This is a genomic window from Amycolatopsis rubida (assembly GCF_900115345.1).
In the GTDB taxonomy this organism is placed as follows: domain Bacteria; phylum Actinomycetota; class Actinomycetes; order Mycobacteriales; family Pseudonocardiaceae; genus Amycolatopsis; species Amycolatopsis rubida.
Genome location: NZ_FOWC01000005.1, coordinates 283546 through 340725 on the forward strand (window position 1 = coordinate 283546; position 57180 = coordinate 340725).

A 57180-nucleotide genomic window follows, 5' to 3' on the forward strand; every position below is an offset into this window, starting at 1 on the left:
ACGCCGATTTCGTGGCGTGGGCCCGATCCATCAGCACATCCCGCACGTGCGGGTACGGGGCATGCGGATCCAGGTGCAGATCGTCGCCGTCGTCCCAGACGACGAACAGACCGGGATCGGCGACGGGCGCGAACATCGCCGCGCGAGTGCCGACCACCACGCGGACCGCACCGCGCAGCACGGAAAGCCAGCGACGGTACCGTTCGGCCGGTCCCAGCCCGGCGATCAGCGCGGCGACGCCCTGCTCCCCCACCAGTTCGATGCACGCCTCGTGCACCCGGGTGAGGTCGCGGTGGTCCGGGACTACCAGGACCGCACCTCGGCCTCGGGCGGCCGCGGTGGCGGCTGCTTCGGCCAGGCGGCGCGGCCAGTCCTCGCCGGGGAGTGCTTGCCAGACCGCGTTCGCTTGGCGGGATTCGGCGATCGCTTCCAGGAAGGCTTCGCCGTGGTGGTAGCGGGACCAGGCGGAGACGTCCGGCGCGTCCGGCGCGGGGGCCGGTGCCGCGGGTGGTTCGCCTTCTGCCTTCGCGTGCCTTGGGGGCAAGGCCAGGCGCAGGACGTCGGAGAGGGTTCCGGCGTACCGGTCGGCTACCGAGCGGCAGACGGCGTGCAGCGAGGGCGGGAGGACGGGCTCGCTTGAGGTGACGCGTTCCAGGTAGGCGAGTTTTCGCTCGTATTCCGTCGTGTCGGTGCGTTCGATGAGGTAGCCGTCGACGAGCTGACCGGCGAAGCGCACCCGGACTCGGCAGCCGGGGACCGCGGATTCGTGCAGTTTTTCCGGGACCTGGTAGTCGAAGGTGCGGTCCAGGTGGGCCAGGGGAATGTCTACGGCGATCTTCGCGACCGGGAGTTCCGGGGCGGGGGTTTGCTGGCCTTTGCGGGAGCGGGCGGGTTTGCGGGGGGTCTTCTTCGCCGGGGTGGCCTTCGGCTCCGGGGTGGAGCGCGGAGGCTCCGGGAGGTCCCATAGGGGGGTGGGCTCGGAGCTGGTCACTGGAAGATCTCTACCAGACTGGTCCGACAGTCCTGTTGCCGAGGGAAGGGTGCGGCGAGGCCCGAGTGTGCTGACGGTTCCGGGATGCGGGACGGGCTGGCTGCCTCGACGCGTTGGGTCCGCTGGCTGCGGTTCTCGGCACCGTGCGGCCGGACGAGCCGGGAGAACGGGCCGTGAGGGTTCCCCTCACGAAACGACGGCGGGTCGTGAGGGGAACCCTGGGGGAATCAGAGTCAATGAGGGTGGCTCACGGACAGCGGGTCAGGCGCCTGCCAGCGAGCGCAGGGCGTCGGCGCGGGCGGTGCTTTCCCACGGGAGGTTCAGGTCGGGGCGGCCGAAGTGGCCGTACGCGGCGGTCGGGGCGTAGATCGGGCGCAGCAGGTCCAGGTCGCGGATGATCGCGGCGGGGCGCAGGTCGAAGACCTCGCTGATGGCCGACTGGATCTTGCTCGGATCGACCGTCTCGGTGCCGAACGTCTCGACGAACAGGCCCACCGGGGCGGCCTTGCCGATCGCGTACGCCACCTGCACCTCGACCCGTCCGGCCAGGCCCGCGGCGACCACGTTCTTGGCCACCCAGCGCATCGCGTACGCGGCCGAACGGTCCACCTTGGACGGGTCCTTGCCGGAGAACGCGCCGCCGCCGTGGCGGGCCATGCCGCCGTAGGTGTCGACGATGATTTTGCGGCCGGTGAGCCCGGCGTCGCCCATCGGGCCGCCGATCACGAAGCGGCCGGTCGGGTTCACCAGGAGACGGGTGCCGCCGGTGTCGAGGCCCAGTTCGGCCAGCTCCGGCTGCACGACGTGCTTGCGCACGTCGACCCCGAGCATCTGCTCCAGGTCGATCCCGTCCGCGTGCTGGGTGGAGACCACGACGGTGTCGAGCCGCACCGGCTGTTCGCCCGCGTACTCGATGGTGACCTGGGTCTTGCCGTCCGGGCGCAGGTACGGCAGCACGCCGTCCTTGCGGACCGCGGTCAGCCGGCGCGACAGGCGGTGTGCGAGCGCGATCGGGAGCGGCATCAGCTCGGGCGTGTCCGAGCAGGCGTAGCCGAACATCAGGCCCTGGTCGCCCGCGCCCTGGCGGTTGATCTCGTCCTCGTCCGATTCCACGCGCGATTCGTACGCGGTGTCGACGCCCTGCGCGATGTCCGGGGACTGCGAGCCGATCGCCACGTTCACGCCGCAGGAGTTGCCGTCGAAGCCCTTGGCCGACGAGTCGTAGCCGATGCGCAGGATGACGTCCCGCACGATGGTGGGGATGTCCGCGTAGGCCTCGGTCGTCACCTCGCCCGCGACGTGCACCTGGCCCGTCGTGATCAGGGTCTCGACCGCGACCCGGCTGCGCGGGTCCTTGGTCAGCAGGCCGTCGAGGATCGAGTCGCTGATGGCGTCACAGATCTTGTCGGGGTGGCCTTCCGTCACGGATTCCGACGTGAACAGCCTTTTCGTGGACGCAGACACGACCTCGTCACTTCCCTCGGTCAAGCGATGGCGCCCCACCGGTATTTCAGGCGCTCCTGGCACAGCCCACCCTACCCAGCGGGCCTGTAGCTAGAGTCGACGTTCGATCAACGCTGTTACGGCATCCCACAATGTGGCCGCCAGCCGGGCTTTAGCGCCCTGCGAGATGACCTGCTCAGTGCCGTCCGAGGCGAGCAGCCAGCCCGCGTTGTCCTCGGTGCCAAAGGCTTTTCCGTCGCCGACCGCGTTGACCACGAGCAGATCCGCGCCCTTGCGGCGGAGCTTGGCGCGGGCGTGGTCGAGCACGCTGCCGTTCTCGTCGCCGGTTTCCGCGGCGAAACCCACCACGATCTGCCCGGAACGCCGTTCTCGCACCAGTTCGGCGAGGATGTCGGCGTTGCGGTCGAGCGTGAGGACCGGGTCCGGGCTGTCCTCGGACTTCTTGATCTTGTGGTCGGCCAGCGTCGCGGGCCGGAAATCCGCGACCGCGGCGGCCATCACGACGACATCCGCGTCCGCCGCGGCGGCGTGCACCGCTTTGCGCATCTCCTCCGCGGTGGACACGCGCTGCAGCGTCGCGCCGGCGGGGGACGGCAGTTCGTCGGTATGCCCGGCGACCAGCGTCACCTCGGCGCCGCGCTGCGCGGCGACCCGGGCGAGCGCGAAGCCCTGTTTGCCGGACGAGCGGTTGCCCAGGAAGCGGACCGGGTCCAGCGGTTCGCGGGTGCCGCCCGCGGAAATCACCACGCGGAGGCCTTCGAGGTCCCGCGGCAACGCGCCAGGCTCGGCGAGCAGCAGCCGGGCCAGGTCGACGATCTCGGCCGGGTCGGCGAGCCGTCCCTTGCCGGTGTCGACGCCCGTGAGCCTGCCCGCGGCGGGTTCGGTGACGACCAGGCCGCGCGAGCGCAGCAGTGCCACGTTGTCGCGGGTGGCCGGGTGCTCCCACATCTCGGTGTGCATCGCCGGGAAGAACGCGACCGGGCACCGGGCGGTGAGCAGGGTGTTCGTCAGGAGGTCGTCGGCGAGCCCGTGCGCGGCCTTGGCCAGCAGGTTCGCGGTCGCCGGGACGACCAGCACGAGGTCGGCTTCTTTGCCGGCCCGCACGTGCTGCACCTCGGGCACCTCGGTGAAGACCCCGGTGTGCACCGGGTTCCCGGACAGTGCCTCGAAGGTCGCCGCGCCGACGAAGTTCAGCGCGGCCTCGGTGGGCACGACGCGGACGTCGTGCCCGGATTCGGTGAGGCCCCGCAGGACCTCGCACGCCTTGTAGGCGGCGATGCCGCCGCCCACGCCCAGGACGACCCTGGGCTTGGCGTCATTCACCCTCGGTGTGCTCAAGCAGCCCGCCGTGGATCTCGCGCAGCGCGATCGACAGCGGCTTCTCACGGGGGCCGGGCTCGACCAGCGGGCCCACGTACTCCAGCAGGCCCTCGCCCAGCTGCGCGTAGTAGTCGTTGATCTGCCGGGCCCGCTTGGCCGAGTAGATCACCAGCGCGTACTTCGAGGAGACCTTCTCAAGCAGGTCGTCGATCGGCGGGTTGGTGATGCCTTCGAGCTCTTCCAGCGTCGCCTGTTGCACAGTCACTCGTGGTGCTCCGTATCGTCACATCGTTCGGCGGCGGAATCGCCACCGCCGGCAATCAAGTCTAGCAACCGCCGCGCGGCGACCTCGACGTCGGCGTTCACGACCCGTTCGTCGAACTCCCCGGCCGCGGCCAGTTCGCGTTCCGCCTCGGCCAGCCGGGCGGCCACCGCGGCCTCGGTCTCGGTGCCCCGGCCGGTGAGCCTGCCGACCAGTTCTTCCCAGGACGGCGGCATCAGCATGACCAGCCGCGCCTCCGGCATCGCGGCCCGGACCTGGCGCGCGCCCTGCAGTTCGATCTCCAGCACCGCCGGACGGCCCTCCGCCAATGCCTGCTCGACCGGCTCGCGCGGCGTGCCGTACCGGTTGCCCGCGAACTCGGCCCACTCCAGCAGCCGGTTCCCGGCCACCATCCGGTCGAATTCGGCGGAATCCACGAAGTGGTAATGGTTTCCGTCGACCTCGCCCGGCCGCGGCGCCCGCGTCGTCACCGAAACGCTGAAGTACAGGTTCGGCTCGAGCAGGCGCAGCTGTCCCACCACACTCGACTTCCCGACGCCGGAAGGGCCGGAGACGACGGTGAGCCGGGGGCGGGAGAGATCTCCTGCCACCGGCTCACCGCCGCGGTCGGCGCCCCGGGTCACCGGGTAGTCCTGACCGACGCCGCTCACTCGCCGCTGAACTCGGCCAGCAGCGCCTTGCGCTGCCGGTCGCCGAGCCCGCGGAGCCTGCGGCTGGGGGCGATCTCCAGTCGTTCCATCGTCTGCTGGGCCCGGACCTTGCCGACGCCGGGGAGCGCCTCGAGCAAGGCCGAAACCTTCATCTTGCCGAGGACTTCGTTCTCCTCGGCCTGCTTCAGCACGTCGACCAGAGTGGTACCGCCCCGCTTCAGCCGCTCCTTCAGCTCAGCACGGATGCGGCGGGCGGCGGCGGCCTTCTCCAGCGCCGCAGCACGCTGTTCCTCTGTCAGCTGGGGAAGTGCCACGTTTTCCTCCGGTAGTTCTCACGTCTGGGTGGGTGACGCGACGGTACCCACCCCTGAGCAGGGGCCACAATGCGGGGGTGGCTGGTGGAGCGCGATTCCGGGGCCTGCTATTGGCCTTTTCCGCGCAGTCCCGCCAACCGGCCGTTCACCTCTTGGGCCGCACGGCGTAACGCCGCCGGGTCCGGGCCGTGGCGCAGCAGGTCGCGCGACGAGGCCGGGAGCAGGCCCGGGAGGCCTTCCCCGAAGACTGCCCGCAAATCCGCCTCAGTTGCCCCCTGCGCCCCGAAACCGGGCGCGAGCACCGGTCCGTTGAGCCGGCTCAGGTCGACCTCCCCAGGAGCCACAGTGGCCCCTACGACCACGCCGACGTCGCCGTACGGCTCAGCACCTGCGTTGTGGTCCGCCGCAGCGTCTACGACGCTCTGAGCGACCGTACGGCCGTCTTCGAGCCGCGCGCGCTGCAACGCGTCCGCTTCCGGGTTGGACGTGCGCGCGAGCACGAAGAGCCCGTTGCCCGCTTCGCGCGCCGCCGCGACAGCTGCGTCGAGCGCGCCGAAGCCGAGGTACGGCGACACCGTGGCCGCGTCTGCGGTGAAAGCCGCCTTCTCGGCCACGTACGCCGCCGTATAGGCCGCCATCGTCGAGCCGATGTCACCGCGCTTCACGTCCAGCAGGACGAGCGCCCCGGCGTCGTGGGCCACGTCTACGACGCGTTCGAGCACCGCCACCCCGGCGGACCCGAACGCCTCGAAGAACGCCGACTGCGGCTTCACGATCGCCGCCACCTCGCCCAGCGTCTCCGCGGCGCTGAGCGCGAAGCGTTCGAGCCCGCTCGCGTCGAGCGGCAGGCCCCACGCCTCGATCAGGCCCGGATGCGGGTCGATCCCGGCGCACAGCGACCCGCGCGCGGCCACGGCTCCGGCGAGCCGGGCCCCGAATCGGGCGGTCACGACGTCGCCTTCAGCGCCGCCTGGAGGTCCTGGAGGCTGCGCACGCCGATGTCGCCGCGGATCAGCGCTTCGATGCCGTGCACGGCCGCCGCGGCGCCCTGCACCGTGGTGACGCACGGAATGTCGCGCGACACCGCGGCAGTCCGGATTTCGTAACCGTCCACGCGCGGTCCGCTGTTTCCGTACGGCGTGTTGATCACCATGTCGACGTCGCCTGCGAGGATCACGTCGACGATGTTCGGCTCGCCCGCGCCCGGGTCCGGCTCGGAGTGCTTGCGCACCACCGAACAGGCGACTCCGTTGCGCCGCAACACTTCCGCGGTGCCGGAGGTGGCGAGGATCTCGAAGCCGAGATCGGCCAGCCGCTTCACCGGGAAGACCAGCGAACGCTTGTCGCGGTTGGCGACGGAGACGAATACCCGGCCCGAGGTGGGGAGGGATCCGTAGGCACCGCTTTGCGATTTCGCGAATGCTTTCCCGAAGGAGGTGTCGACGCCCATGACTTCGCCGGTGGATTTCATTTCCGGGCCGAGCAGGGAGTCGACGCCGTGTCCTTCCGGCGTGCGGAACCGGTGGAACGGCAGGACGGCTTCCTTGACCGCGACCGGGGAATCGGCGGGCATCCGGCCGCCGTCGCCCTCGGCGGGCAGCACGCCCGAAGCGCGCAGGTCCTTGATCGTCGAGCCGGTCATCACCAGCGCGGCGGCCTTCGCGAGCGGGACCGCGGTGGCCTTGGAGACGAACGGGACGGTGCGGGAGGCGCGCGGGTTGGCTTCCAGGACGTAGAGCACGTCGTCCTTGAGCGCGTACTGCACGTTCAGCAGGCCGCGGACGCCGACGCCGCGGGCGATGGCCTCGGTGGAGCGGCGGACCGCGTCGAGGTCCTGCGCGCCGAGGGTGATCGGCGGCAGCGCGCAGGAGGAGTCGCCGGAGTGGATCCCGGCCTCCTCGATGTGCTCCATCACGCCGCCGAGGTAGAGGTCCTCGCCGTCGAACAGGGCGTCCACGTCGATCTCGATCGCGTCGTCGAGGAACCGGTCGACCAGCACCGGGTGCTCCGGGGTGACCTCGGTGGCGCGGCGGATGTAGCCGGCGAGGGACTCCTCGTCGTAGACGATCTCCATGCCGCGCCCGCCCAGCACGTAGGACGGGCGGACCAGGACCGGGTAGCCGATCTCGTCGGCGATCCGCTTAGCGCCCTCGAACGAGGTCGCCGTCCCGTACTTCGGCGCGGGCAGCCCGGCGGCGGTGAGGACCTCGCCGAACGCGCCGCGGTCCTCGGCCAGGTCGATCGCCTCCGGCGGCGTCCCGACCACCGGCACCCCGGCGTCGGCCAGCCGCTGCGCGAGCCCGAGCGGGGTCTGCCCGCCCAGTTGCACGATCACCCCGGCCACCGTGCCGGACTGCTGCTCGGCGTGCACGACCTCCAGCACGTCCTCGAACGACAGCGGCTCGAAGTACAGCCGGTCGCTGGTGTCGTAGTCCGTGGACACGGTTTCCGGGTTGCAGTTGACCATCACGGCCTCGAACCCGGCCTCGCGCAACGCGATCGCCGCGTGCACGCACGAGTAGTCGAACTCGATGCCCTGCCCGATCCGGTTCGGCCCCGACCCGAGGATCAGCACCTTCGGCTTGTCGCTCTGCGCGGCGACCTCGGAGGTCGCGGCGGGGTCGGTCTCGTAGGCCGAGTAGTGGTACGGGGTCTTCGCCGCGAACTCCGCCGCGCAGGTGTCGACCGTCTTGAACACCGGCCGCACCCCCAGCCGGTGCCGCAGCGCCCGCACGCCGTCCTCGCCCGCCAGTTCCGGCCGCAAAGCCGCGATCTGCCGGTCGGACAGGCCGGTGCGCTTCGCCCGCCGCAGCAGGTCGCCGTCGAGCACCGGGGCGTCGCGGACCTCCGCGCCGACCTCGCCGATCAGCGCGACCTGGTCGATGAACCACGGGTCGATCCCGGACGCCTCGTGCACCTGCTGGACGGTCGCGCCCAGCCGCAGCGCCAGTTCCACCTCGTAGAGGCGGCCTTCGTGCGGGGTGCGCAGCGAGTCCAAAGCGGACTCGGCGGTGGCGCCCTCGGGGTCGGGCAGCGTCCAGAACCCGGTCGCCTTCGTCTCGATCGACCGCATCGCCTTCCCCAGTGCTTCCGGGAAACTGCGGCCGAACGACATCGCCTCGCCCACCGACTTCATCGTCGTGGTCAGCGTCGGGTCCGCGCCGGGGAACTTCTCGAACGCGAACCGCGGCACCTTCACCACCACGTAGTCCAGCGCGGGCTCGAACGAGGCCGGGGTCTCGCCGGTGATGTCGTTGCGGATCTCGTCGAGGGTGTAGCCGATCGCCAGCTTCGCGGCGATCTTCGCGATCGGGAAACCCGTCGCCTTCGACGCCAGCGCGGACGAGCGGGACACGCGCGGGTTCATCTCGATCACGACCATCCGGCCGTCCTCGGGGTTGAACGCGAACTGGATGTTGCAGCCGCCGGTGTCCACGCCGACCTCGCGCAGCACCGCGATCCCGACGTCGCGCATCACCTGGTATTCGCGGTCGGTCAGCGTCATCGTCGGCGCCACGGTGACCGAGTCGCCGGTGTGCACGCCCATCGCGTCCACGTTCTCGATCGAGCACACGACCACCACGTTGTCGTGCTTGTCGCGCATCAGTTCGAGCTCGTACTCCTTCCAGCCGAGCACGCTCTCCTCGATCAGCACCTCCGTCACCGGGGACTCGGTGAGCCCCGTCGACGCCAGCCGCTCCAGGTCCTCGGGCGTGTGCGCCATGCCCGAGCCGAGGCCGCCCATGGTGAACGAGGGCCGGATGACCACCGGCAGACCGAGTTCCCCGACCGTCGCGCGGACCTCGTCCATGTCGTGGCACACCCGCGACCGCGGGACGTCCGCGCCGATCGTGCGCACGATGTCCTTGAACTTCTGCCGGTCCTCGCCGCGCTGGATGGCGTCGATGTCCGCGCCGATCAGCTCCACGCCGTACTTCTCCAGCACGCCGCGCTCGTGCAGCGCCACCGCGCAGTTCAGCGCGGTCTGCCCGCCCAGCGTCGCCAGGATCGCGTCCGGGCGCTCGGCGGCGATGACCTTTTCCACGAAGTCCGGCGTCACCGGCTCGATGTAGGTCGCGTCCGCGAACTCCGGATCCGTCATGATCGTCGCCGGATTCGAGTTCACCAGGGACACGCGCAGGCCCTCGCTGCGCAGCACCCGGCAGGCCTGCGTGCCCGAGTAGTCGAACTCGGCCGCCTGCCCGATCACGATCGGCCCGGAGCCGATCACCAGCACGTGCTGGATGTCCGTCCTCTTCGGCATCAGGCCTTCTTCTCCATCAACTCAACGAATTCGTCGAACAGCGGCGCGGCGTCGTGCGGACCCGCGGCCGCTTCGGGGTGGTACTGCACGGAAAACGCGGGCACGTCGAACGCGCGGACGCCCTCGACGGTGTCGTCGTTCGGGCAGTAGTGGCTGATCCGCGCGGCCCCGTAAGGGGAATCGAACCGCTGGCCCGGCTCGCCTTCGAGGGCGAAACCGTGGTTCTGCGCGGTGATCGCGACCCGCCCGGTCGCCACGTCGATCACCGGGATGTTGATCCCCCGGTGCCCGTACCGCATCTTGTAGGTGCCCAAACCCAGTGCCCGGCCCAGGATCTGGTTGCCGAAGCAGATCCCGAACAGCGGAATCCGTTGCTCCAGCACGGTTTTCGTCAGCGCCGTCGCGTGCGCGGTCGTCGCCGGGTCGCCCGGGCCGTTGGACAGGAACACCCCGTCCGGCTCCAGCGCCAGCAGTTCCTCCGCGCTCGTGCTCGACGGCAGGACGTGCACCTCGATGCCCCGCCGCGCCATCAGCCGCGGCGTGTTCGATTTGATCCCGAGGTCCAGCGCCGCGACGCGGAACCGCTTTTCCCCTTGCGCCGCAACGACATAAGGCTTGTCCGTGGAGACCTCGCCGGCGAGATCCGCGCCCTTCATCGGCGGGCTCGCCAGCACCTCCGCGACCATCTGCTCGTCGCTGCCCAGCGCGTCGCCGGAGAACACCCCGGCGCGCATCGCGCCCTGCTCGCGCAGGTGCCGCGTCAGCGTCCGGGTGTCCACCTCGGAAATCCCGACCACGCCCTGGCGCACCAGTTCCTCGTCCAGCGACCGCTTCGAGCGCCAGTTCGACGGAGTGCGCGCGGGATCGCGCACCACGTAACCGGAAACCCAGATCCGGGCCGATTCGTCGTCCTCGTCGTTCCAGCCGGTGTTGCCGATCTGCGGCGCCGTCTGCACCACGATCTGCCGGTGGTACGACGGATCGGTCAGCGTTTCCTGGTAACCCGTCATGCCGGTGCAGAACACCGCCTCGCCCAGGGTCCGCCCGCGCGCGCCGTACGCCGCGCCGCGGAACACCCGGCCGTCTTCGAGAACCAGGGCGGCGGGGCCGCGAGTGCCGGTGCTCACTGGGCACCTCCCTTGATGTCGTGATCGGAAAGTTCTTCGATCCAGTGCGGATAGTCGTCGAGGTCGTCGCCGCGGAATCCGGTGTCCAGCGCGACGTCGCCGAGCTGCCAGGTGATCACCAGCAGCACGTCGGTGCCGGTAACCTTCCCGGCGAGCCGCGAGTCGCGGCGGATCCCGGTGATCGAGGCGCGCGGGATCCAGAAGTCCGGCAGCCCGCCGCGTTCCACGGCCACCCCGTCCGGGTGCAGCCGCCAGACCGCGCCGGAGCGCGGGCCCGCGCCTCGCGTGACGACTCGGTCCTGCCAGTCGCCCGCGGTCGTGGTGCCCACGCACACGCCGGTCGATTCGAGCTGGAACTCGCCGGGCTCGGCCGGGATCTCCGGGAACGGGGCGATCCGCGCGCTCTGCGAACGCGCCTTGCGCCGCCAGCCGGCCCACATGCCCCACAGGCACAGCAGGAAGAACGCGACGATCCCCAGCGTCAGCAGCAACCGCTCCATCAGCAGATCTTCCCTTCGCGCGCAGTGATCCGCCCGCGCAGCAGAGTCGCCGTCACCACGCCGGGCAACCGCATTCCCTCGTACGGGGTGTTGGCCGCGATGCTGGCCAGGTCCGCCCCGCGCACGGTCCATTCGGCGTCCGGGTCGACCAGCGTCAGGTTCGCCGGTTCGCCCGCCTCGATCGGACGGCCGTGCCCGGCCAGGTTCCCGACCTCCGCGGGCCGCTCGCTCATCACGCGGGCGACGCCGCGCCAGTCGAGCAGGCCGGTCTTGACCATCGTCTCGACGACCACCGACAGCGCGGTCTGCAGGCCGAGCATGCCGGGCCGGGCCGCGGCCCATTCGGTGTCCTTCTCCTGCGTGGCGTGCGGCGCGTGGTCGGTGGCGACGCAGTCCACGACGCCCTCGGCCAGCGCGGCGCGCAGCTTCTCCGCGTCGCCGCCGGTGCGCAGCGGCGGGTTGACCTTGTTGACCGGGTCGTAGCTCTCCAGCCGGTCGTCGGTCAGCAGCAGGTGGTGCGGCGTGACCTCGGCCGACACCTTCGTGCCGCGTTCCTTCGCCCAGCGCAGGATGTCGACAGTGCCCGCGGTGGAGACGTGGCAGACGTGCAGCCGCGCGTTCGCGTGCAGCGCCAGCAGGCAGTCGCGCGCGACGATCGACTCCTCCGCCGACGCCGGCCAGCCCGGGTAGCCGAGCCGCGACGCCTGCTCACCCTCGTGCGCCTGCGCGCCGACGGTGAGCCGCGGCTCCTCGGCGTGCTGGGCGATCACTGCGTCGAGCGCGGTCGAGTACTCCAGCGCGCGGCGCATCAGCAGCGGGTCCGCGACGCACACGCCGTCGTCGGAGAAGACCCGCACCGCCGCGGTGCCCTTGGCCATCGTGCCCAGTTCGGCGAGCTTCTCGCCCTTGAGCCCGACGGTGACCGCGCCGACCGGGTGGACGTCGACCAGGCCGACCTCCTGCCCGCGCCGCCACACGTGGTCGGTGACGAGCGCGTTGTCGGCGACCGGATCGGTGTTGGCCATGGCGAACACGGCGGTGTAGCCGCCCAGCGCCGCGGCGGCGGACCCGGTGTCGACGGTCTCGGTGTCTTCGCGGCCCGGCTCGCGCAGGTGCGTGTGCAGGTCGACGAACCCGGGCAGCAGGACCTGGCCCTTGGCGTCGAGCACTTCGGCGCCCTCGGGAACGTTCACCGCGCCGATCGCGGCGATCACGCCGTCGGAGATCAGGACGTCCGCCGGCTCGCCCTCGCCGTACGGGCGGGCGCCCTTGATCACGATGCTCACGCGGCAGCTCCTTCACTGGCCAGCAGGTGGTAGAGGACCGCCATGCGCACGTGCACGCCGTTGCGGACCTGTTCGGTAATGGCCGAGGAGGGGGAATCCGCGACCGCGGAGGCGATCTCCATGCCGCGCAGCATCGGGCCGGGGTGCAGCACGACGGCGTGGTCCGGCAGCAGCGCCTGGCGGCGTTCGGAGAGCCCGTAGGAGATCGAATATTCTCGCGCGGAGGGGAAAAAGCTCTGCCCAGGGCCCCCGCCCGTCATGCGCTCCGCCTGGACGCGCAGCATCATCACCGCGTCGACCGCGGGCAGCTCGGCGTCGAGGTCGTGCGACACGCTGACCGGCAGCTTCTCCACCCCGACCGGCAGCAGCGTCGGCGGCGCGACGAGCACCACCTCCGCGCCGAGAGTGCTGAGCAGGTGGATGTTCGACCGCGCGACCCGGCTGTGCAGGACGTCGCCGACAATCGCGATCCGCCGGTCCTGCAGGGAACCGAGGCGTTCGCGCAGTGTCGCCGCGTCCAGCAGCGCCTGGGTGGGGTGCTCGTGCATGCCGTCGCCCGCGTTGACCACCGCGGTGCCCGGACCGGCGAGCCAGCCCGACAGCCGGTGCGCGGCCCCCGAGGCGGGGTGCCGGATGATCACGCAGTCGGCGCCCGCGGCAGCCAGCGTGAGCGCGGTGTCCCGCAGCGATTCGCCCTTGTTCACCGAGGAACTGGACGCCGAGACGTTGATCACGTCCGCGCTCATCCACTTCCCGGCGATCTCGAACGACACCCGGGTGCGCGTCGAGTTTTCGTAGAACAGCGTGATCACGGTGCGGCCGCGCAGCGTCGGCAGCTTCTTGACCTCGCGGCCGAGCAGCGTGTGCTTGAGCTCGTCGGCGGTGTCGAGCACGGCGGTCGCGGTGTCCGCGTCGAGCCCGTCGGTGGCGAGCAGGTGCTTCACCGGGTTTCTCCTTCCGGCGCGCGCAGCAGCACCGCGTCCCGGCCGTCGGTTTCCGACAGCAGCACGGAGACGCCTTCGGCGCGCGCGGTGGGCACGTTCTTGCCGACGTAGTCGGCGCGGATCGGCAGCTCGCGGTGGCCGCGGTCGACGAGCACCGCGAGCTGGACGGCACGCGGGCGGCCGTGGTCGCGCAGGGCGTCGAGGGCGGCGCGGATGGTGCGGCCGGAGAACAGGACGTCGTCGACGAGGATGACGACCCGGTTGTCGATCCCGCCCGGCGGCAGCTGCGTCTGTTCGAGCGCACGCGGCGGACGGCGGCGGAGATCGTCGCGGTAAAGGGTGACGTCGAGGGCGCCGTGCGGCGGCGCGGCCCCGGCGAACTCGCCGATCTTCCCGGCGAGGCGCGCGGCCAGCGGAGTGCCGCGGGTGGGGATGCCGAGCAGCACCGGGTACTGCTCCGGCGGACCGGCTCCGAGAGCGGTCTTCTCGATGACCTGGTGGGCCATCCTCGCGATCGTGCGCGCGACATCACCGGCGGACAGCAGCTCGCGCTCTCCCGCCGGCTCCGCCGCGCCACGCGGACGTGACGACAAGGCGGACCTCCTTCCCCGCCTCTCTGGACGGGTCCTTAAAGGACGTCGGCAACCGGCTGCTGCCGGAAACCGCACCGACAGTAGCAGGACCGGTCAATCAGTCTTCCGGGTGGTACGCGCACGGCCGCCACCTGCGCGGACCGACCTTCTGCTTGACCTGGTGACAACTATGCGTAACCATTACTCTGAGTATTCGACTCGAGGAGTCCCCGGCTCCGGTCCTCCCGGCCGGGCAGGGGCGATGAAACGGAGAACCACCAGATGGGCGATTACGCCAAGGCGCTCGGGGCCAAGCTCCGCGGGATCCGCCAGCAGCAAGGCCTGTCCCTGCACGGGGTCGAGCAGAAGTCCGGCGGCCGCTGGAAGGCCGTCGTGGTCGGCTCGTACGAGCGCGGCGACCGGGCGGTCACCGTCCAGAAGCTGGCCGAGCTGGCGGACTTCTACGGCGTGCCGGTGGTCGAACTGCTGCCGGAGGGCCGGGTCCCCTCGGGAGCCGAGCCCGCCACGAAGATCGTGATCAACCTGGAGCGGCTCCAGCAGCTCCCCGCGGAGAAGGTCGGCCCGCTCGCCCGGTACGCGGCCACGATCCAGAGCCAGCGCGGCGACTACAACGGCAAGGTGCTCTCCATCCGCACCGAGGACCTGCGCTCGCTCGCCATCATCTACGACATGACCCCCGGCGAGCTGACCGAGCAGCTCATCGACTGGGGCGTCCTCCCGCCGGAAGCCCGCCCGTCCAAAGAGGACTGAGCACTGATGGCGGCGACGGCCGTGCACGACGCGGCGGGCTTCCCGCACCCGGGGAACCGGGAACGCCCGCCGCGCTTCGGGCTCCAGCCGACGTTCTCCGCCGCCGCGTCCGGCCTCGGCCTCGGCCTCGGTTGATTCAGCTTGCCCGCGAGCGCCGACCTGCTTGGGTCCGCGGCACTCGGCCGGGCCGACCCCGATTGATCCAGGGTGCCCGCGAGCGCCGACCTGCTTAGGTCCGCGGCGCTCGGCCGAACCAACCTCGATTGATCCAGCTAGCCCCCCCCCAACGCCGACCGGCTTGGCTCCACCACACTCGGCTGAACCAACCTCGATCGATCCAGGGTGCCCCCGGCCGATGACTGCTGTTTTCCGCCGCGCGGCAAACCGGCGAGAACCGGCGGAATTCCTCGTGTCAGCCGCGCTGAGAGCCGGATTCCGGCGTGTTTCCCGTTCCAGGCCGCGGGGCCGGGCCTGCATCCTCGCCGCTTCCGGCCGCGACGCCGGGGCTGTTTCCTCGCCCCGCTCCACGCCGCGACGCTGGGGACCGCGTCCTCGTCCACGCCGGTTCCCGCTCCGGATTTCTGGTTTCCCGGCGAATTCCCTTGCCGTGCACCGGATTTCCCCGCTGGCCGGGTCCAGCTGGGGCGCTCCCCCGCGGGATGCTCACTCACCGCAGCGATACGGGAAGACCGCCGCTCCGAACTCACCTGATCGCCGCGCGACCGCCCGGGTCCGCCCGCCGCGAATGGCGCCCGCCGACCGGTTCTGATTCCGCTCGGTGATCAATTTTCTCCCGGACGCCCCTCGCGTCCGGCCGCCGCGGCCCGGCGGTGACCCGATCAGGCAGCGGCCATTCAGGTGGTGCTTTCCCCCAGCCGGGTGACCTCTGACTACCGAGCCGCCAGAGCTACAGGACCGCGCGCAGCCGGTCGGCGATCGTGCCGATACGGCCGAGCACGCCGTTGATGAACCGCGGCGAGTCGTCCGTCGAAAGTTCCTTCGCGAGGCCGACCGCTTCGTCGATCGCGACCGCGTCGGGGACGTCCGCCGACCACAGCATCTCGTACACGCCGACGCGCAGGACCGCCAAGTCGACCGGCGGCATCCGCTCAAGGGTCCAGCCCTGCGAGTGTTCCGCGAGAAGTTCGTCGATCCGCTCGCGGCGGGCCGTGACGCCCTCCACGACGGCGATCGTGTAGTCCGCGACCGGGTCGACCTCGACCGCGCCGACCCGATCGGCCAGCAGCGTGACCGGGTCGGCGGACCGCTGGGCGGCCTCGTACATCATCTCGACCGCGCGCCGGCGCGCTTGGCGCCTGCTGATCGCGCCGCCGCGGTTCGGGTGCGGGGGAAGCTTGTCCGCCATCAGCTGGAGACGCGGCCGAGGTAACGGCCGTCGCGGGTGTCGACCTTGATCTTCTCGCCGGTCGAGAGGAACAGCGGGACCTGGATCTCCGCGCCGGTCTCCAGCGTCGCCGGCTTGGTGCCGCCGGTGGAACGGTCGCCCTGGAGGCCCGGGTCGGTGTGCTGGACGACCAGTTCGACCGAGGTCGGCAGCTCGACGTACAGCGGCTCGCTCTCGTGCACCGCGACCTGGACCTCGGTGTTCTCGAGCATGTAGTTCGCGTTGTCGCCGACGGTCTCGGCGGGCACGGTGATCTGGTCGTAGGTGTCGCCGTCCATGAAGACGAAGTCCGCGCCGTCCTTGTACAGGTACGTCATGTTCCGGCGGTCCACCGTGGCCGTCTCGACCTTCGTGCCCGCGTTGAAGGTCTTGTCGACGACCTTCCCGGTCAGCACGTGCTTGAGCGTGGTGCGCACGAACGCACCGCCCTTGCCCGGCTTGACGTGCTGGAACGCGGTGACGCTCCACAGCTGGCCGTCCAGGTTGAGGACGAGTCCGTTCTTCAGGTCGTTGGTGGTGGCCACGAGTCTTCAGGTCTCCTGTGTTCGATCTCTTCGGCCGCGGCCGTCAGACGGCCACGAGGTCCTTGGTGCTCAGGGTGAGGAGTTCGGGTCCGGAGTCCCGCACGACGAGCGTGTCCTCGATGCGCACGCCACCGCGCCCCGCGAGGTACACGCCGGGCTCGACGGTGACCGCCATACCGGCGGACAGTGTACCGACGCCCGCCGCGGCGAGACTCGGTGCCTCATGCACTTCCAGCCCGACGCCGTGGCCGAGACCGTGCGCGAACTGCTCTCCGTACCCGGCGTCGGCGATCACCGAGCGGGCCGCGGCGTCCACTTCGGACACCACCGCGCCGGGCCGGACGGCCTCGGCGCCCGCCGCCTGCGCGCGGTGCACCAGGTCGTAGATCTCGCGCTGCCAGTCCGCGGGTTCGCCGAGGACGACCATGCGGGTCATGTCCGAGTGGTAGCCGTCGACCGTGGCGCCGAAGTCGAACTTCACGAAGTCGCCGCGGCTCAGCTCGGCTCCGGTCGGGCGGTGGTGCGGAATCGCCGAGTTCGGCCCGGCGGCGACGATGGATGCGAAGGAGATCCCGGCCGAACCGTGCTCCAGCATCCGGGTCTCCAGGTCGCGGGCCACTTCCAGCTCGGTCCGGCCCGGCCGTACTCCCCCGGCCTCGATCAGCGCGGCGAGCGCGCGGTCGGCGGCGGCGCACGCGGCGCGCAGCGCGGCGATCTCGACCTCGTCCTTGACCACCCGCAACTGCTCGACCAGCCCCGGCGTGCGGACCAGCTCGACCCGGTCGAAGCGCACCTTGAGGTTCTCGTGCTCCTCGACGCTCACGTGCTGGCTCTCGAACCCGGCCCGGCCGTAGCCCTGCTCCGCCGCGTGCGCGGCGAGAGCCCGGGCGCTGGCACGGTCGAGCAAGCGCTCCAGGTCGGGCACCTCCGCTTCCGACTGGGTCGTGTAGCGCCCGTCGGTGCAGAACAGGGTCTTCGCGTCGCCGCCCGCGTGCAGCAGCAGCGCGGCGTTCGACCCGGTGAACCCGGTCAGGTAGCGGATGTTGAGCAGATCGGTGACCAGCAGCGCGTCGACCCCGTTCTCGTGGAGCAGGGCGGCGAGCGCGGCGCGGCGGCGAGCGTGGATTTCCGGCACCCGGCCAGCTTAACCAGCGGCTTCCGGCCTCCTGTTCCAGCAGGGCTCCGGCGCGGCGAGGAGGACGGCCTACTGGCGGTTAACTTCGGCGCGCCTACACTCCGTCCATGCTGGGTGCCTGGTTGACGCGCGGGATGGTCATGGCGGTCGTGCACGCCGCCGCGATGACGCTGCTCGCCAAGTGGTCCGTGTTCCACCCGACCGGCCAGACGCTGTTCACTTCGCTCACCATCGCCGTACTGGTCGGCCTGGCGGCGCTGTGGAGCGCGATCGACGGCTGGCGCGGCCTGCGCGACCGAGGGCGGGCCTGGTTCATCGCCTCCCTGGTCGCGGGCGTGTGCTCGGGCATCCTGTACGTGATCGGGCGGGCGGTCTTCGTCGACCAGACCGGGGTTTCCGAACTGGGCGCCGCGCTCACCGGCGGGGCGGCGTTCTCCGCGCTGCTGGTGCTGGTGCCCGCCGGGCTGGGGTTGTTCGTCGGCGGCCGGATCCGGCGTCCGGCGGAGGATTCCGACGCCGAGCCCGAGCCGGAGCCGGACGACGAGGACGAAGACGGCACCGGCAGCCGTTCCGGCGAACTCGAACTCCCGCCGAGCCCGGCCCCGCGAGCGGAGAAGCCGAAACCGTCTCCGGTCAGCCGCCCAGCGGCAGACCGCGCGCGGCGCCGTCCCACTGTCGCGGGTCGATCTCCTGCACCCCGGAACCGTTGAGCGGCACGATCGTCGTGTCCGGCAGGCCGTAAAGCTGCCCGTCGAGGACCATGCCGTAGCCGCGGCCGTACGCGTGCACGACGGTCGCGCCCGAACGCAGGCGGGTTTTCACCGGCACCTCCGGCACCTGCGGCAACGGCCGGTTCACCAGTTCCCCGGCGAGCACCTCGGCGACTGAACGCCGGTCGATCCGGATCCGCTCGCCGCGGCGGTAGAGGTCGATCATGCGGTCCGGGGACGGCATCGCGACGCCGTCGAAGGTCGCCGTGCTGCGCGAGGGCGTGGAGCAGCCGCCCGCGCCTTTCACGTCCAGCCCGAAGTGCTTCAGCCCGGTCGGCGCGCCCGTCGGGCCGGTCTCGGTGGCGCGCACGACGTCCAGCGAAACCAGGTCGCACGGATCGCTGACCGAGGTCGGCGCGTGCCCGTCCGGACGGCGGACGAGACCGGGGCCCTCCTTCCACGGGCCCGGGATCACGACCGGTTTGTAGGGCTGCATGGTGAAATCGCGGTCCCGGAAGGTGATCGTGGTGCCGTCGGCGGTTTCGTGGGCGATGGCGAAGGCGTCGAGCGCGCCGACCCACTCCAGATCCACGCTGAACGCGTCGACCACCGAACGCGTCCGCGGCGCGGCGGTGGTCGCGGTGGGCTCGAATCCCTTCTCCCCCAACGCTTCCACGCCCTCGCGGAACGCCGGGTCGTGCGCCCGGATCACGAACTGCCCCGCCCCGTTCCAGCCCGCCGCGCGGCCGGTGGTGTCGGTGAACATCAGGTAGTACCAGCCGTCGAGGAAGACCACCGAGGGCTGACCGGCACCGTAGACGTTGGCGCGGTGGGCGTCGTGGGACGCGCCGAGAATCGGTTTGCCGCCGTTCGAACGGGTCCAGTGGATGCCGTCCGGGCTGGTGGCCATGCCGATCGCGTTGCCGAGCGCGTGGTCGCCCGCCGCGCCGGTGTAGTACATGAAGTAGGTGCCGCCCACGCGCAGCACGGACGGGTCGCAGGTGTGCATGCCGTCGAAGTTCCCGGGCGCGCCGGACAGGACCGCCGGGGGCGCGCCGCCACCCGGCCCGGTGAAGGGTCCGTCGGCCGAGGGACCTTCGGCGTAGAGGATGTCGTCGCCCGGCGGCGGGGCGCTGCTGTACTGGCTGCACCACCAGATCCGGGTGCGGCCGTTCTCGGCCATCACGGTCGGGCCGTAGTTGTAGGACGCGTCCGCGGCCCCGGCCGCCACCACGCCGCGGCCTTGCCTGCCTGCCCCCGCGGCGAGCGCGACGTCCGCCGCCCGGGGCGGATCCTTCGGCGTTTGCGTCGCACCGCCCGCGATGCCGCCGTGCCCGCTGCCCTCGGCTTGCGGCTGGGCCGATGTCTGGCTGCACCCGGAAACGAGGGAACCGGCGATCAGCAGCGAGAGCAGCTGACGCACGGGTCGCCGACCCCCACGACGAAACGGGTGCATGATCGCCGAGTGTAGCGACAGCAGCACCGGATGGGTGAACCACGTCGCGCATCTGCCGGTCGGACGGCGGGTTTGCCGGGGGCTTGCTTTTCGGCTGGTGCGCGGTGATCTTCCGCCGCGAGGCCCGGACCAGCGCCCGGCTGCCCGGCGCAGCGGCAGGCCGTGCCCGACCGCATCAAGCCCCGCGATCGCGCCGGTCGCGGTGTCGGAAAGCCTGCCGGAACCACGCCGCGTCCGCCGCTGGACGAGAACGAGCGCGCGGCGATCCGGCACAACGCAAGCCCGTAACCGTCCACGCCGAGACCGGCTTCCCGGCCGCGATACCCGAAAGCCCGCCGCGCCGCCGGAACCACGCCGCGTCCGCCGCGAGATCAGGACGAGCGCGCGGCAATCCAGCACAATGCGAGCCCGTAACCATCCACGCCGAGACCGGCTTCCCCGGTCGCGATACCCGAAAGCCCGCCGTACCGCCGAAACCACCCCGCCACAGCGTCCGCGAGATCAGGACGAGCGCGCGGCAATCCAGCGCAACGCAAGCCCGTAACCATCCACGCCGAGACCGGCTTCCCCGGTCGCGATACCCGAAAGCCCGCCGTACCGCCGAAACCACCCCGCCACAGCGTCCGCGAGATCAGGACGAGCGCGCGGCGATCCAGCGCAACGCAAGCCCGTAACCGTCCACGCCGAGACCGGCGATCACCCCGGTCGCGATGTCGGAAAGCACGCTGTGGTGCCGGAATTCCTCCCGCTTGTGCACATTGCTGATGTGCAGCTCGATCAGCGGCGCGGTGAGCTGGGCGGCGGCGTCGCGGACGGCGATCGAGTAGTGCGTCCACGCGCCGGCGTTCAGCACGACCGGGGTGCCCGCGTCGGCGGCCTCGTGCAGCCAGCCGACCAGTTCCCCCTCGTGGTCGGTTTGGCGCACCTCGACGTCGAGGCCCAGTTCCTGGCCGGTCGCGACGCACAGGTGCGCGAGGTCGTCGTGCGTGGTGGAGCCGTAGACGTCCGGCTCGCGTTTGCCAAGGCGGCCGAGGTTGGGGCCGTTGAACACGAAGGCCTTCACAGCAGCACGCTCCCGCCGTTTTCCGGGGCCTCGGCCGCGATCGCCGAGTAGGCGGCGGCGAGCAGCGACGGGTCGGGGCCTTCCAGCCTGCCGGGTTTGGCCAGCCCGTCGAGAACGACGAAGCGCAGCACGCCGGAGCGGGTTTTCTTGTCGCCCTTCATGGTTTCCAGCAGCTGCGACAGCGCGTCCGGGTCGTAGGCGGTGGGCAGGCCGATCAGCTTGAGCACGGAGGCGTGCCGGTCGGCGGTGGCGTCGTCGAGACGTCCGGCGAGCCGGGCCAGTTCCGCCGCGAACACCAGGCCGACGCTGACCGCCGCGCCGTGGCGCCAGCGGTAGCGCTCGCGGCGTTCGATGGCGTGGCCGAGGGTGTGGCCGTAGTTGAGGATTTCGCGCAGGTCGGACTCGCGCAGGTCGGCCGCGACGACGTCGGCCTTCACCTGGATCGAGCGGCGGACGAGCTCGGCGAGGACGTCGCCCGCCGGGTCGAGCGCTTGCTCCGGGCCGGCCTCGATCAGTTCGAGGATGCGCGGGTCGGCGATGAAACCGGTCTTGACGATCTCGGCCATCCCGGCGACGAGTTCGTTGCGCGGCAACGATTCCAGCGTCGCGAGGTCGACCAGGACGGCCGAGGGCTCGTGGAAGACGCCGACGAGGTTCTTGCCTGCCTCGGTGTTGATGCCGGTCTTCCCGCCGACCGCCGCGTCGACCATGCCCAGCAGCGTCGTCGGCACGTTCACCAGCCGGACGCCGCGCATCCAGGTGCCCGCGACGAACCCGGCGAGGTCGGTGACCGCCCCGCCGCCGAGCGCGACGACCACGCCGCGCCGGTCCAGCCCGATCCGGCCGAGCACCTCCCAGCAGAAGCTGGCGACCGAGAAGGCTTTGCCGTCCTCCGCGTCGGGAATCTCGACGCGGTGCGCGTCGAGCCCGGCCGCGGCCAGTTCGTCGCGAACGGCTTCGGCGGTGGCGGTGAGCGTCGGCGGGTGGATCAGCGCGACCTTCGACGCGTCGGCGAGTTGCTCGGTGAGTTCGCCGAGCAGGCCGCGCCCCACGAGCACGTCGTACGGCTGCGCGGTGGCGACCCGGATCCGGACGGGCGGGGTGGCGGACACGGTTCTCCTCACTGCTCCCGGACCCGGTGGTCCTGGGCTGGGTGGTGGCTCAGCGGCATCGGCTGCTCGCGGACGGGGTGACTGGTCTCCGGCAGAACCAGCGAAGCCGGGCAGCCGGTCCGGTCTGCCGCGGCGGACCGCGCTCGGCTCGGCGCGGCCAGCGGGGCAGGGCCGAGCTGGCCGGGTCCGGGCCGGTGGCGGATCACTGTTCGCGGACCCGATCGGGTTCGAGGGCGGCGACGGCGGCCGCGACGACCTCTTCGGGCGTGCGCTTGTCGGTCTCGATCTCGACGGTCGCCACCTCGCGGTACACCGGCAGCCGCTGGTCGAGCAGGGCTTTGAAGGTGGCGCGGGGATTGATGCCGGCGAGCAGCGGGCGGGCGCTGGACATCCCGGTGCGCTGCACGCCGGCGGCGAGTCCGACGTTCAGGAAAACCACCGCGTGGTCCTGGAGCCGGGCGCGGGTCCCGGGGGTGAGCGGGGCACCGCCGCCGAGGGAGAGGACGCCGTCGTGTTCGGCGAGGGCGATGGCGACCGCTTCCTCTTCGATCGCGCGGAACGCGGGTTCGCCGTCGTCGGCGAAGATGTCCGAGATGGCGCGTCCGGCGCGGGCGACGATGTCGTCGTCCGTGTCGCGGAAGGACACGCCGAGCGCGGCGGCCAGCAGCGGGCCGACCGTGCTCTTGCCCGAGCCCGGCGGTCCGATGACGACCGCGCGCGGGCTCACCAGCGCTCCTCGAGCGCCTTCAGGTACGACTGCGCGTTGCGCCGGGTCTCGGCCAGCGAGTCGCCGCCGAACTTCTCCAGCGCCGCGTCCGCGACGACCAGCGCCACGACCGACTCCAGCACCACGCCCGCGCGCGGCACCGCGCACACGTCGGAACGCTGGTGGATCGCCACGGCGGGCTCGCCGGTCCGGACGTCCACTGTGGACAGTGCCTTGGGCACGGTCGAGATCGGCTTCATCGCGACGCGCACCCGCAGCGGCTCGCCGTTGGTGATGCCGCCCTCAAGCCCGCCCGCGCGGTTCGACCGGCGCGTGACGCCGACCGGTCCGGCACCGCGGTCGATCTCGTCGTGCGCCTGGCTGCCCCAGCGGCGGGCGGTGGTGAAGCCGTCGCCGACCTCGACGCCCTTCATCGCCTGCACGCCCATGAGCGCGCCGGCGAGCCGCGCGTCGAGACGACGGTCCCAGTGCACGTGCGAGCCGAGGCCCGGCGGCAGCCCGTAGACGATCACCTCGATCACGCCGCCGACGGTGTCGCCTGCCTTCCGCACCGCGTCGACCTCGGCGACCATCGCCTCGGTCCCCTCGGCCGAGAACGCGCGCACCGGGCTCTCGTCGATCGCCGCGAGGTCGCCCGGCCGCGGGAGCGGGCCGTCGGGAGCGTCGGCTCCGCCGATGGAGACGACGTGGCTCAGCACCTCGGCCCCGAGCAGCTGCCGCAGGAAATTCCGCGCGACCGTGCCGAGCGCGGTCCGCGAGGCCGTCTCGCGGGCGCTGGCGCGCTCCAGGACGGGGCGGGCCTCGTCGAAGCCGTACTTCTGCATGCCGGGCAGGTCGGCGTGCCCCGGACGGGGCCGGGTCAGCGGCTCGTTGCGGGCGAGCCCGGCGAGCTCGGCCTCGTCGACCGGATCGGCCGCCATGACCTTCTCCCACTTGGGCCACTCGGCGTTCTCGATCTGGACGGCGATCGGGCCGCCCTGGGTGATCCCGTGCCGGACCCCGCCGAGGAACTGGACCTGGTCGGTCTCGAAGCCCATCCGGGGGCTGCGGCCGAACCCGAGCCGGCGCCGCGCGAGCTGCGCGGAGAGGTCCGAGGTCGTCACCTCCACCCCGGCGGGCAGCCCTTCGAGCACAGCGGCGAGGGCGGGTCCGTGCGATTCTCCAGCGGTGATCCAGCGCAGCACCGGCCAATCCTGTCACGGCGTGCCCGGAGGCCTGGCAGAGCCCCTGGCCTCAGACGATGCCCGTTCCAGCGGCTGGGAAGACGGCGCACGCCCAGGTGGCCAGAACCAAGCCTGGGCCGTAGGGGACGCGGAGGGGTCCGGCGCGGATCCGGGCGCGGCCCGAGCCGGTCGGCGATGCGGACGAGGCGGGCGTCGGTGGGAGAGCAGTGCCGGTCGGTGCGAGAGCGGGGTCGGTCGGTGCGAGAGCGGGGTCGGTCGGTGCGAGAGCGGGGTCGGTCGGTGCGAGAGCGGGGTCGGGCGGCGCGGCGCCGGGAGCGGGCGGCGCGGCACCGGGCGGAGCGAGAGCAGGGCCGGGCGGCGCGGCACCGGCAGCAGACGGAGCGAGAGCAACAGCGGGCGGAGCGAGAGCAACAGCGGGCGGCGCGGCACCGGCAGCAGACGGAGCGAGAACGGCAGCGGGCGGCGCGAGAGCGGGAGTGGGCGGCGCGAGAGCGGGAGTGGGCGGAGCGGAGGGGGCGGCAGCAGCGGAGTCAGTCAGCGTGGACGAAGCGGCTGTCGGCGTAGACGGTTGGGCGAGATCGGCCGCCAGGGGCGGGGAGTCGGGTTGGCTCGGTGTGGGCTCGTGGAGTCCTCCTTCGGCTTCGGGGCGGAGCGACGATGCGACGGTCGGATCGGTGGCGGGCGGAGGTGCCGGGGTGACGGATAAGGGCGGCGCGAGCGGCCGGGCAGAGGAGCCAGCCCGGCGGATCCGGCGCATCAGCCACATCGGCACGACAGCCGCGAGGCTCACCAGCGCCGCCAAAACCGCCGCCGCCGCTGGAGCCAGCCCGCCGACCGCGCCCAGGACAGCGCCGAAAGATCCGGCCAGTTTCACGTCACCGGGGCCGAGGCCGCCCGCCGACAACCGGTGGACGATCAGGTGCGTCCCGCCGAACAGCAGGCATCCCAGGAGAGCACCAACCCCCAACCGCCAGCCTCCGCCGCTGAGGGCGGCGAGGGTGAGCGTCAGGGCGACGGCGGGGTAAGCGGGCAGGGTGAGGACGTCCGGGAGGCGGCGGTGTCGGGCGTCGGCCAAGGCGAGGGGTGCGCCGAGCACCGAAACCAGCCACGCCACGGGCAGCCACCAAGCCGGGAGCGCGCCCGCGTCGGCACGGGACGCGGCCACTGCGGCTGCCGCCAAGGCGGTGGTCATGCCGATCACCGCGGAGACCGGGGCGCCGGCTTTCTTCGTCATCACCAGCAGCACGGGGACCACCGCCCCAGCTGCGAGCACTGCTGTCAGAACCATGCGACCAGCCTGTCGCCACCGCCTGGACCAGGGCAAACAAATCACTGCGCGAGGGGACCCCTCGTGCGCGACACGCCGGAAGGTTCACCCGACGGAGGCAGAATCAGCCGCGCGAAGAAGCCGAAGACCCGGCAAGGAAAGCCCGCCGGTATCCCGTCGGGTTGACGCCGCGCAAGCGTTTGAACGCCGAGCTGAACCCGAACGCGTCCGCGTACCCCACCGCGCAGGCCACCTCGGTGATCGGCATCGACGGCTGTTCGGTCAGGAGGTCCGCGGCAAGGGTCATCCGCCATCGGGCCAGGTACGTCATCGGCGGCTCCCCCACCAGACCCGCGAAGCGTTTGGCCAAAGTGGACCGCGAAACGCCGGTCCGGGCGGCCAGCGCGACGACCGTCCACGGGGCTGCCGGATCCGCGTGCAGCTGGCGGAGAGCAGCGCCGACCACCGGGTCCCGCTGAGCCGCCCACCACGGCGGCGGGGTGCCGCCCGGGCGGTCGAACCAGTCGCGCAGCAGGCAGACCAGCATCCAGTCCAAAAGACGGTCCAGGAAGATCTGCTGGCCCGGCGCGTCGACGGCCAGTTCGGCCGCCAGGTGATCCAGCACCGGGTCTTCCGCGTCCGAGGACGGCGGCCGGACCACCACCGGCAGCGCGTCCAGCAGCGCGGACATCCGGCCGCGGCTTCGCACCGGGTACGCGCCGACGATCAGGTTGGTTTCGCCGTGGAACGGGTCGTTCCAGCCCAGGTGGTGCTGGGCGCCGCCCTGGTCGGGAGTGGCGCAGAACTCGCCGCATTCGACGGGGACGGCGGTGGTGTCCAGGCGGTCCACGAAGGAGAACGGGCCGCGGACGAGGATGGTCTCGCGGGCGCGCAGCAGCTCGGGCGGATGGTCTTCCGGCACGATCCAGCCCTCGCCGCTCAGCAGGGTGCACAAGGTCAGCGGGGCGCTGTCCACGAAGCGCAGCGACCACGGCGCCGACAGGGCCGTGCAGCCGAACAGCGAGCCGTGCGCCCGGACCCCGCGGATCACATCGCTGAACGCGTCCACCCGCCCGAGGTTAGACGAATGGACAGGCAATCCGGCGTATCGCCTATGGGATCGTCCGGGAAAACCCGGTTGAATCGCAGTCATGAGCACCCTCACCGACCACGATCTCGAGTTCCTCCGCCGTCCTCTGCACGGCTTCCTGACCGTCGCCGCCGGACCGCGGCCGCCGCAGCCGCGGCCGGTGTGGTTCGAGGCCACCGACGAGGGCACGATCCAGCTGTTCACGTCCCCGGACTCGGCCAGGATCCGCCAGCTGCGCGAGGATCCGCGCGCCTCGATCGTCGTCGCGGCGCCGGTCGGGGAACCGGAGCGCTGGGTGTCCGTCGCCGGACGCGTCACGATCGAAACGGACGGCGGGCACGACCTCGCCCGCAGGCTCGCCGGACGGTACTGGGACCTCAGCACCGCGGAAGGCGAAGCCGGCGCGAAAATCCTCCAAGACCTCCCCCAGGTCCGGGTCGTCATCCACCCGGAGAAGGTGCACCGCTACGCGTTCTGAGCCTGCCGGGCCCGCACCAGCAGCACCAGGCCGCAGATCACGCAGACCGCTTCGGTGATCACGCCCCAGTATTCGTACTGGCTGTTGAACTGGTCGTGCACGCCGTAGAAGCCCACCGTCACCGACAGCAGGTAGGCCAGCAGCGTCACACCGCCGAAACCCAGCGTGAGAAACGCCGGGAGCCAATGCCGCCAGGCGAGCAGGGCGATCGCGATCACCGCTCCGGCTGCGCCGTTCACCAGGAAGAGCGGCCCGACCACGGGGATGTCCGCGTAGCCGCTGCCCCAGTACAGAGAGAAGTGGATCGCCGCCGAGCCCGCCAGGCCCGCCGCGCCCAGCACTCGCATCCAGGTCGTCACCATGGGCGTCTCCTTCTGTGCGCAAAGCCGGATACGGACTACACGCACGGGCGACGGCGGCGGTTCACCGGCACCCTGGACGGTCGCGGTTCGTTGCATTGGACATGACTGCCGAACTTCACTCCCGCCGCTTCGTTCTCGCCTCCGGAGCGGCCGTCGCGGGGACCGCCGTCGCTCTCGCCGCCTGCGGAGGCGGATCCGAAAAAGCCGCGCCGAAACCGGGCGGGAAGGTGCTCGCATTGGCGGAAGTGCCGGTGGGCCAAGCGAAATCCGCGAAAACCCCGGACGGGCAGGAAGTGCTCGTGGCACAGCCGGCGAAGGGGACGGTCGCCTGTTTCAGCGCTGTCTGCACGCACCAGGGCTGCACGGTGAATCCGCCGGAGAACGGCCAGGCGAGCTGCCCGTGCCACGGTTCGGTGTTCGACGCGCTGACCGGCGAGGTGAAGAAGGGGCCGGCGAGCCAGCCGCTGTCCAAAGTGGCCGTGAAGATCGAGAACGGCGAGGTAGTCACAGCGTGACCGGAATCGCCCTTTGCGGACATTCGCTGTCCACAAAGGGCGTTCGGCTCAATCGTTCCAGGTGAACAACTCGTCGCCGGCCGCGACCGTGCGGCCGCCTTCGAGGCCGCCGAGGACGTCGGCGGACGCGTCGAGCCCGACGACCGGGACGATCGGCGAGTAGCCCTTGGCGGCGACCGCCTCCGGGTCCCAGCCCACGATCGGCTGGCCCGCCCGCACCTTCTCGCCCTTGACGACGTGCAGGGTGAACCCCTCGCCCTTTTCCTTGACCGTGTCGATGCCGAGGTGCACGAGCACCCCGCGGCCGTCCTCGGTGGCCACGACGTACGCGTGCGGGTGCAGCGTCACCACGGTCCCGTCGACCGGCGCGACCGCGTCGGCGCGGCCGCCGGACGGCCGCACCGCGATGCCCGGGCCCACCATCGCCTCGGCGAACACCGGGTCGGGCACCTCGGCGATCGCGACGACCTCGCCCGCGACCGGGCTCAGGATCGGCAGGCTCACATCAAGTCCTCGATGTCGCTGGCGATGGTGTCCGCCTCCGGGCCGACGATGACCTGGACCGCCGAGCCCATCTTCACGACGCCCATCGCGCCCGCCGACTTCAGCGCGGCTTCGTCCACCAAGGACATGTCCTCGATCTCGCACCGCAGCCGCGTGATGCAGCCCTCGATCTCGACCAGATTGTCCGCGCCGCCGAGCGCCGCGAGAATCTTTTCCGGCCTGTCATCCGCCATCGCGGCCTCCTCGTATCCCGTTGGTTTTCCACTCGGAACAGGTGCGCTCCGCCACCATTACTACGCCGTTTGCCACGTTGCCGAGCGAGCCCGGCCACGAACGGATAACGGTGGTTGACACCTGCTCGCGCTGCGGAGCATCCTGCCCCATCAGATCATTGGTCTAGACCGGAACGTACCAATCTTCCGGCCCGGACGCGAGCACCGGCCCCGGTGCGCGAGAGGCGAGGGAGGGGACACCGAGATGAGTGCGGCCGCGCACATTCCGCCGTCCGACCCCGCCGACCGCGTGGTCAACGGGCCGACCCCGAAGCACGCCCAGCTGCGGGAGATCCTGCGCCGGCTGGTGGAGCGCGAGCTCCCGCCTGGCTCGCCGATCCCGTCCGAGCGAGAGCTCGCGCAGCACTACGGCGTTTCGAGGCTCACCGTCCGCTCGGCGATCGGGAAGCTCGTCGAGGAAGGACTGCTGGCCCGGGTCAGGGGCAAGGGCACCTTCACCGCCGCCCGGCGGATGGAACTGCAGGTGTACCTGATGTCGTTCACCGACGACATGCGCCGGCGCGGGCTCACCCCGACCACCGAAGTGATCTCGACCTCGACCGAGGTCCCGCCGGTGACCTCGGCGCACGCGCTCGGCCTGTCCGAGGGCGTGCCCGCGCACCGGCTCGTGCGGCTGCGGCGCGCCGACGGCGTTCCGCTGGCCGTGGAACGCGGCTGGTACCACGCGGGCCGGACCCCCGGCCTGCTCGACCTCGACCTGACCCGTTCGCTGTACGCCCAGCTGGCCGACGCTTTCTCGCTCCGGCCGGACCAGGCGTACCAGACGGTGTGGGCCGAATCCGCGGACCGCGAAACGGCGCGCTTGCTCGGCATGCGCACCGGCAGTCCGCTCCTGGTGTTCCGCCGGGTTTCCAGCTCCGGCGGCGAACCGGTCGAGGACATGACGTCCTGGTACCGGGGCGACCACTACCAGGTGACCATGCAGCTGGACCGGAACACCCCGGGTTCCGGCGACCAACCCCACAATGGAGGTATCCGATGAGCGCCACCACCGCGGCTGGGGCCAGCGGGAAGAAGAAGGGCGGCGGCCTCGCGGGGCTGCAGCGCTTCGGCCGCAGCCTCATGCTGCCGATCGCGACCCTGCCCGCGGCCGGTCTGCTGAACCGGCTCGGCCAGGCCGACGTCCTCGGCAAGGACGGCCTCAACTGGGGCAAAGCCGCCGACGTGATCGGCGCGGCGGGCGGCAGCATCTTCAACTGGCTGCCGCTGATCTTCGCGATCGGCATCGCGGTCGGGTTCGCCCGCAAGGGCGACGGCTCGACCGCCGTCGCCGCGGTCATCGGCTGGGTCGTGTTCAACAACGTGATCCAGGTGATCGCCCCGATCAGCAGCCAGCAAGGCTACAAGCCGGCCTGGGAGAGCGCGCCCATCCACTGGCCCTACAGCGTGCTGACCGGCATCGTGTCCGGCATCGTGGCGGCGCTGCTGTGGCAGCGCTACCACCGGATCAAGCTGCCGTCCTGGCTGGCCTTCTTCGGCGGCCGCCGGTTCGTGCCGATCATCACCGCGCTCGCGATGCTCGTGCTCGGCGTCCTCTTCGGACTCGTCTTCAAGTACGTGGACGAGGCGATCACCTCGGCGGGCAAGGCCGTCATGGGTTCGCCGGTCCTCGGCGGCGGCGTCTACGGCCTGCTCAACCGCCTGCTGATCCCGGTCGGCCTGCACCAGCTGCTGAACGTGCCGGTGTGGTTCATCTTCGGCGGCGGCGACCTGAACAACTTCTTCGGCCACGTCCAGGGCTCCGGCGCGTTCATGACCGGGTTCTTCCCGATCATGATGTTCGCCCTCCCGGCCGCGGCGTTCGCGATCGTGCACACCGCCCGTCCCGGCCAGCGCAAGCTCGTCGGCAGCATCATGATCTCGGCCGCGCTCACCGCCTTCGTCACCGGCGTCACCGAGCCGATCGAGTTCGCGTTCATGTTCGTCGCGTGGCCGCTGTACATCTTCCACGCGATCATGACCGGCATCTCGCTCGCGGTCTGCAACGCGCTGGGCATCCACCTCGGCTTCTCGTTCTCCGGCGGCGCGATCGACTTCGCGCTGAACTCGTCGCTGGACACCGCGCACAAGGCGTGGCTGCTGATCCCGATCGGGCTCGTCCTGGCCGTGATCTACTACGTGGTGTTCCGCTTCGTGATCACCAAGTTCAACCTGCGCACGCCGGGCCGCGAGGACGACTCGATCGAGGGCGACCTCGAGCGCACGGCCGCGAAGTAACACCCGAGAAAACGCGAGAGAGGGAGACCATGCCGGAGAAACGCGTCACCGTGGCCAGCAAGGTGGGGCTGCACGCCCGCCCGGCCGCTCTGGTCGCCAAGGCGGCCGCGGCCCAGCCCGTGGCTGTGCAGATCGCCAAGGACGGCGGCGAACCGGTGGCCGCCGGCAGTGTCCTCAACCTGATGACCCTCGCCGCCGCGTACGGCGACGAGGTCGTCATCAGCGCCGAAGGCGACGGTGCCGAGGCGGCGGTCGAGGCCGTCGCCGAGCTGGTCGCCACCGATCTCGACGCTCAGTAGCGATACCGCTCCACGGGGAAACACGAACCGTGCGGGGTTCCGGGACTTCCGGGGCCCCGCACGGTTCGTCGCGTCAGGGCACTGCGGAACAGCCCGCGGGCGGGCCCTATTACGCTGGCGGGCATGGAGAGTCTGCGCCTGATCGACGAATGGCCAGTGGACAACGCCGCGGCCGGGGCGGTCTCCGCTTCCGGCGAGGTGCGCGGACGTCACGGCGACCCGGCCCGCCCGTTCCGGCTCGCGTCGGTCACCAAACTGCTCACCGCCTACTCCGCGCACATCGCGATCGAAGAGGGCGTCGTCGAACTGGACACGCCCGCCGGGCCGGAAGGCTCCACCGTCGCGCATCTGCTCGCGCACACCTCCGGACTCGCCTTCGACGCGCACAAGGCGATGGCCGAGCCGGGCACGCGCAGGCTGTACTCCAACGCCGGGTTCGAGGAACTCGCCGACGCGCTGGCCGAGCACTCCGGCATCGCGTTCGCCGAGTACCAGCGGGAAGCGCTTTTCGAACCGCTGGGCATGACGGCGACCCGGCTGGAGGGCTCCCCCGCCGCGGGCGCGGTGTCCACATTGGACGACCTGCTCCGGTTCGCCGCGGAACTGCAGGCGCCCAAGCTGCTCGCGCCGGAAACCCTGAACGCGGCCACGGAAATCGCGTTCCCCGGCCTGAACGGCGTACTGCCCGGCTTCGGGCATCAGAAGCCGAACGACTGGGGCCTCGGCTTCGAACTGCGCGACCACAAGAGCCCGCATTGGACGGGCGCGAACAGCTCGCCGCGCACGTTCGGCCACTTCGGGCAGTCCGGCACTTTCCTGTGGGTGGACCCGGAAGCGGGGCTCGCCTGCGTCGCGCTCGCCGACCGTTCGTTCGGGCCGTGGGCGGCGCAAGTGTGGCCGCCGTTCACCGACGCCGTGCTGGCGGAACTCTCCGCGTGAAAATCTGGTTGGCGCTGGCCGCGTTGCTGCTCGTCGCGAGTTGTTCCGCACCGGCTGCGCAAACCCCGGCGCCGCAAGCATCGCCAGCGCCGGTCGCGCCGCTTCCGTTGGGCACCAACGGTGCCACGGCGCCCAAGCTCGACTGGAAACCGTGCCACGGCGGTTTCCAATGCGCGAGCGCACCGGTTCCGCTGAGCTACCGCGAACCCGGCGGCGCGAAGCTGAATCTCTCGGTGATCCGCATGCCGGCCACCGATCCCGCGCACCGCGTCGGGTCGCTGGTGATCAATTTCGGCGGGCCGGGCACCGACGGCGTCGGCGAGCTGATGCGGTTCGGCTCGCGGTATCCGGACGAGCTGCGGGCCAAGTTCGACCTGGTGAGCTTCGATCCGCGCGGAATCGGCGGCAGTGCCCCGGTGCAGTGCCCGGGAACGCCGCCCGCCGCCGGTTCGCCGTTGCGGGACAGAGCCGCGTTCTGGACCGCCAGCGCGGCCGTCGGCAAGGCATGCGCGGCCGGCAGCGGTGCCGAGTTGCCGCATCTGTCGACCGCGAATGTCGCGCGGGACATGGATTTGCTCCGGCAGGCACTGGGCGAAAAGCAACTGAACTTCTATGGCTATTCCTACGGCACGTATCTCGGCGGCACCTACGCGAACCTGTTCCCCGGCAAGCTGCGCGCGATGGTCCTCGACGGAACGCTCGACCTCGTAGCGAACTCCACCGGACAGCCGGGTCAGCAGCACAAACCGGTGGACGTGCGCGCCGACGTCGCGACTGCCCAGCAGCAAGAACTCGAAGCCTTCTTCGCTGCCTGCGACGCGGCCGGGCCGGGTAAATGCGCATTCGCCGGCGGTGACCTGAAACAGAAATTCGCCGCGGTGTTCGCCCGGCTGACGCACGGCCCGGTCGGCGGCATGACGGTGGCGTCGCTGATGGAAACGATCGATCGGGCGCTGTATCAATCGTCCCGGTGGCCGCGGCTGGCGAAGACGCTCGCCGGACTCGTGCCGCCGTCGCCGGTGTCCCCCGTGCCGGTGCTGGATCCGCGAGTGCCGACGCATTCGCCCGGATTCCTGGCGGTGCAGTGCCTGGACAGCGAACTCCCGCGGGACCCCGCCGCATACGCCGGACTCGCTGCCGCGGAGGCGAACCGGCAGCCGTATTTCGGGATCGCGCCAGTGTTTTCCATGGCGCAGTGCGTCGGCTGGCCCGCGCGGGACGCGGACCGGTATCTCGGTCCGTGGAACCGGCCCCGGCCGCATCCGATCCTGATCCTGGCCAACCGGAACGACCCGGTCACCCCGCTCGCCAACGCCCAGGCCACCGCGCGGGAACTCGGAGACGGCCACGTGGTCGTGGTGGACGGCGCCGGACACACGACGCTCGACGTGCCCAGTACGGCCGCTGCCGCGGCGATGGCACGCTATTTCGTGCAGCTGACCGTGCCTCCGGACGGGACGGTTTACCCGCCGGAGGTCCGGCCGTTCCCCTAGCCGTTCAGCACGTTGATCGGCTCGCCCGCTTGGAACGCGGCAATGTCCTCGACCGCGCCGCCGTAGAAAATCTCGTACGTTTCCCGGCTCACGTAACCGATGTGCGGCGTCAGGATCGCGTTGTCCAGCGTCCGCAGCGGATGCTGCGCGGGCAGCGGCTCCACGTCGTAGACGTCCAGTGCGGCCGCCGCGATCTTCTTGCCGCGCAACGCCTCCACCAGTGCCGATTCGTCGACAATCGGCCCGCGCGAAGTGTTCACCAGGAGCGCACTCGGCTTCATCGCGGCGAATTCGGCCGCACCGACCAATCCGCGAGTGCGCCCGGACAGGACCAAGTGGACCGACAGCACATCGGAGCGCGCGAACAAGTCCTCTTTGGACACTGCCGTGACGCCGTGCTCGGCCGCCCGCTCCGGAGTGAGATGCTGGCTCCACGCAATCGGTTTCATCCCGAACGCCTGGCCGATCCGGGCGACCTCGGCCCCCAGCCTGCCGAGCCCGAGCAGGCCGAGCGTCTTGTCCCGCAACGCCATCCCGAGACCGACCTGCCAGCCGCCCTCGCGCATCGAACGGAACTCCAGCGGCAGATTGCGCGCACCGGCCAGGATGAGCGCCCACGCGTGTTCGACCGTCGGCGCGGCGAGAGCGCCGGTCGCGGACACCACCACGCCGCGGCGCTTCGCCGCCTCCAGATCGATCGCCGCGTTCCGCCGGCCGGTGCTGACCAGCAGTTTCAACTCCGGCAGCCGGTCGAACACCGCGGCCGGGAACGGCGTGCGCTCGCGCATCGCGACCACGACGTCGAACCCGGCCAGCCGCGTCACGACCTCGTCCGGCCCGGCGAACGGCTCGCCGAACACCTCGATCTCCGCTCCGAGCGAGCCCCAGTCCGCGCACTGGAGGGCCACGTTCTGGTAGTCGTCGAGGATCGCGATCTTCATGCCGCCCACCGTACTCTGCCGATCGTTGCCGATCCGGCCACAGCCACGGCCTAACGACTTCGCAGCAATGGTGCGGTTCAGGCGTTGCGCGCCCGCTCGATGATCTCGTCGATCACCTCGTTCTTCGCGTCGGCATAGTTCTGCACGTACTCCCAGACCTGCGCGGCGAGTTCGCGTTTCTTCGCCAGGTACAGCGCCAGTTCCTCCGGATGGCCGCGCAGCCGGTCGCGGAACAGCCGGTAGCGCTCGGTCTGGCCGTTGCCGGGCGAATGGACGTGCAGGTTGATGTTCGTGTCCGGGCCCTTGAACAGGCGGTGTTTCTCCCAGTCCGGCTCGCGGATCACCAGCCGGTAGCCCGCCGCTTCGAGGGCGGGGACGTACGCGTCTTCGTCGTCCGAATCGGGTACTTCGAGCAGAATGTCGACGATCGGTTTGGCGGCGAGCCCGGGCACCGAAGTGGACCCGACGTGTTCGAGCACCAGCACGCGGTCCCCGAGCGCGGCGCGAATCCGCGCCGCCTCGCGTTCGTAGAGCCGCGGCCACTCCGGGTCGTACTCGGCGAGGGTGATGGTGGTGCTGTGTTTCGGTGCCTCGCCGACCCACGCCGCTTGGATTTCACTCTCGCTGAACTGTTGCCTGGTCACAGTGATTCCCTCGTTGCTGGCTGAAAAGCAGCCCGTCAGGATATCAGGCAATCGGCAGCGGCAGGATGTTTCCGCTCGCCTCGCACAGCGCCGCCCGCATTTCCGCGCGGGGCGCCGGGTGCCCGGTGAAGTGCTCCGCTTGCCCGAATGCCTGGTGCAGCAACATGTCGAGCCCGGTCGCGAGCCGTCCGCCGAAGCGGTCGACCGCTTCGGCCAGCGGCGTCGGCCACGGGTGGTAGATCACGTCGAGCACGCTGCCGATCCGGGCCAGCTCCGCGAGATGCGGCACGACCGCGTCCGGCGGCACCGTGTTGACCAGCACCGCCGTAGTGTCCGCCAGCTCCGCGAAGTCCGCTTCGGACCACCGCAGCACGTCCACGTCCAGGCTCGCGCGCTTCGCCGCGTCAACAGTTTCCGCAGCCCGCACTGGCTCCCGCACCACCAAACGCACCGTCGTGACGCCCAGCGCGGCTAATCCGACCACCGCGGCCGCAGCCGTCCCGCCCGCTCCGAGCACCACCGCCTGGTCGTTCGCGGAAGGCGAGTAACCACCGGCGTATCGCAGGGCTCCGGTTACCCCGTCGACGTCCGTGCAGTCGGCGAGCCAGCCGTCCGGACGGCGCACGAGCGTGTTCGCCGCGCCGACCGCCGCCGCGCGCGGGGTGACCTCGGCGGCGTGGTCGAGCGCGGCGCGTTTGCCGGGCATGGTGACCGAAAGGCCGACCCACTCCGGGCCGAGCCCGTCGACAAAACCAGGCAGCTCGGCGGCGTCGGTCTCGACCCGGTCGTAGGTCCAGCCGTCCAGGCCCAGCGCCGCGAACGCCGCACGGTGCAGCACCGGCGACAGCGAATGCGCCACCGGCTTGCCCAGCACCGCCGCGCGGCGCGGCCGGTCAGATGACGCCACGCTGCTCGGCCAGCTGCTTGTTGGCGATGTGCTGGTCAAACGTCGGCGCGAAGCAGGAATGCCCGTCCTTCTCGCATTTCACGAAATACACCCAGTCGCCGGGGGTCGGGCTGACCGCGGCCTTGATCGCGTCCATGCTGGGCACCGCGATCGGCGTCGGCGGGAGACCGTAGTTGGCGTAGGTGTTGTACGGTCCCGCTTTCGCCCGGTCCTCGGGTTTGGTGAGCAGCGTCGGGCGGTCCAGCACGTAGTTGACCGTGGAGTCCAGCTGCAGCCTGATCTTCTGCGAGAGCCGGTTGTAGATCACTCGCGAAATCTTGCCGAAGTCCGGCTTGATCGCCTCGCGTTCGATGAGCGACGCGATGATCAGCGTCTCGTACGGCGATTTCCCCGGCCCGGTGTTCTGCGCGGTGAGCCCGGCCGCCTGGATCGCATCGGCCGACTGCTTCACCAGGTCGGTGATCAGCTCGGTCGCGCTCCAGCCGGGTTTCACGTCGTAGACGCCGGGCGCGATCAGGCCTTCGAGCCGTTTGTCCTTGCTCAGCGCCTTGCCCGCGTCAGCCAGCGCCCACTCCGGCGCGCCGAGCGCCTTGAGGTCGGCGTCGGCGACCGTCTTGCGCAGCTGGTCGACCGGGATGCAGGTGCTCTTGCCGCTCAAGGTCGCGCACGACGCCTTCGACATCAGGCTGTACACGCCGGGAGTGACCTTGCCGTTGGGCTGCGTGATGTCGTCGAACTGCGTGTACGGCCGGATTTCCAGCCGCCCGACGCGCGCGGTCGGCGAGGTGATCAGGTCGACCGCCTCCTCGCCCGACATGTGCTGGCGCAGCAGGTAGTAGCCCTGCTGGATCTTGCTCAATGCGGTGTTTTCCGCGCCCGCCTTCACAAACGCCCGGGAACTCGCGACCACGCCCGCGTCGGTGAGCTTCGCGCCGATCGCGGACGTCGTGTCGCCCTGTTCGACCTGCACGAGCGCGTCGCCTTCGCCGGAACCGTCGAAGTCCGCGTAGCCGAAGATCTTCTGGTAGCCGAACCAGGCCCCGCCGCTGAGCAGCACGAGCACGAGCACCGCGGCGATCCAGCCGATCGCGCGCTTGCGCTTCTTGCGAGGCTTCTTCGCGGGCGGCTCCTCGACCGGCGGCTCGGCCCCGTCTTCGGGGTAGCCGTCCTCGTCGTAACCGTCGTAGTCCTCGTACTCGCCGTATTCGTCGTACTCGTCCTCGAAGAGGCCGTCGATCGGCTGCTCGTCCGGGTGCTCCGGCTCGTGCGCCGCGGCGGGCACGGCGGGGATCACTTCGGTGGGCTGCTCGACCGGCTGCCGGCGCGGCGGCTGGCTGCGCGGGTCGCGCGGCATCGACGCGTCCGCGAAACGCGGGTCGCGCGGCATCGAGGACTCCGCGAACCGGGGATCCGGCGGCATGGAGCCCTCCGGCGGCGGAGCGGGAGCGCGCCGGGCCGGAGGGGGCGGCGGCATCTCCGGCGCCCGGCGACGGACAGGCGCGGCAGCTTCCGCCGGAGCGTCGGCGTCGTCCCGGCGACGGCGGCCGGACGGCGGCTCGACGTCCACGGGCGGAGGAATGTCCTCCCGACGGCGACGACGGCCGGCGGGCGGCTCGTTCGGCGGCGGCGCGTCTTCGAGACGACGACGGCCAGCCGGAGCGTCGGCCGGCGGCGCGTCCTCCCGGCGACGGCGTCGACCGGCTGGCGGCTCGACCTCCCCGGGCGGAACGTCGCCCACCGGCACGTCCTCGTCCGGAGTTATGCGGCGCGGCCGGGCTCGGGGCAGATCGTCGGCCGCGTGCGGCGGCAAGTCCCAGTTCTCCGTCGACCGCTTCGGCCGGCCCTGCGGCGCGACCGGACGGCGCCGCCGGGTCGGCGGAGTCTCAGCGGCCGGGCGCCGCGGCGGTTCGGCCGGAGGCATCGCGTCCGGTGCGGCGCGACGGGTCGGTTCGCCGGCCGGGCGAGGGGTTGCTTCGGGCGCGCGCCGGCGTCCTTCCGCCGCGGGCGGACGCTGAGGCGCGTCGCCGCGCGGACGTCGTCGTTCGCCAGGCGGCATGCCTTCCGGCGCCGCGCGGCGAGGAGGTGGTTCGTCTTCGGGCTCGCGTCGCCTGCGCCGGCCGCCCGGGGTGCCGGAACCCGCCGAGGGGTCCGGTACATCCGGGTTGTCGGGATTGCGCAGCCGACGGCGGCCGCCCGGGTCGCCGGGGTCGGTCATGAGTCGCCTTTCCGGGCACGGTGCGCGGCGGCGGCGTCGAGCCAGGCTTGCAGGATCTCGACTGCCGCTGCCTGGTCCACCACGGCGCGCTGCTTGCGGCCCTTGACCCCCCGCTGGGACAGCATTCGCGACGCGGTGACCGTCGTCAACCGCTCGTCTGCCAGTCGCACGGGCACGTCCCCCACGCGCCCGGCGAGCTTTTCCGCATACGCCAGCGCTGTGTCCGCGGCCGCGCCCTGCCGGTTCGCCAGCGTCCTCGGCAAGCCCACGATCACCTCGACCACCTCGTGTTCGGTGACGAGATCGGCAAGCCGGTCCAGATCGCTGTCGTCCTTCGCATCACGGGAGAGGGTAACGAGCGGGCTCGCGAGCACGGGGGCGGGATCGCTCAGCGCGACGCCCACCCGGACAGACCCGACATCGACCGCGAGCCGCCTGCCCCGTCCCGGATCGGACTCGCCGGGCCGATCCGGGCCTCTCCGGGGGTTAGCGGCCAAGGTCCGCGACCGCCGCGCGCAGCGCCGTCACGGCCTGCTCCGCGCCCGCCGGGTTGCTGCCGCCGCCCTGGGCCATGTCCGGCTTGCCGCCGCCGCGTCCGCCGATCGCCTCGGCGAACGACGGCACGAGCTTGCCCGCCGCGATTCCCTTGTCGCGCGCCGCCGAGGTCGTGGCGACCACGAAGGCCACCTTCTCCCCCGAAGGCGCGAACAGCGCGACGACCCCGGCGCGGTCGCCGAGGCGGCCGCGGATGTCGGAGGCGAGCGCGCGCAGGCCGTTGCCGTCGACGTCCGGCACGACCTCGGCCACCACCGAGACGCCGGAGACGTCCTGCGCCTTCTCCGTCAGCGCGCCGGCCGAGCCGAGCACCTGCTGCGTGCGCAGCTGCTCGATCTCCTTCTCGGCGTTCTTCAGCCGGGACAGGACGTCCTCGATCCGGCCGGGCAGTTCGTCCGAGGGCACCTTGAACGTGTTCGCCAGCTGCGAGACGAGCAGCTGCTCCTTGCGGACGTGCTTGAGCGCGTCCGGGCCGACCAGCGCCTCGACGCGGTGCACGCCGGAGCCGACCGACGCGTCCGACACCAGCTTGACCAGGCCCAGCTGGCCGATCCGGCCGACGTGCGTGCCGCCGCACAGCTCGCGCGAGTACTCGCCCATGTCGACGACCCGGACATCGTTGCCGTACTTCTCGCCGAAGAGCGCCACCGCGCCCAGTTCGAGGGCCTTGTCCTTGGTCGTGGTGTAGCTCCGCACCTCGACGTCGGTCTGCAGGTAGTCGTTCACTTCCTGCTCGACCTCGGTGAGGATGTCGGCCGACACCGCGCCCGGAGTGGTGAAGTCGAACCGCATCCGGCCCGGCGCGTTGAGCGAACCGGCCTGCGCCGCACGCTTGCCGTACGCGCCGCGGACGGCCGCGTGCACGAGGTGCGTGGCCGAGTGCGAGCGCTCGATCGAGAGCCGCCGGTTCGCATCCACCGATCCGGTGAGCCGGGTGTCGATCCCGACCTCGCCCTGGGTGACCTCGACGCGGTGCACGAACAGGCCCGGCACGATCTTCTGCACGTCGAGCACCTTCAGCTCGACGCCGTCGCCGACCAGCACGCCGGTGTCGGCGATCTGCCCGCCGCTCTCGGCGTAGAACGGGGTGCGGTCGAGCACCAGCTCGGCTTTGCCGCCCGCGGCGACGCTGCGCACCGGCAGGCCGCCTTCGAGCAGGCCGACGACCTTCGCGTCCGCCTGGAGCTCGGTGTAGCCGAGGAACTCGGTTTCGCCGTGCTGCTCCAGCACCTTGCGGTACTCGGACAGGTCGCCGTGGCCGCTCTTGCGGGACGCCGCGTCCGCCTTGGCACGCTTGCGCTGCTCCTCCATGAGCGTGCGGAAGCCGTCCTCGTCGACGGTCAGGCCCTGTTCGGCCGCCATCTCCAGCGTCAGGTCGATCGGGAAGCCGTAGGTGTCGTGCAGCTGGAACGCCTTGTCGCCGGCGAGCACGTCGCCGCCGCCCTTCTTCGTCTCGGCCGCGGCCAGGTCGAAGATGCGCGAACCGCTGGTGAGGGTGGCGAGGAACGCCTCCTCCTCGACGCGCACGACCTCGGAGATCCGGTCGAAGCCGCTGACCAGCTCGGGATAGGTCGGGCCCATGGTCTGGCTGACGACCTTCGCGAACTCCTGCAGCACCGGCTCCTGCACGCCCAGCAGGCGGGTGGAGCGCACGATGCGGCGCAGCAGCCGGCGCAGCACGTAGCCGCGCCCGTCGTTGCCCGGAGTGACGCCGTCGCCGATCAGCAGCACGCCGGTGCGCGCGTGGTCGGCGATGACGCGGAAGCGCACGTCGTCGGCGTGGTTGGCGCCGTAGCGGCGGCCGGAGAACTCCTCGGCGCGGCCGATCACCGGGCGGACCAGGTCGGTCTCGTACACGTTCTCGACGCCCTGCAGGATCGTCGCGACGCGCTCGACGCCCATGCCGGTGTCGATGTTCTTCTTCGGCAGCTCGCCGATCGGCGGGTGGCCCAGCTTCGGGCTCTTCTCGCCGCGGACGTCCTGCATGAAGACGAGGTTCCAGATTTCGATGTAGCGGTCCTCGTCGGCGACCGGGCCGCCCTCGCGGCCGTACGCGGGGCCGCGGTCGTAGTAGATCTCCGAGCACGGGCCGCCGGGACCGGGCACGCCCATGTCCCAGTAGTTGTCCTTGCCGTCGCGGACCTGGATCCGCTCGCTGGGCAGGCCGGTGAGCTTGCGCCACAGCCCGGCCGCCTCGCTGTCCTTCTCGTAGACGGTCGCCCAGATCCGGTCCGGGTCGAGGCCGAAGCCGCCGTCGTCCTGCGACTTGGTGATCAGCTCCCAGGCGTTCTCGATCGCGCCTTCCTTGAAGTAGTCGCCGAACGAGAAGTTGCCCGCCATCTGGAAGAACGTGTTGTGCCGGGTGGTCTTGCCGACCTCGTCGATGTCCGGCGTGCGCACGCACTTCTGCACCGAGGTCGCGCGCGGGTAGGGCGGCGGGGCCTCGCCGAGGAAGTACGGTTTGAACTGGACCATGCCCGCGTTGACGAACAGCAGGTTCGGGTCGTCGAGGATCAGCGGGGCGCTCGGCACGCGCGTGTGGCCCCTGCTCTCGAAGTGGCGCAGGAAACGGTCGGTGATCTCGTGTGTGTCCACGGGTACGTCCTTGTGCTGAAGACCCGGCTTCGGCCGGGGAAAGGAAACGGGGGTCGGAGGCGGCGGAAGGCGCGCGGAGTTCAGCCCTCCGCCCGGCGAGCTCGCCGGGCGGGGCGACGTGCGGCGTGCCTGCCCGCGCCCGAAGGCGGCGCGACGGCGGCGGTCCGCTCCTCGACCATGTCGTGCAGCTCCTGTTCCCGTTCGTTCATCCCGGCGCGCACCTCGGCGCCGAACGAACCGACGGCGCCCGCGAGTTCCCGCACGGCGTCGCCCAAGTTCGATGCTAACCCGGCCGGCGTGGCCTGACGAGCGGTTTCGCTCGCCTTGCGGCTCAGCGCGACCCCGGCGGCGACCCCGACCCCGAGCCAGAACAGCCGCTTCACTTCTTCCCCCGGCGGGCCGGGCGCTGCGCCTTGGCGGCCTTCGCTTCCTGCTTCTTGCGGCGCGCGCGGATGGCCTTGCTGATCCCGTACGACAGCGCGGCGGTCTTCACCAGCGGGCCGCCGAGCGTCGCGGTGAACACCGACGAGAGCGCCGACACGTTGCCGCTGACCGCCTGCGCGTTCGAGGTGATCCCGTCGACCCGCTCGAGCTGCGTGTTGACGTGCGTGATCGTCTCGTTGGCCCCGATCAGGATCGGGTCGCTGTTCTCGTGCGCCTTGCGGATCGCGATGGTGGCCTCGTCCAGCGTGCGGCCGAGCTTGAGCAGCGGGATCGCCAGCAGCAAGACCAGCAGTACGAAAGCTCCTGCGGCGATCAGCGCGGCGATCTGCCCTGCCGACACGGGCCCTCCTCGGGTGGTGCGGGGTCTTAGGTGGTGTGAGGTTACCGCCTGCGGCGCTTCTCGGCGGGGACCCCCCGCCGCAGTGCTCACCCAGCGCAGTCGCCGTCGCGGAAAACAGTTCGCGCCAGCCGTCTCCGGGCTGGTCTCCTCGGCCGATGGACTCCTCGAACGGACGCGGCCCGCTCCCCCGCGTGCTGGCCGGGCCGGGCGGCCCCGCCGCCGACGTGCTCGGCGGCCTTCCCGGCGCGGACCTGACCACGCTGCAGCTGGAAGTAGCCCGCCGCCGAGCCGCGAAACTGCGCGGACCGGACGTCCTGCGCCGCTACCGCGAGGACCGCTTCACCACCCCCGCGCCGCTGGCATTCGATGTCCTTCGCCGAGTCGAAGACGCCCTGCTTTCCGCCGCGCCAGCGGAATTCGATCGAGTGACGCTCTCCCCGGTGACGCCGCTGGGCGCCCACTCCACAGTGGCCGGACTGGCCCAGCACCGCGTCGTCCCGACTGGACGCGGCACGGAAGTCGCCGCCGACCCGGCGAACGGCCTCGCGCTGGAAGCCGCAGTCCGCCGCACCGGTTCCACGCCGGTGCGCCTCGCCACCGTGCAACGCGTCGTCCGAGCCCAACCCCCGGCCCCCGGACTCTTCGCGCACTTCTCCCTCTTCGCCGCCATCACCGCCGGTCGCGACCGAGGCAGCCTGTCCTTCGAACGCGAACACCTGATTGAGCACGCGCGACTGCTCACCACCGCGGTGCGCGCCGCCGGCGCCCGCGCGGCAGGCTTCCAAATGACCACTTTGGACACCCGCTTCGCCGATTTCACCGCCTCGGTGCAGGAATCTTTGCCCGACGTAGCCGTCTCCGACGCGCCAGACCGCGCAGTCGGCCGCAATTACTACTCCGGCCTCTGCTTCACCGTCACCGCAGACTTCGGCAGCGGCCTGACCCCCGTCGGCGACGGCGGCTTCACCCCCTGGACCGCACGACTGCTCGGGAACGCGAAGGAACGTCTGCTCATTTCCGGCATCGGCGTAGACCGCGTCGCGTCTTTGCTCAACGCTTGACGATCCCCTCGTACACCGCCGCCATGTCGTCCTCGCCATGCCCCGCCTCGACCGCGGACTCCAGATGCGCCAACGCGGCCGCAGCCCCACCGACGTCGATCGCGTGCCCCGCGGCCTCGACGACAAGCCGCGCGTCCTTCGCCGCGAGCGACGCCGGGAAGCTGGCCGGATACTCGCCGGACAGCATCATGGGTCCCTTCGCTCGCGCGTAAGGCACGTCGAACCCGGTGCCGCTCATGACGTCGAAGAACAACTGCGGATCCACCCCGAGCACGCGGGCCAAGGCGAGACTCTCCCCCGTACCGTTGGTGAGCGCGAGAATCCACGCGTTCATCACCAGCTTGAGCCGCGTCGCCGTACCAGGTTCGGTGCCCAGCCAGCGAGTCCGGGAACCAATCGCGTCAAACACCTCCGCCGCACCGTCGTGCACGTTGTCCGGCCCAGCCGCGAGCACCTGCAGCTGCCCCTGCTCGGCAGGCCCCTTCGTCCCCATCACCGGACAATCAACGAACGGCACCCCCGCCACAACGGACGCCTCAGCAAGCCGATCAGCCCACTCGACCCCGACGGTACTGGTCTGCAACCAAATAGTTCCCGGTTCGAGCGAGAGCCCACGAAACACCTCGGCCACCGCCGGCCCGTCCGAGAGCATGGTGACCAGGAAGTCAGCCCCCTTCACCGCTTCGCCGGGCGCCTCGACGACGGTGACCCCTTCCGCAGCAAGCGGCTCAGCCTTGGCCCGAGTTCGGTTCCAGGCCCGCACAGTCACCCCGGCGCGAGCAAGATTGGCGGCCATCGGACGGCCCATGATCCCGGTACCGAGAAATGCGACTGTGGTCATCCAGCCATCGTGCCGCCAGCCGCGCAGGTCGGCAGGCTGACCACCGCCACCGTCCGTGAGGGCCACCCTCATTGACTCTGATTCCCCAGGGTTCCCGTCACGACCCTCCACCGGCCCGTGAGGGTGACGGCCCCTTCACGGACCGCCCGCCCGCCGCCGGGGATGCGCCCCAATCTGGCATTGGGTGCATCCCACGCACCAAACGCCACCTTGAGGCGCAAGCCCCCACCCAAACCGCAGCCAGCGCACCCGACGATCGAGGCACCCAGCCCCTCCCCCGCACCCCGATCCGAAGCCTCCCTGCGGTTCGGGGATGCTTGTCAAGGCATCTTTCCCGCCTTGACAAGCACCCCCGAACCGTCAGCACACTCAGGGCTTCGGGGTGCCCCACGCCAGCCCCAAAGGCGATGTCGCCCCCAGGCGACGAGCCAAACCTCACTCACTCAACACCGACCCGCTCGGCCACCAACTCCTCAAACCCAGGAAACTCCCCCGGCACCACAGCCCGCCCCGCCCCGCCCGAAGCCCCCGCGCCAGAACGCCGAACCCGAACAGTCACATACCCCGCCTGCCCGTCGTGCCAATGCCGGACCCCAGCCGGAACCGTCAGCACATCCCCCGGCTCGCACAACACCGCGTGCACCTCGCGCCCCGCATGCAAATACCAAACCGCGGCCCCCGCACGAAGAACCGATCCTCAACCCCGCCCCCACTGCGCTCGGCCAGCGAGGGCTCCCCAGCGACGACATCCGCCGCATAATCCCCCGCCCCGCCGACCAGAGAGTCGATCAACTCCTGATACCGAGCGAGCAAGTCACCATCGGAGCCGTCGTCAACCACGGGCCACCGGGCAAACCCGGCCCCCACCCGCCCCAGTTCGGCGACAATCGCCCCGGTGTCCTCAGTCCGCAGCAGCACATGCCCAGGCCGATCATCAGGCCAGACGGTCAACAACGTCATCGCCGCCCCCTCTCCTTGAACAGGAGCAACCCACCGCAGACCCGAATGTTCCCGGCTGAACACGAACCGCGAAGAAAGTGGCGGCCTTCACTCACCCCGCGCTGGCCGGAACACTCACCCCTGCCGTTCCCCGCGAATAGTCCGCCGCAACCGAGGCACCCGCTCAGCCAACGTCCGCTCCCCGCCACGCTGCGTAGGCTCGTAGTAATCCCGCCCCACCAGCTCATCCGGCGGATACTGCTGGGCCAGGACCCCCTCGGGCACGTTGTGCGGATACCGGTACCCCTCAGCGTTGCCCAGTTGCTTCGCCCCCGCGTAGTGCCCGTCCCGCAGATGCGGCGGCACAGTCCCGATGGCCCCCGACCGAACGTCGCTCAACGCCGTGTCGATCGCCGTGACCACAGCATTCGACTTGGGCGCGGTAGCCAGATGGATCGTCGCCTGCGCCAACGCGAGCCGCCCCTCCGGCATCCCGATGAACTGCACCGCGTGCGCCGCCGCGACCGCCGCCTGCAACGCCGTCGGATCCGCCAGCCCGACATCCTCGCTCGCGTGCACCACCAGCCGCCGCGCGAGGAACCGGGGATCCTCCCCCGCCTCGATCATCCGCGCCAGGTAATGCAACGCCGCGTCGACGTCCGACCCGCGAATCGACTTGATGAACGCGCTGATCACGTCGTAGTGCTGATCGCCGTCGCGGTCGTAGCGAACAGCCGCCTTGTCCACAGTGGACTCGACAACGGCCAGATCGATCGTCTTGTTCTCCGTAGCGGACGCGGCATCCGCGGCCGCCTCCAAAGCCGTGAGCGCGCGACGCGCATCACCGCCAGCAAGCCGCACGAGGTGTGCCCGCGCATCATCAGTCAACGTGAGCTCGCCGCCGAGCCCGCGCTCGTCGGTCAGCGCACGCTCCAGCACAGCGACGATGTCGTCGTCGGTGAGCGGCCGCAGCTGCAGCACCAAGGACCGCGACAACAGCGGCGACACGACCGAGAACGACGGGTTCTCCGTGGTCGCCGCCACCAGCAGCACCGTGCGGTCCTCGACCGCGCCGAGCAGCGCGTCCTGCTGGGTCTTGGAGAACCGGTGCACCTCGTCGATGAACAGGACGGTGTTCTCGGTGTTGTACTGCCTGCGCCGCCGCGCCTCCTCGATGACGCCGCGCACCTCCTTGACCCCCGCCGACAGCGCGGACATCGCGACGAACCGGCGTCCGGTGGCGATCGACACCAGGTTCGCCAGCGTGGTCTTGCCGGTGCCGGGCGGGCCGTAGAGCAGCACGGACGCCGGAGCGGCCCCCTCGACCAGCCGGCGCAGCGGAGCCCCTTCGCGCAGCAGGTGCTGCTGCCCGACCACCTCGTCGAGCGTGCGCGGCCGCATCCGGACCGCGAGCGGCGACGTCGCCGGGTCGGCCTGCGGTTCGGCCTGGTTCGCTCCGGAGGGTTCCGGCGGCGGCCCCACGTCGGGGTTCACCGTGAAGAGTTCGTCCTGTGCCACACCGACGACGGTATCCGACCACCCCGACAATCCCGCTCGCCCGGCCCCGCAGCGCCGCCGGAGGGCAGACTGGGGCGATGGTCTCCTCGGTCGCGGTGTTGTCCGACATCCACGGCGTGCTGCCCGCGCTCGACGCGGTCCTCGCCGAACCCGACGTCCAGGCTGCCGACCTGGTCGTCCTGTGCGGCGACCTCGCGGCCGGACCGCTGCCCCGGCAGACGCTCGACCGGCTGGTTTCGCTCGGAGATCGCGCAGTGTGGGTGCGCGGCAACGCCGATCGCGAACTCGTCACACTCGCTGGCGGCGGCTCCACCCAGATCCCGGACCCGATCGGCCCGTGGGCGGCGGCGCGGCTGCGGCCGGATCAGGTGGCGCTGCTCGACGGCTTGCCGTTGACGGTCACGCTCGAAATCGACGGGCTCGGTGAAGTGCTGTTCTGCCACGCCACTCCGCGCGACGACGAAGAGGTCGTCCTCGTGGACAGCCCGTTGTCGCGGTGGGCGGAGGTCTTGGACGGCGTCACGGCGGGGACGGTGGTGTGCGGGCATACCCACATGCCGTTCCTGCGCTTAGCCGACCGGTGCCGGATCGTGAACCCCGGCAGCGTCGGAATGCCTTATGGCACGACAGGTGCGCACTGGGCGCGGCTAGGTCCTGGCGTCGAGTTGCGGCGTACTGCTTACGACGCGGAGGCCGCGTGCCGGGAGTTGGCGGAGACGTCGGAGTATTCCGGAATTCAGGACTGGAGCGACTATTTCGTACGGAATCCGGCATCGGACGCGGAGGCGTTGCGGGTATTCAGCCCACGCGCTCGCGGAACGAGCGCCACATGATGACCGCGGCGTAGGGCAGGAACTCCCGGCCGCGCCGCCATAGCCAGGGCACGCCTTTGGCCACGAGCCAGCCGAAGTGGGCGGCTGCGCTTGGCTCGACTCCGCCGGAACAGGTGAGGCTCACCGGTCGCGGCACCTCGAAACCGGCGGCTGCGGCCAGGTTTGTGAAACCTTCGGCGAGCATGCGGTGGCCCAGTTCGGAGGGATGCAAGCGGTCGACGCTCCAGACGGTGAGGTCGTAGGCGCCGGGGAGGGTGTCCAGGTTCAGGCAGGCGATGCCTTCCGCTTCCACCACCCGGTCGATCGCCTCGTTCAGTTCCGTCACGCGGGCGCTCAGGGCTCGCTTCAGGGACGGCGGGAGGCGGAAGACCTTGCTGTGGTCGTGGAAACGTACTGGGAGGACTGTGGTTCCGATCGCGGTGAGTTCGCGGACGATGGCGGTGAGGTCCTCGGCGATGTTGTCCGCGTTGAAGTCTGGGCGGAGGGTGTCGTTCATCCCCACTACGACCAGGGCCATGTCCGGGCGGTGCGCGATCGTTTTCGGGAGTTGATCGGTCCGTACGCAGGACATGCGGGCGCCGGTGAAGGACGGGTTCAGATAGCCGTCTTCGGCGATGCCCAGGGCTTCCGCGACCAAGGGGCCTACGCCGCGCCATCCGCCGCGGTTGGGGAGGGGGTCGCCTAGGCCTACTGCGGTGGAGTCGCCTAGGACTGCCAGGCGGGTTGCTCGCCGGGTCTGGGGTTGAGGCCGGGGGGCCGGGGCTGGTTTTGCGGGTGGGGTGACTCCGACGCTGATCACGGTCACGACGAAGACCATCCGGTATTGAGGCTCACCGCTGGTGATGGGGAGGTAACGCGGTATGGACGGAGGTGGGAACTTCCGGTACTCGGGGTCTGGGTTGGGGTGGTTTGGCTCGTCGCCTGGGGGCGACATCGCTTGCGGGTGGTTGCGTGGGGCACCCCGAAGCCCTGAGTGTGCTGACGGCTCGGGGGTGGGTGCCTCGATGGTGGGGTGCGTCGGCTGCGGTGGGTGCGAGGGGGTGTGCGCGGGTTCTCGTGCGCGGAGCGTGCTGGGCGTGGTGGCGGTGGGGACACGCCCAATGCCACATTGGGCCGCATCCCGGCGGCGGGTCGTGAGGGGAACCCTGAGGGAATCAGAGTCAATGAGGGTGGCCCTCGCCGACAGCGGGCGGGGCGACCGAGGGGTCAGCGGAAGGCTGGGTAGAAAGCCAGGTCGGCGTGCGGGCCCAGGCGGGCGGCCAGGGCGGCGGCGACTCTGGTGGAGTGTTCGGCGACCTCGGTCAGGCGCGAGTAGCCAGCGTGCCTTGCCAGTTCGCGCCACCACGTGACCAGGGCGGCCTCGCGGCTGACGGGGGTGGCGTGCCTGCTCAGGTTCAGGTGCGGGAGCAGGTCGCGGGTGATTTGCCAGACTTGCAGCATTTCGCTGATGGTGAGCTGCTTCGCCAGCTCGACGTCGTCGGCGAAGGAGGGCCAGACGTCGACGATTTCGGCTCGCCAGGCGGCGATCATCGCCTCGCTCATGCCTGCGGGGAGGGCCATCGCGCGCGGGTCCGACACGAACGGCAGCCGCAGGCAGGAGGCGTCGACCAGTGCTGTTCGGACCCGGCCGCGTTCGAAGTCCAGGAAGCGGACTCCGGAACCGGTGACCAGGTTGTTTTCCGGGGCCAGTTCGACGGGGCTGAAGGCGCGGAAGGCGGCCGACCGGGCTTGGGCGACGGCTTCGGCGATGCGTTCGCGCACCGCCTCGGGGACGGGCACGTCCAGCAGTTCGGAGAGGAGTTCTTCGACGTCGTCGGCCAGGCCCGCCAGACCGTCGTTGTCGGTTCGCACCGGGCCGCCCAGGCGGCGCAGCAGGGCGTTGAAGTCGGCTTCGCGGCTGGCGGTGCTCGCGTGCAGGCGGCCCAGCGAACGCGCCCAGGACAGGAGTGCGCGCTCCGCTGCCCGGGAGTCGCGGGCGGCCAATTTGTCTTGCAGGGTGGGTGCGCGGCCCAGATCCTCGATCACCAGCACGCGGTCGCCGCCGTCGTGGGCCAGGAGTTCCGGGCACATCCGCTCGTCCGGAGCCAGTGCGGTGAACAGCTGGTAGCTCACGGCTTCCTGGGCGAACGGGTCGACCCGGCCGGGTTCCGGCGGGTCCGGATAGTGCTTGACCACCAGGGTGCGCGGCAGTGCGAAGGAGGAAGACACGACTCGTGCCCGGACGACCGTCGCCGGGCCGCTTCCGGCGAGGTGTTCGGGCGAGACCAGCGCGATCGCGCTCCCGAACCGGCGCGTGAGCACCGCCTCGCCCGCCGCGACGGCCGCGGCGACGGCGAGTTCCCCGGCTTCCGCCCGGACTCCGGCGTCGCCGGCGGAGGAGGTGTCGACTGTCATTGTCACCGACCCTACTCGTGACTGAGCAACCATGACCACAACGTTCCGGGCGCCGGGACGCGCCCGGAATCACCCACGGGAAAGCGGACGCAGCAACACGGCGGAACGTTGCTTGCGTCGGCGAACTATCAGCACAATGGCCGCAGCAAGAACGATTCCGAAGAGGTTGACCAGCAGCTGCAGCACCGAAAAACCGGCCCGGTCCCAGCGCCCGGCGACGGCCGCGACCATCGCGTAACCGGCCGCGGGCACCGTCGTCACCGAAATGAACACGCCGACGAGCGCGGCCGATTTCGCCGACGTCATCGCGAGCATTCCGGCCGCCCCGGCGAGCAATGCCACCACGAACGACGCGGGTCCGACCTGGTACACGAAATCGACCTGATGGTTATTGACGATCGCGTGCGGATCGAAAAGCCCGGCCGAGCTGCCGAGCAGCACGCCGAGCAGCGTGATCGCCATCGAGACCGGGAAACCGACGGCCAGCGCGACCCCCGCCCGGCGCACCAGGTCCCAGCGGCGCAGCACCGCGCCGGCCGCGATCGCGGCGAGCGGGCCGAACTCCGGCCCGACCACCATCGCGCCGACGATCGTGACCGACGAGTCGGTCAGCACGCCGACCGCGGCGAGCAGGCACGCGATGGCGAGGAACGCCTGGAACGTGGCGTTCCACCGCGACTCCTCGCCGGTACGGCCGAGCAGCTCCTGCCACACGACCGCGTCCGCGCCTTCGCCGGGAGCGGCTTCCTCGGCCGCGTCGGCGGCATCGGAAAGCGCTGTGTCCAGCGATTCCATGGTGATGCCGCCGCTGTGGTCGAGATCGAGCGTGCACAAAGCGTCGACGATGTCGTCGGCCGCCTCCCGCGCGATGTCCGCCTCGACGAGGTCGCCCTCGGGCGAGACGGACGCCCCGCGGTGCACGATCAGGTGCGCCGCGCCCGGATGGGTGCGCAGCAGCTCCAGCGTCTCGTCAGTGCGCTCCGGCGGGCAGATCGCCCTGAGGTGCAGCACTAGACCGCCCCGCCCCGCCGGCCGCCCTCGACGGACACGCCGCGCGTGGCCACTACTTCTCCTGCGCGGCAGCCGGTTTGCTCTGCGGGACAGCCGGTTTCGCGTCGATCCCGGCTTCCTTGCGCTGCTGCGCGGTGATCGGCGCGGGCGCGGCGGTGAGCGGGTCGTAGCCGCCGCCGGTCTTCGGGAACGCGATCACGTCGCGCAGCGAGTCGGCCTTGGCCAGCAGCATCACGATGCGGTCCCAGCCGAACGCGATGCCGCCGTGCGGGGGCGCGCCGAACTGGAACGCCTCAAGCAGGAAGCCGAACTTCTCCTGCGCTTCCTCCTCGCCGAGGCCCATCAGCGCGAACACGCGCTTCTGGACGTCCTCGCGGTGGATACGGATCGAGCCACCGCCGATCTCGTTGCCGTTGCAGACGAGGTCGTAGGCGTAGGCGAGGGCGTTGCCCGGGTCCTGCTCGAACTTGTCGATCCACTCCGGAGTCGGCGAGGTGAACGCGTGGTGCACAGCCGTCCACTTGCCGGAGCCGACCGCGACGTCGTCGCCGATGTCCTCGACCGGCGCGAACAGCGGCGCGTCCACGACCCACACGAACGACCAGGCGTCCTCGTCGATCAGGCCGAGCTTGCGGCCGATCTCGTCGCGCGCGGCGCCGAGCAGCGGCTGAGCGGCGGAAACCTTGCCCGCGGCGAAGAAAATGCAGTCGCCGGGCTTCGCGCCCGCGGCTTCCGCGACGTTCGCGCGCTCGGTCTCGGACAGGTTCTTGGCGACCGGGCCGCCGAGCGTGCCGTCCTCGTTGACCAGGACGTACGCCAGGCCCTTCGCGCCGCGCTGCTTCGCCCACTCCTGCCAGGCGTCGAGCTGACGGCGCGGCTGCGAGGCACCGCCCGCCATGACGACCGCGCCGACGTACGGGGCCTGGAACACGCGGAACGGCGTGTCGGAGAAGAAGTCGGTGAGCTCGGTGATTTCGAGGTCGAAGCGCAGGTCCGGCTTGTCGGAGCCGTACTTCGCCATCGACTCGCGGTAGGTGATCCGCGGGATCGGGGTGGTGATCTCGTGGCCGATCAGCTTCCACAGCGCCTTCACGATGGCCTCGCCGACCGCGATGACGTCGTCCTGCTCGACGAAGCTCATCTCGATGTCGAGCTGCGTGAACTCGGGCTGGCGGTCCGCGCGGAAGTCCTCGTCGCGGTAACAGCGGGCGATCTGGAAGTAGCGTTCCATGCCGCCGACCATGAGCAGCTGCTTGAACAGCTGCGGCGACTGCGGGAGCGCGTACCAGGAACCCGGCTTGAGCCGCGCGGGCACGAGGAAGTCGCGGGCGCCTTCCGGGGTGGAGCGGGTCATCGTCGGCGTCTCGATCTCGACGAAGTCCTGCGCGTGCAGCACCTCGCGCGCGACGCGGCTGACCTCGCTGCGCAGCCGGATCGCGGCCGCCGGGCCGCTGCGGCGCAGGTCGAGGTAGCGGTACTTGAGCCGGACCTCCTCGCCGACGTCGACCCGGTCGTCGATCGGGAACGGCAGCGGAGCGGCCTCCGACAGCACGACGAGTTCGGTGGCCAGGACCTCGATCTCGCCGGTGGGAATGTCCGGGTTCGCGTTGCCCTCGGGTCGCTGCGACACCTCGCCGACGACCTTCACGCAGAACTCCGACCGCAGCGCGTGCGCGCGCTCGGCCATCTCGCCCTCGCGGAACACGACCTGCGCGACGCCGCTGGCGTCCCGGAGATCGATGAAGATGACTCCGCCGTGATCGCGCCGCCGCGCCACCCAGCCGGTGAGGGTGACGGTCTGACCGGCCTGCCCGGCACGCAGGGTGCCGGCTTGATGAGTGCGGAGCACTGCGACTGCTCTCCCTAGGTCCACGAGATTCGGGTGCGGCGGGTGTGCGGGGTTGAGCCGAACACGCATTTCGCCGGATACAGAGGCTAACGAACTCGACGCCCGGGGGTGCGGGCAGGTTTGGGTCGGGGCGGTTCGGGCGGATGACGAGGGCGGGATTCGGCCCGGTGGGGATGCTGAGGCTGGGCGCGGTTCTGGTTGGCAGGCCAAGGCGAGAGGGTGAAGTTCCCTGGGCCTGGTGCCCGCTTGATCGGACGGCCCAGGTTGGCCGGAGCGGCAGCGCCGCGGGAGCGAGCCGGGCAGGCCCGGCCGGCGGCGAGACCCCCCGGGCCAGCAAGCCTTTGACCGGGAGGGCTCGGGTCCGCGGGCCGGCATGGCTGCTTCGCGGGGTGGCAGGGCTGCTTCGCGGGGTGGCAGGGCTGCGAGGTCAGGACTGGATGGCAGGCTCAAAGCGAGAGGCGAGGCTCCCTGGAACCAGCCTGCAATGGCACGGACAGCTCGGGTGTGCAGGCGTGCAGGCGCTTCGGGCATGCAGGCCGCTTCGAGCACGCAGGCGCTTCAGGCATGCAGGCGCTTCAGGCGCGCAGGCGTGCGGGCGCTTCGGGCGTGCGGGAGCTGGAGTGCCGAGCGAAACGCCAATACCGCCAATACAGGGGGCGGCGCAGGCTGGTCGGGACCCTGGCGCTGGAGTTCAGACGGGTGCGGACGGGACAGGTGAGCGGACTCGCCTGACGAGGCGCGGATCGTGCGGTTCACCGCAATCCGCGCCCAGGCCGGACCTGAGCATGCGGTTCACCGCAATCCGCGCCCAGGCCGGACCGGAGCATGCGGTTCACCGTGATCGGCGCCGCGGGCGAGACCCGCCACGCCGTTCACCGCGATCGTCCGGCGAGCCGCCCCGGGCCTGCCCGCCCGAAGCAGGGATCGTTCGGTCAGCCTTCCTCCCCGTCCTTGATCGCGGCGGAGGCTCCGTTCCACCAGGTCACGGCATTACCGGATATCCCGCACGCGGCGGGTCAGCTCTTCTTCGTCCGGCAGTGCGACCCGCAATCGATCGTCGAGCCCGGCGTTCACAGCAGCCGCAACTGTTCCGCCTCCTCCGCTCGTTGTTCCGGCACCTCAGGGCCCGTCTCCCCTGGCGGGTCCGGTTCCGTCCGGGTTTCCGAGTGCGCCCTGGGGGCCCGAGGGTCCAGACCGTGCCGCCGAAGCAACGGGCCTACCACTGTGGCCAGTCGTTCCCGGTAGCCGCGGTCGACGTAGCTTCCTCGGGCGTACAAGCGGCGGTAACGCGGTGCCAGCTCGGGATACTCGCGCTTCAGCCACGCGGCGAACCACTCCCGCGCGCCCGGCCGGAGGTGCAGCGGCAGGACCGTCACCCTGGTCGCCCCGGCTTCGGCGAGTTGGGCGAAGAGCGGGTCCAAAGCCTCGGGCGAATCGGTCAGGTACGGCAGCACCGGCGCGACCATCACCGAGCACGGCAGACCCGCGGCCGCGGCTTTGCGGATCAGGTCCAGGCGGGCACGCGGGGCCGGGGTGCCGGGTTCCAGGCGGCGTTGCAGGTCGCCGTCCAGCAACGCCAGCGACACTGCCAGGTGGACTGGGACGTCCTTGCCCACCGACTCCAGCAGGGGCAGGTCCCGGCTCAGCATGGTGCCTTTGGTGAGGATCGACAGCGGGGTGCCGGAGCCGGCGAGGGCGCGGATGATTCCGGGCATCAACCGGTAGCGGCCTTCGACCCGCTGGTACGGGTCGGTGTTCGTGCCCATGGCGACCGGTTCTCGTCGCCAGCTCGGTCGTTTCACTTGTGCGGCCAGCACTTCCGGCGCGTTGACCTTGACCACGACCTGGGTGTCGAAGTCCCGGCCGGCGTCGAAATCCAGGTACGTGTGGGTGTTCCGGGCGAAGCAGTTGTGCGACACCATCCCGTCGGCGACGAAATCGCCGGTGCCCGTCGTGATGTCGAACAGCGGCAGCTCCAGCCCCATCGGCGCGACGCTCGTGACTGTGCGCCGGACGCCGCCGATCACAGTGCCGTCGAGGGAGCGTTTCCATTCGACGGCCGGGTCGACCAGGTGCAGAAACCGCAGCACTTCGCCGGTGCCGCCGGTGAGGCGGGCCTGCCTGCGGCCGGGGTGCTGGCGGTGGCCGACGGTGTCGTAGCTGAACGAGAACCGGTCCAGCGCGGCGAACAGCATGTCCACTACTTCGTTCTCGTCGTGCGCGATGGAGAGCGTGCCGCGCCGGTAGCCGCCCGCCAGGTCGAAGAGTCCGGCCAGGAAGCCGCGCGCCCAGTGGGCGTCCGGCTCGCGCGGGATCCGCATGAAGCCCACTGACGAACCGAAGTCCGGCAGGTACGCCAGTGCTCGTGCGGCGGCGTCCGGTTCCGCGGCGAAACCGCCCGAGCGCAGCATTCCGCACAGGTATCCGGCGCGGTAGCCGAGCGTGTCGTCCGGCGTGCGCGCGAACCGGCCGCCGCCGACCAGTTCGGTGCCGGGTTCCAGGTGCGGCCGTTGCGCGGTGCCGAGTTTGCTGCCGGTGACGTATTTCCAGCCGCGCGAGCTGAGGAACCGGTGGTCCGGTCCGGCGACGATCCGGGTGCCGTCGTCGAGCGTGACGCGGTACGCCGGGCGCACCGTGGTCCAGTGCGCGAGCACCTCGGTGGGCACGAGCCTGCGCGCGACGCCGTGTCCGCGCGTGCCCATGATCCGGTCGCCCGCGCGCAGCTCGGCGATCGGCTTCGCGCGGCCGTCCGCCATCAGCACCGGCGTGTCGCCTTCGAGGCAATACGTGCACGCGTGCGAACACCCGCGATACGGATTGACCGACCACCGGAACGGCACCGCGGACGATTCGGGCACCCGGTTCAGCACGGACCGGGCGCGCACCTCGTGAAAGGTGACGCCGCCGAACTCCGGCGCGCGCACCGAGCGCACCACATCCCCGAAGGCACCGAGACCGGGGAGTGCCGGCTCCTCCTTCCCCGCTCGCAACTGTTCCCAACGCACCCCTACAGTCGAACACACGTTCTAAAGCACTGTCAAACATATGTTCGAACACCCCTCGAACGAGCGAGGCGGAAGCTCAGCCGGCGAACCGCTCCAGCGCACGGATCTTGTTCGTCGCGTCGAGGGCCGCGACCTTGTACGCCTCGGACAGCGTCGGGTAGTTGAAGACCGCGTCCACCAGGTAGTCCACCGTCCCGCCGCAGCCCATCACCGCCTGGCCGATGTGGACGAGATCGGTCGCGCCGGTGCCGAAGACGTGCACTCCCAGCAACTTCCGGTCCGCCGTCGACACCAGCAGCTTCAACATCCCGTAGCTGTCCCCCGAAATCTGGCCGCGCGCCAGCTCCCGATAGCGCGCGATACCGACCTCGTAGGGCACCGAGGACGACGTCAGCTGCGCCTCGGTCGCGCCGACGTACGAGATCTCCGGGATCGTGTAGATCCCGATCGGCTGCAACGCGCCGATGTTGTTCGCCGGTTCGCCGAACGCGTGGTACGCGGCGAGCCTGCCCTGGTCCATCGACGTCGCCGCGAGCGCCGGGAATCCGATCACGTCGCCGACCGCGTACACGTGCTCGACCGACGTCCGGTAGTGCTCGTCGACCTCCAGCCTGCCGCGCTTGTCCGCGTTGAGGCCCGCGTTCTCCAGCGCCAGCGCACCGGTCATGCCCTGCCGCCCGGCCGAGTACATCACCGCGTCCGCCGGGATCCGCTTGCCGCTGACCAGGGTCGTGACGGTGGCGTCGGCGGAGACCGCGACGTTCGCCACCTTCTCCCCGAACCGGAACGTGACGCCGAGGTCGCGCAGCTGGAACTTCAGCGATTCCACGATCTCCGGATCGCAGAAGTCGAGCATCTGGTCGCGCTGCTCGACCACCGTCACCCGGGAACCGAGCGCGGCGAACATCGACGCGTACTCGATCCCGATCACCCCCGCGCCCACCACGACCAGCGAAGACGGGATCGTCTCCATCGCCAGGATCTCGTCGGAGTCGAGCACGCGCGCGGCGTCGAAGTCGACGTGGTCCGGGCGCGCGGGACGGGTGCCGGTCGCGATCACGACGTGCTCGCCGGTGATGGTGCGCCGGTCGCCGCGGTGTTTGCCGTCGACCAGGACGGTGTGCGGATCGGCGAACGAACCGACGCCGCCGATCAGATCGATGTGGTTGCGCAGCAGCTGCGCGCGCACCACCTGCACCTCGCGCCCGATGACGTGCTGCGTGCGCGCCATCAGGTCCGCGATGGTGATGTCCTGTTTCACCCGGTAGCTCGCGCCGTACAGCTCGCGCTGGTTCATCCCGGTCAGGTACAGCACAGCTTCGCGCAGCGTCTTGGACGGAATGGTGCCCGTGTTGACGCACACGCCGCCGACCATGTCGTGCCGGTCGACGACGGCGACTTTCTTCCCCAGTTTCGCCGCCGCGATGGCGGCTTTCTGCCCTCCCGGGCCCGAGCCGATGACGATGAGGTCGTACTCGTATTCGCTCACGGCCCCGAGCCTGCGCATCAGCGCCGGTCAGCGCAAGTCCTCACGAGCGCAAGGCGCCCCGCCGCCGGTGCAGATCGGTCACCGAGCCGAGCGCGGCGTCGAGTTCCTCGCGCAGCAACGCGGCCTGCTGCGCGGCGACGTCCTCCCCCAGCAACTCCGCGGCCCGCCCCCTTTCGAGCAGCTCCAGCGCCTCCCACGGCGACGACGCCAGCTGTCCGCACAGAGCGCCCGCGTCCGGCGACGACAGCTGTTCTGCCAGGCCCGCGGTACCGGCGGCGATCAGCGCGGCGACGACGAGATGCGGCTGGGCGTCCGCGCCCGCGAAGCGGAACTCCAGCCG

General features: G+C 70.9%; 54 protein-coding genes and 2 pseudogenes (2 of these 56 cut by a window edge). 12 read left to right on the top strand and 44 right to left on the bottom strand.

Annotated elements, in window-relative coordinates:
• The 13 genes from BM362_RS21785 to pyrR form a co-directional block, all read right to left on the bottom strand.
• Positions 1-991, bottom strand: the 5' end (the start) of a protein-coding gene (locus BM362_RS21785) for a primosomal protein N' (RefSeq protein WP_067579256.1). 1112 nt of this gene lie to the left of the window's left edge; 991 of the gene's 2103 nt are visible here — the first part of the coding sequence; it begins with the start codon at positions 989-991; the stop codon falls past the left edge of the window.
• Between the two features lie 261 nt (positions 992-1252).
• Entirely contained in the window at positions 1253-2455 is a 1203-nt protein-coding gene (metK, locus tag BM362_RS21790; RefSeq protein WP_067580141.1) for a methionine adenosyltransferase, read from the bottom strand.
• Positions 2456-2545: 90 nt separating this feature from the next.
• A complete protein-coding gene (coaBC, locus tag BM362_RS21795; RefSeq protein ID WP_161269694.1) occupies positions 2546-3778 on the bottom strand; it encodes a bifunctional phosphopantothenoylcysteine decarboxylase/phosphopantothenate--cysteine ligase CoaBC in 1233 nt (410 codons plus the stop codon).
• Positions 3771-4040 carry a DNA-directed RNA polymerase subunit omega gene (rpoZ, locus tag BM362_RS21800; protein ID WP_020658117.1) on the bottom strand — a complete coding sequence of 90 codons (270 nt, stop codon included), beginning with the start codon at positions 4038-4040 and terminating at the stop codon, positions 3771-3773. Before rpoZ ends, coaBC begins: the two co-directional genes overlap by 8 nt.
• Positions 4037-4708, bottom strand: a complete 672-nt coding sequence (gene gmk / locus BM362_RS21805; RefSeq protein WP_067579259.1) for a guanylate kinase — start codon at positions 4706-4708, stop codon at positions 4037-4039. Before gmk ends, rpoZ begins: the two co-directional genes overlap by 4 nt.
• The gene (mihF, locus tag BM362_RS21810) at positions 4705-5022 is read right to left on the bottom strand and encodes an integration host factor, actinobacterial type (protein ID WP_003096398.1); all 318 of its coding nucleotides are present in this window, start codon (positions 5020-5022) and stop codon (positions 4705-4707) included. The genes gmk and mihF overlap by 4 nt, the downstream gene beginning before the upstream one ends.
• Positions 5023-5129: 107 nt before the next feature.
• Complete coding sequence (gene pyrF, locus BM362_RS21815; RefSeq protein ID WP_067579261.1) at positions 5130-5972, bottom strand: orotidine-5'-phosphate decarboxylase; 843 nt, start codon at positions 5970-5972, stop codon at positions 5130-5132.
• The gene (gene carB, locus BM362_RS21820) at positions 5969-9286 is read right to left on the bottom strand and encodes a carbamoyl-phosphate synthase large subunit (protein ID WP_067579263.1); all 3318 of its coding nucleotides are present in this window, start codon (positions 9284-9286) and stop codon (positions 5969-5971) included. Before carB ends, pyrF begins: the two co-directional genes overlap by 4 nt.
• Entirely contained in the window at positions 9286-10413 is a 1128-nt protein-coding gene (gene carA / locus BM362_RS21825; protein ID WP_093574347.1) for a glutamine-hydrolyzing carbamoyl-phosphate synthase small subunit, read from the bottom strand. The genes carB and carA overlap by 1 nt, the downstream gene beginning before the upstream one ends.
• Positions 10410-10913, bottom strand: coding sequence for a PH-like domain-containing protein (locus BM362_RS21830; RefSeq protein ID WP_067579267.1), 504 nt, complete (start codon positions 10911-10913; stop codon positions 10410-10412). Before BM362_RS21830 ends, carA begins: the two co-directional genes overlap by 4 nt.
• Complete coding sequence (locus tag BM362_RS21835) at positions 10913-12199, bottom strand: dihydroorotase (protein ID WP_093574348.1); 1287 nt, start codon at positions 12197-12199, stop codon at positions 10913-10915. Before BM362_RS21835 ends, BM362_RS21830 begins: the two co-directional genes overlap by 1 nt.
• Entirely contained in the window at positions 12196-13143 is a 948-nt protein-coding gene (locus BM362_RS21840; protein WP_067579271.1) for an aspartate carbamoyltransferase catalytic subunit, read from the bottom strand. Before BM362_RS21840 ends, BM362_RS21835 begins: the two co-directional genes overlap by 4 nt.
• Entirely contained in the window at positions 13140-13736 is a 597-nt protein-coding gene (gene pyrR / locus BM362_RS21845) for a bifunctional pyr operon transcriptional regulator/uracil phosphoribosyltransferase PyrR (protein ID WP_067579273.1), read from the bottom strand. Before pyrR ends, BM362_RS21840 begins: the two co-directional genes overlap by 4 nt.
• A 261-nt stretch (positions 13737-13997) precedes the next feature.
• Here pyrR and bldD point away from each other — a divergent pair, with 261 nt between their 5' ends.
• Positions 13998-14486 carry a transcriptional regulator BldD gene (gene bldD, locus BM362_RS21850; protein ID WP_003096372.1) on the top strand — a complete coding sequence of 163 codons (489 nt, stop codon included), beginning with the start codon at positions 13998-14000 and terminating at the stop codon, positions 14484-14486.
• A gap of 6 nt (positions 14487-14492) precedes the next feature.
• Complete coding sequence (locus tag BM362_RS49990; RefSeq protein ID WP_255366064.1) at positions 14493-14621, top strand: hypothetical protein; 129 nt, start codon at positions 14493-14495, stop codon at positions 14619-14621.
• A gap of 772 nt (positions 14622-15393) precedes the next feature.
• Here BM362_RS49990 and nusB read toward each other — a convergent pair.
• The 3 genes from nusB to BM362_RS21865 are packed head-to-tail and all read right to left on the bottom strand — an operon-like array spanning position 15394 to position 17550.
• The gene (gene nusB, locus BM362_RS21855; protein WP_067579275.1) at positions 15394-15852 is read right to left on the bottom strand and encodes a transcription antitermination factor NusB; all 459 of its coding nucleotides are present in this window, start codon (positions 15850-15852) and stop codon (positions 15394-15396) included.
• The gene (gene efp / locus BM362_RS21860; RefSeq protein WP_067579277.1) at positions 15852-16415 is read right to left on the bottom strand and encodes an elongation factor P; all 564 of its coding nucleotides are present in this window, start codon (positions 16413-16415) and stop codon (positions 15852-15854) included. Before efp ends, nusB begins: the two co-directional genes overlap by 1 nt.
• A 43-nt stretch (positions 16416-16458) precedes the next feature.
• The gene (locus tag BM362_RS21865; RefSeq protein WP_093574349.1) at positions 16459-17550 is read right to left on the bottom strand and encodes a M24 family metallopeptidase; all 1092 of its coding nucleotides are present in this window, start codon (positions 17548-17550) and stop codon (positions 16459-16461) included.
• A gap of 107 nt (positions 17551-17657) precedes the next feature.
• Here BM362_RS21865 and BM362_RS50640 point away from each other — a divergent pair, with 107 nt between their 5' ends.
• Complete coding sequence (locus BM362_RS50640; RefSeq protein ID WP_093574350.1) at positions 17658-18260, top strand: B-4DMT family transporter; 603 nt, start codon at positions 17658-17660, stop codon at positions 18258-18260.
• Here the strand turns inward: BM362_RS50640 and BM362_RS21875 are convergent.
• The 8 genes and pseudogenes from BM362_RS21875 to BM362_RS21905 form a co-directional block, all read right to left on the bottom strand.
• Positions 18184-19674 (bottom strand): glycoside hydrolase family protein, encoded by a 1491-nt coding sequence (locus BM362_RS21875; RefSeq protein WP_208865298.1) that lies wholly within the window; start codon positions 19672-19674, stop codon positions 18184-18186. The two genes, BM362_RS50640 and BM362_RS21875, sit on opposite strands and share 77 nt — an antisense overlap.
• A 543-nt stretch (positions 19675-20217) precedes the next feature.
• Positions 20218-20322 (bottom strand): annotated as a pseudogene (locus BM362_RS50910) (type II 3-dehydroquinate dehydratase); the annotation flags it as partial.
• Between the two features lie 25 nt (positions 20323-20347).
• Positions 20348-20779 (bottom strand): type II 3-dehydroquinate dehydratase, encoded by a 432-nt coding sequence (aroQ, locus tag BM362_RS21880; protein WP_093574352.1) that lies wholly within the window; start codon positions 20777-20779, stop codon positions 20348-20350.
• On the bottom strand, positions 20776-21891 hold the full coding sequence (gene aroB, locus BM362_RS21885) for a 3-dehydroquinate synthase (protein WP_093574353.1): 1116 nt from the start codon (positions 21889-21891) through the stop codon (positions 20776-20778). Before aroB ends, aroQ begins: the two co-directional genes overlap by 4 nt.
• Before the next feature lie 202 nt (positions 21892-22093).
• Positions 22094-22618, bottom strand: a complete 525-nt coding sequence (locus BM362_RS21890) for a shikimate kinase (RefSeq protein WP_198545256.1) — start codon at positions 22616-22618, stop codon at positions 22094-22096.
• Positions 22615-23802 carry a chorismate synthase gene (gene aroC / locus BM362_RS21895; RefSeq protein WP_067579287.1) on the bottom strand — a complete coding sequence of 396 codons (1188 nt, stop codon included), beginning with the start codon at positions 23800-23802 and terminating at the stop codon, positions 22615-22617. Before aroC ends, BM362_RS21890 begins: the two co-directional genes overlap by 4 nt.
• Positions 23803-23851: 49 nt before the next feature.
• Positions 23852-25090: a prepilin peptidase gene (locus BM362_RS49995; RefSeq protein WP_093574354.1), complete on the bottom strand. Its 1239-nt coding sequence runs from the start codon at positions 25088-25090 to the stop codon at positions 23852-23854.
• A 103-nt stretch (positions 25091-25193) separates the two neighbouring features.
• The gene (locus BM362_RS21905) at positions 25194-26138 is read right to left on the bottom strand and encodes an AraC family transcriptional regulator (protein WP_093574355.1); all 945 of its coding nucleotides are present in this window, start codon (positions 26136-26138) and stop codon (positions 25194-25196) included.
• An 82-nt stretch (positions 26139-26220) separates the two neighbouring features.
• Between BM362_RS21905 and BM362_RS21910 the strand changes: the two genes are divergently transcribed.
• The gene (locus BM362_RS21910) at positions 26221-26637 is read left to right on the top strand and encodes a pyridoxamine 5'-phosphate oxidase family protein (protein WP_093574356.1); all 417 of its coding nucleotides are present in this window, start codon (positions 26221-26223) and stop codon (positions 26635-26637) included.
• On the opposite strand, the gene BM362_RS21915 is transcribed toward BM362_RS21910, so the two are convergent.
• A complete protein-coding gene (locus BM362_RS21915) occupies positions 26625-26999 on the bottom strand; it encodes a hypothetical protein (protein WP_067579293.1) in 375 nt (124 codons plus the stop codon). The two genes, BM362_RS21910 and BM362_RS21915, sit on opposite strands and share 13 nt — an antisense overlap.
• A 101-nt stretch (positions 27000-27100) precedes the next feature.
• Here BM362_RS21915 and BM362_RS21920 point away from each other — a divergent pair, with 101 nt between their 5' ends.
• Complete coding sequence (locus BM362_RS21920) at positions 27101-27514, top strand: Rieske (2Fe-2S) protein (protein WP_067579295.1); 414 nt, start codon at positions 27101-27103, stop codon at positions 27512-27514.
• A 48-nt stretch (positions 27515-27562) separates the two neighbouring features.
• Here the strand turns inward: BM362_RS21920 and BM362_RS21925 are convergent, their stop codons facing one another.
• Both BM362_RS21925 and BM362_RS21930 read right to left on the bottom strand, forming a co-directional pair.
• Entirely contained in the window at positions 27563-28018 is a 456-nt protein-coding gene (locus BM362_RS21925) for a PTS sugar transporter subunit IIA (protein WP_067579297.1), read from the bottom strand.
• Positions 28015-28251, bottom strand: coding sequence for a PTS sugar transporter subunit IIB (locus BM362_RS21930; protein ID WP_037818963.1), 237 nt, complete (start codon positions 28249-28251; stop codon positions 28015-28017). The genes BM362_RS21925 and BM362_RS21930 overlap by 4 nt, the downstream gene beginning before the upstream one ends.
• A 244-nt stretch (positions 28252-28495) precedes the next feature.
• Here BM362_RS21930 and BM362_RS21935 point away from each other — a divergent pair, with 244 nt between their 5' ends.
• From BM362_RS21935 to BM362_RS21955, 5 genes are all read left to right on the top strand, one after another.
• Positions 28496-29293, top strand: coding sequence for a GntR family transcriptional regulator (locus BM362_RS21935; RefSeq protein ID WP_067579299.1), 798 nt, complete (start codon positions 28496-28498; stop codon positions 29291-29293).
• The gene (locus tag BM362_RS21940) at positions 29290-30528 is read left to right on the top strand and encodes a PTS transporter subunit EIIC (protein ID WP_067579301.1); all 1239 of its coding nucleotides are present in this window, start codon (positions 29290-29292) and stop codon (positions 30526-30528) included. Before BM362_RS21935 ends, BM362_RS21940 begins: the two co-directional genes overlap by 4 nt.
• Positions 30529-30557: 29 nt before the next feature.
• Positions 30558-30827 carry an HPr family phosphocarrier protein gene (locus BM362_RS21945; RefSeq protein WP_033291653.1) on the top strand — a complete coding sequence of 90 codons (270 nt, stop codon included), beginning with the start codon at positions 30558-30560 and terminating at the stop codon, positions 30825-30827.
• A gap of 123 nt (positions 30828-30950) precedes the next feature.
• Positions 30951-31766, top strand: coding sequence for a serine hydrolase domain-containing protein (locus tag BM362_RS21950; RefSeq protein WP_093574357.1), 816 nt, complete (start codon positions 30951-30953; stop codon positions 31764-31766).
• On the top strand, positions 31763-33259 hold the full coding sequence (locus tag BM362_RS21955) for an alpha/beta hydrolase (RefSeq protein ID WP_093574358.1): 1497 nt from the start codon (positions 31763-31765) through the stop codon (positions 33257-33259). Before BM362_RS21950 ends, BM362_RS21955 begins: the two co-directional genes overlap by 4 nt.
• Here the strand turns inward: BM362_RS21955 and BM362_RS21960 are convergent.
• The 8 genes and pseudogenes from BM362_RS21960 to BM362_RS21995 all read right to left on the bottom strand — a co-directional run bounded on the left by BM362_RS21960 (position 33256) and on the right by BM362_RS21995 (position 41900).
• The gene (locus tag BM362_RS21960) at positions 33256-34200 is read right to left on the bottom strand and encodes a D-2-hydroxyacid dehydrogenase family protein (RefSeq protein WP_093574493.1); all 945 of its coding nucleotides are present in this window, start codon (positions 34198-34200) and stop codon (positions 33256-33258) included. The genes BM362_RS21955 and BM362_RS21960 overlap by 4 nt on opposite strands.
• 80 nt (positions 34201-34280) lie before the next feature.
• Positions 34281-34844: pseudogene (locus BM362_RS21965) on the bottom strand (GrpB family protein); the annotation flags it as partial.
• A 43-nt stretch (positions 34845-34887) separates the two neighbouring features.
• The gene (locus BM362_RS21970) at positions 34888-35751 is read right to left on the bottom strand and encodes a shikimate dehydrogenase (RefSeq protein WP_093574359.1); all 864 of its coding nucleotides are present in this window, start codon (positions 35749-35751) and stop codon (positions 34888-34890) included.
• The gene (gene mltG / locus BM362_RS48300; protein ID WP_167545384.1) at positions 35738-37966 is read right to left on the bottom strand and encodes an endolytic transglycosylase MltG; all 2229 of its coding nucleotides are present in this window, start codon (positions 37964-37966) and stop codon (positions 35738-35740) included. The genes BM362_RS21970 and mltG overlap by 14 nt, the downstream gene beginning before the upstream one ends.
• Positions 37963-38463 carry a Holliday junction resolvase RuvX gene (ruvX, locus tag BM362_RS21980; protein WP_067579314.1) on the bottom strand — a complete coding sequence of 167 codons (501 nt, stop codon included), beginning with the start codon at positions 38461-38463 and terminating at the stop codon, positions 37963-37965. Before ruvX ends, mltG begins: the two co-directional genes overlap by 4 nt.
• Entirely contained in the window at positions 38453-41116 is a 2664-nt protein-coding gene (gene alaS / locus BM362_RS21985; RefSeq protein ID WP_067579316.1) for an alanine--tRNA ligase, read from the bottom strand. Before alaS ends, ruvX begins: the two co-directional genes overlap by 11 nt.
• A gap of 80 nt (positions 41117-41196) precedes the next feature.
• Positions 41197-41499: a hypothetical protein gene (locus BM362_RS21990; RefSeq protein WP_093574360.1), complete on the bottom strand. Its 303-nt coding sequence runs from the start codon at positions 41497-41499 to the stop codon at positions 41197-41199.
• The gene (locus BM362_RS21995) at positions 41496-41900 is read right to left on the bottom strand and encodes a DUF948 domain-containing protein (RefSeq protein ID WP_067579318.1); all 405 of its coding nucleotides are present in this window, start codon (positions 41898-41900) and stop codon (positions 41496-41498) included. The genes BM362_RS21990 and BM362_RS21995 overlap by 4 nt, the downstream gene beginning before the upstream one ends.
• 155 nt (positions 41901-42055) lie before the next feature.
• On the opposite strand from BM362_RS21995, the gene BM362_RS22000 reads away from it, so the two are divergent.
• Entirely contained in the window at positions 42056-42961 is a 906-nt protein-coding gene (locus tag BM362_RS22000) for a hypothetical protein (RefSeq protein ID WP_208865287.1), read from the top strand.
• Here the strand turns inward: BM362_RS22000 and BM362_RS22005 are convergent.
• Together BM362_RS22005 and BM362_RS22015 are read right to left on the bottom strand one after the other, a co-directional pair.
• Positions 42951-43802 (bottom strand): NAD(P)-dependent oxidoreductase, encoded by an 852-nt coding sequence (locus tag BM362_RS22005; RefSeq protein WP_093574495.1) that lies wholly within the window; start codon positions 43800-43802, stop codon positions 42951-42953. The genes BM362_RS22000 and BM362_RS22005 overlap by 11 nt on opposite strands.
• 1074 nt (positions 43803-44876) lie before the next feature.
• On the bottom strand, positions 44877-46259 hold the full coding sequence (locus BM362_RS22015) for a replication-associated recombination protein A (RefSeq protein ID WP_067579327.1): 1383 nt from the start codon (positions 46257-46259) through the stop codon (positions 44877-44879).
• Positions 46260-46336: 77 nt separating this feature from the next.
• Here BM362_RS22015 and BM362_RS22020 point away from each other — a divergent pair, with 77 nt between their 5' ends.
• Positions 46337-47092: a metallophosphoesterase family protein gene (locus tag BM362_RS22020; protein ID WP_067579329.1), complete on the top strand. Its 756-nt coding sequence runs from the start codon at positions 46337-46339 to the stop codon at positions 47090-47092.
• On the opposite strand, the gene BM362_RS22025 is transcribed toward BM362_RS22020, so the two are convergent.
• From BM362_RS22025 to BM362_RS22055, 7 genes are all read right to left on the bottom strand, one after another.
• Positions 47058-47909, bottom strand: a complete 852-nt coding sequence (locus BM362_RS22025; RefSeq protein ID WP_093574362.1) for an SGNH/GDSL hydrolase family protein — start codon at positions 47907-47909, stop codon at positions 47058-47060. The genes BM362_RS22020 and BM362_RS22025 overlap by 35 nt on opposite strands.
• 389 nt (positions 47910-48298) lie before the next feature.
• Positions 48299-49486, bottom strand: coding sequence for a phosphotransferase (locus BM362_RS22030; protein WP_093574363.1), 1188 nt, complete (start codon positions 49484-49486; stop codon positions 48299-48301).
• Positions 49487-49555: 69 nt separating this feature from the next.
• The gene (locus BM362_RS22035; protein WP_067579335.1) at positions 49556-50497 is read right to left on the bottom strand and encodes a DUF389 domain-containing protein; all 942 of its coding nucleotides are present in this window, start codon (positions 50495-50497) and stop codon (positions 49556-49558) included.
• A 52-nt stretch (positions 50498-50549) separates the two neighbouring features.
• A complete protein-coding gene (aspS, locus tag BM362_RS22040; RefSeq protein WP_067579336.1) occupies positions 50550-52346 on the bottom strand; it encodes an aspartate--tRNA ligase in 1797 nt (598 codons plus the stop codon).
• A 1070-nt stretch (positions 52347-53416) separates the two neighbouring features.
• Positions 53417-55351 carry an intein-containing Rv2578c family radical SAM protein gene (locus tag BM362_RS22045; protein WP_208865288.1) on the bottom strand — a complete coding sequence of 645 codons (1935 nt, stop codon included), beginning with the start codon at positions 55349-55351 and terminating at the stop codon, positions 53417-53419.
• 76 nt (positions 55352-55427) lie between these two features.
• Positions 55428-56858, bottom strand: a complete 1431-nt coding sequence (gene sthA / locus BM362_RS22050; RefSeq protein ID WP_093574364.1) for a Si-specific NAD(P)(+) transhydrogenase — start codon at positions 56856-56858, stop codon at positions 55428-55430.
• Positions 56859-56880: 22 nt separating this feature from the next.
• A protein-coding gene (locus BM362_RS22055) for a type I glutamate--ammonia ligase (protein WP_093574365.1) crosses the window boundary here: on the bottom strand, positions 56881-57180 show its 3' portion. Its footprint extends 1005 nt past the window's final position; the window shows 300 of its 1305 coding nt (coding positions 1006-1305); its start codon lies beyond the right edge, outside the window — the gene reads right to left on this strand; its stop codon occupies positions 56881-56883.

Bases quoted from the DNA above. Each gene is read 5' to 3' on its own strand.
- carB (WP_067579263.1), bottom strand. From the start codon at position 9,286: ATGCCGAAGAGGACGGACATCCAGCACGTGCTGGTGATCGGCTCCGGG.
- BM362_RS21830 (WP_067579267.1), bottom strand. From the start codon at position 10,913: ATGGAGCGGTTGCTGCTGACGCTGGGGATCGTCGCGTTCTTCCTGCTG.
- bldD (WP_003096372.1), top strand. From the start codon at position 13,998: ATGGGCGATTACGCCAAGGCGCTCGGGGCCAAGCTCCGCGGGATCCGC.
- BM362_RS49990 (WP_255366064.1), top strand. From the start codon at position 14,493: ATGGCGGCGACGGCCGTGCACGACGCGGCGGGCTTCCCGCACCCGGGG.
- nusB (WP_067579275.1), bottom strand. From the start codon at position 15,852: ATGGCGGACAAGCTTCCCCCGCACCCGAACCGCGGCGGCGCGATCAGC.
- BM362_RS50640 (WP_093574350.1), top strand. From the start codon at position 17,658: ATGCTGGGTGCCTGGTTGACGCGCGGGATGGTCATGGCGGTCGTGCAC.
- BM362_RS49995 (WP_093574354.1), bottom strand. From the start codon at position 25,090: ATGGTTCTGACAGCAGTGCTCGCAGCTGGGGCGGTGGTCCCCGTGCTG.
- BM362_RS21910 (WP_093574356.1), top strand. From the start codon at position 26,221: ATGAGCACCCTCACCGACCACGATCTCGAGTTCCTCCGCCGTCCTCTG.
- BM362_RS21915 (WP_067579293.1), bottom strand. From the start codon at position 26,999: ATGGTGACGACCTGGATGCGAGTGCTGGGCGCGGCGGGCCTGGCGGGC.
- BM362_RS21920 (WP_067579295.1), top strand. From the start codon at position 27,101: ATGACTGCCGAACTTCACTCCCGCCGCTTCGTTCTCGCCTCCGGAGCG.
- BM362_RS21930 (WP_037818963.1), bottom strand. From the start codon at position 28,251: ATGGCGGATGACAGGCCGGAAAAGATTCTCGCGGCGCTCGGCGGCGCG.
- BM362_RS21935 (WP_067579299.1), top strand. From the start codon at position 28,496: ATGAGTGCGGCCGCGCACATTCCGCCGTCCGACCCCGCCGACCGCGTG.
- BM362_RS21940 (WP_067579301.1), top strand. From the start codon at position 29,290: ATGAGCGCCACCACCGCGGCTGGGGCCAGCGGGAAGAAGAAGGGCGGC.
- BM362_RS21945 (WP_033291653.1), top strand. From the start codon at position 30,558: ATGCCGGAGAAACGCGTCACCGTGGCCAGCAAGGTGGGGCTGCACGCC.
- BM362_RS21950 (WP_093574357.1), top strand. From the start codon at position 30,951: ATGGAGAGTCTGCGCCTGATCGACGAATGGCCAGTGGACAACGCCGCG.
- BM362_RS21960 (WP_093574493.1), bottom strand. From the start codon at position 34,200: ATGAAGATCGCGATCCTCGACGACTACCAGAACGTGGCCCTCCAGTGC.
- mltG (WP_167545384.1), bottom strand. From the start codon at position 37,966: ATGACCGACCCCGGCGACCCGGGCGGCCGCCGTCGGCTGCGCAATCCC.
- BM362_RS22000 (WP_208865287.1), top strand. From the start codon at position 42,056: ATGGACTCCTCGAACGGACGCGGCCCGCTCCCCCGCGTGCTGGCCGGG.
- BM362_RS22005 (WP_093574495.1), bottom strand. From the start codon at position 43,802: ATGACCACAGTCGCATTTCTCGGTACCGGGATCATGGGCCGTCCGATG.
- BM362_RS22020 (WP_067579329.1), top strand. From the start codon at position 46,337: ATGGTCTCCTCGGTCGCGGTGTTGTCCGACATCCACGGCGTGCTGCCC.
- BM362_RS22025 (WP_093574362.1), bottom strand. From the start codon at position 47,909: ATGGTCTTCGTCGTGACCGTGATCAGCGTCGGAGTCACCCCACCCGCA.
- BM362_RS22030 (WP_093574363.1), bottom strand. From the start codon at position 49,486: ATGACAGTCGACACCTCCTCCGCCGGCGACGCCGGAGTCCGGGCGGAA.
- sthA (WP_093574364.1), bottom strand. From the start codon at position 56,858: ATGCGCAGGCTCGGGGCCGTGAGCGAATACGAGTACGACCTCATCGTC.